General features: G+C 71.3%; 51 protein-coding genes (2 of these 51 running past the window's edge). 37 read left to right on the top strand and 14 right to left on the bottom strand.

What is annotated here, in order from left to right:
• From BMW88_RS10980 to priA, 4 genes are all read left to right on the top strand, one after another.
• Positions 1-98: the 3' end of a transketolase family protein gene (locus tag BMW88_RS10980; RefSeq protein WP_089950539.1), read on the top strand. The gene continues 796 nt to the left of window position 1, outside the view; the window shows 98 of its 894 coding nt (coding positions 797-894); its start codon lies beyond the left edge, outside the window; its stop codon occupies positions 96-98.
• 195 nt (positions 99-293) lie between these two features.
• Positions 294-1,106: a hypothetical protein gene (locus BMW88_RS10975; protein WP_143116034.1), complete on the top strand. Its 813-nt coding sequence runs from the start codon at positions 294-296 to the stop codon at positions 1,104-1,106.
• A gap of 10 nt (positions 1,107-1,116) precedes the next feature.
• Positions 1,117-1,752, top strand: coding sequence for an imidazole glycerol phosphate synthase subunit HisH (gene hisH / locus BMW88_RS10970; RefSeq protein ID WP_218148033.1), 636 nt, complete (start codon positions 1,117-1,119; stop codon positions 1,750-1,752).
• 51 nt (positions 1,753-1,803) lie between these two features.
• Positions 1,804-2,535: a bifunctional 1-(5-phosphoribosyl)-5-((5-phosphoribosylamino)methylideneamino)imidazole-4-carboxamide isomerase/phosphoribosylanthranilate isomerase PriA gene (gene priA, locus BMW88_RS10965; RefSeq protein WP_089950537.1), complete on the top strand. Its 732-nt coding sequence runs from the start codon at positions 1,804-1,806 to the stop codon at positions 2,533-2,535.
• On the opposite strand, the gene BMW88_RS10960 is transcribed toward priA, so the two are convergent.
• Together BMW88_RS10960 and BMW88_RS10955 are read right to left on the bottom strand one after the other, a co-directional pair.
• The gene (locus BMW88_RS10960) at positions 2,501-3,205 is read right to left on the bottom strand and encodes a Clp protease N-terminal domain-containing protein (protein ID WP_245777704.1); all 705 of its coding nucleotides are present in this window, start codon (positions 3,203-3,205) and stop codon (positions 2,501-2,503) included. The two genes, priA and BMW88_RS10960, sit on opposite strands and share 35 nt — an antisense overlap.
• Positions 3,206-3,243: 38 nt before the next feature.
• Positions 3,244-3,621: a PPOX class F420-dependent oxidoreductase gene (locus BMW88_RS10955; RefSeq protein ID WP_245777703.1), complete on the bottom strand. Its 378-nt coding sequence runs from the start codon at positions 3,619-3,621 to the stop codon at positions 3,244-3,246.
• Between the two features lie 111 nt (positions 3,622-3,732).
• Between BMW88_RS10955 and BMW88_RS10950 the strand changes: the two genes are divergently transcribed.
• Genes BMW88_RS10950 through hisI form a run of 6 tightly spaced genes read left to right on the top strand, consistent with a single transcriptional unit; the run spans position 3,733 to position 7,965 of the window.
• Positions 3,733-3,972: a hypothetical protein gene (locus BMW88_RS10950; protein WP_089950535.1), complete on the top strand. Its 240-nt coding sequence runs from the start codon at positions 3,733-3,735 to the stop codon at positions 3,970-3,972.
• The gene (locus BMW88_RS10945; RefSeq protein ID WP_089950534.1) at positions 3,969-4,541 is read left to right on the top strand and encodes an RNA polymerase sigma factor; all 573 of its coding nucleotides are present in this window, start codon (positions 3,969-3,971) and stop codon (positions 4,539-4,541) included. The genes BMW88_RS10950 and BMW88_RS10945 overlap by 4 nt, the downstream gene beginning before the upstream one ends.
• The gene (locus BMW88_RS10940) at positions 4,538-6,454 is read left to right on the top strand and encodes a diguanylate cyclase domain-containing protein (protein WP_089950533.1); all 1,917 of its coding nucleotides are present in this window, start codon (positions 4,538-4,540) and stop codon (positions 6,452-6,454) included. The genes BMW88_RS10945 and BMW88_RS10940 overlap by 4 nt, the downstream gene beginning before the upstream one ends.
• Positions 6,455-6,503: 49 nt before the next feature.
• The gene (gene hisF / locus BMW88_RS10935; protein WP_089950532.1) at positions 6,504-7,262 is read left to right on the top strand and encodes an imidazole glycerol phosphate synthase subunit HisF; all 759 of its coding nucleotides are present in this window, start codon (positions 6,504-6,506) and stop codon (positions 7,260-7,262) included.
• Complete coding sequence (locus BMW88_RS10930) at positions 7,259-7,618, top strand: hypothetical protein (RefSeq protein WP_089950531.1); 360 nt, start codon at positions 7,259-7,261, stop codon at positions 7,616-7,618. The genes hisF and BMW88_RS10930 overlap by 4 nt, the downstream gene beginning before the upstream one ends.
• Positions 7,615-7,965 carry a phosphoribosyl-AMP cyclohydrolase gene (gene hisI / locus BMW88_RS10925; protein WP_089950530.1) on the top strand — a complete coding sequence of 117 codons (351 nt, stop codon included), beginning with the start codon at positions 7,615-7,617 and terminating at the stop codon, positions 7,963-7,965. The genes BMW88_RS10930 and hisI overlap by 4 nt, the downstream gene beginning before the upstream one ends.
• A 4-nt stretch (positions 7,966-7,969) precedes the next feature.
• Here the strand turns inward: hisI and BMW88_RS10920 are convergent, their stop codons facing one another.
• A complete protein-coding gene (locus BMW88_RS10920; protein WP_089950529.1) occupies positions 7,970-8,584 on the bottom strand; it encodes a TetR/AcrR family transcriptional regulator in 615 nt (204 codons plus the stop codon).
• 37 nt (positions 8,585-8,621) lie between these two features.
• On the opposite strand from BMW88_RS10920, the gene BMW88_RS10915 reads away from it, so the two are divergent.
• The 6 genes from BMW88_RS10915 to BMW88_RS10890 all read left to right on the top strand — a co-directional run bounded on the left by BMW88_RS10915 (position 8,622) and on the right by BMW88_RS10890 (position 14,332).
• Positions 8,622-10,160, top strand: coding sequence for an anthranilate synthase component I (locus BMW88_RS10915; protein ID WP_089950528.1), 1,539 nt, complete (start codon positions 8,622-8,624; stop codon positions 10,158-10,160).
• The gene (locus BMW88_RS10910) at positions 10,150-10,551 is read left to right on the top strand and encodes a Trp biosynthesis-associated membrane protein (RefSeq protein ID WP_089950527.1); all 402 of its coding nucleotides are present in this window, start codon (positions 10,150-10,152) and stop codon (positions 10,549-10,551) included. The genes BMW88_RS10915 and BMW88_RS10910 overlap by 11 nt, the downstream gene beginning before the upstream one ends.
• Before the next feature lie 132 nt (positions 10,552-10,683).
• On the top strand, positions 10,684-11,493 hold the full coding sequence (gene trpC / locus BMW88_RS10905; protein ID WP_089950526.1) for an indole-3-glycerol phosphate synthase TrpC: 810 nt from the start codon (positions 10,684-10,686) through the stop codon (positions 11,491-11,493).
• Between the two features lie 21 nt (positions 11,494-11,514).
• On the top strand, positions 11,515-12,735 hold the full coding sequence (gene trpB, locus BMW88_RS10900) for a tryptophan synthase subunit beta (RefSeq protein WP_089950525.1): 1,221 nt from the start codon (positions 11,515-11,517) through the stop codon (positions 12,733-12,735).
• Positions 12,735-13,523, top strand: a complete 789-nt coding sequence (gene trpA, locus BMW88_RS10895; protein WP_089950524.1) for a tryptophan synthase subunit alpha — start codon at positions 12,735-12,737, stop codon at positions 13,521-13,523. Before trpB ends, trpA begins: the two co-directional genes overlap by 1 nt.
• A 248-nt stretch (positions 13,524-13,771) precedes the next feature.
• On the top strand, positions 13,772-14,332 hold the full coding sequence (locus BMW88_RS10890; protein ID WP_089950523.1) for a Uma2 family endonuclease: 561 nt from the start codon (positions 13,772-13,774) through the stop codon (positions 14,330-14,332).
• Here the strand turns inward: BMW88_RS10890 and BMW88_RS10885 are convergent.
• Positions 14,329-15,477 carry an FAD-dependent monooxygenase gene (locus BMW88_RS10885; RefSeq protein WP_089950522.1) on the bottom strand — a complete coding sequence of 383 codons (1,149 nt, stop codon included), beginning with the start codon at positions 15,475-15,477 and terminating at the stop codon, positions 14,329-14,331. The two genes, BMW88_RS10890 and BMW88_RS10885, sit on opposite strands and share 4 nt — an antisense overlap.
• A 130-nt stretch (positions 15,478-15,607) precedes the next feature.
• Between BMW88_RS10885 and lgt the strand changes: the two genes are divergently transcribed.
• Genes lgt through BMW88_RS10870 form a run of 3 tightly spaced genes read left to right on the top strand, consistent with a single transcriptional unit; the run spans position 15,608 to position 18,694 of the window.
• On the top strand, positions 15,608-16,606 hold the full coding sequence (gene lgt, locus BMW88_RS10880; RefSeq protein ID WP_425434643.1) for a prolipoprotein diacylglyceryl transferase: 999 nt from the start codon (positions 15,608-15,610) through the stop codon (positions 16,604-16,606).
• Positions 16,607-16,609: 3 nt separating this feature from the next.
• A complete protein-coding gene (locus BMW88_RS10875) occupies positions 16,610-17,272 on the top strand; it encodes a response regulator transcription factor (RefSeq protein ID WP_089950520.1) in 663 nt (220 codons plus the stop codon).
• Positions 17,273-17,320: 48 nt separating this feature from the next.
• A complete protein-coding gene (locus BMW88_RS10870) occupies positions 17,321-18,694 on the top strand; it encodes a sensor histidine kinase (protein WP_089950519.1) in 1,374 nt (457 codons plus the stop codon).
• On the opposite strand, the gene BMW88_RS10865 is transcribed toward BMW88_RS10870, so the two are convergent.
• Positions 18,663-19,562 (bottom strand): TAXI family TRAP transporter solute-binding subunit, encoded by a 900-nt coding sequence (locus BMW88_RS10865; protein WP_089950518.1) that lies wholly within the window; start codon positions 19,560-19,562, stop codon positions 18,663-18,665. The genes BMW88_RS10870 and BMW88_RS10865 overlap by 32 nt on opposite strands.
• Positions 19,563-19,673: 111 nt before the next feature.
• On the opposite strand from BMW88_RS10865, the gene dctA reads away from it, so the two are divergent.
• The 3 genes from dctA (at position 19,674) to BMW88_RS10850 (ending at position 27,593) form a co-directional block, all read left to right on the top strand.
• Entirely contained in the window at positions 19,674-21,032 is a 1,359-nt protein-coding gene (gene dctA / locus BMW88_RS10860; protein WP_089950517.1) for a C4-dicarboxylate transporter DctA, read from the top strand.
• A 539-nt stretch (positions 21,033-21,571) separates the two neighbouring features.
• The gene (gene gltB, locus BMW88_RS10855; protein ID WP_089950516.1) at positions 21,572-26,095 is read left to right on the top strand and encodes a glutamate synthase large subunit; all 4,524 of its coding nucleotides are present in this window, start codon (positions 21,572-21,574) and stop codon (positions 26,093-26,095) included.
• Complete coding sequence (locus BMW88_RS10850; protein ID WP_089950515.1) at positions 26,088-27,593, top strand: glutamate synthase subunit beta; 1,506 nt, start codon at positions 26,088-26,090, stop codon at positions 27,591-27,593. Before gltB ends, BMW88_RS10850 begins: the two co-directional genes overlap by 8 nt.
• A 147-nt stretch (positions 27,594-27,740) precedes the next feature.
• On the opposite strand, the gene BMW88_RS10845 is transcribed toward BMW88_RS10850, so the two are convergent.
• On the bottom strand, positions 27,741-28,646 hold the full coding sequence (locus tag BMW88_RS10845) for a phosphate/phosphite/phosphonate ABC transporter substrate-binding protein (RefSeq protein WP_089950514.1): 906 nt from the start codon (positions 28,644-28,646) through the stop codon (positions 27,741-27,743).
• A complete protein-coding gene (locus BMW88_RS10840) occupies positions 28,643-32,245 on the bottom strand; it encodes an nSTAND1 domain-containing NTPase (protein WP_177221042.1) in 3,603 nt (1,200 codons plus the stop codon). Before BMW88_RS10840 ends, BMW88_RS10845 begins: the two co-directional genes overlap by 4 nt.
• Before the next feature lie 248 nt (positions 32,246-32,493).
• Here BMW88_RS10840 and BMW88_RS10835 point away from each other — a divergent pair, with 248 nt between their 5' ends.
• The 4 genes from BMW88_RS10835 to BMW88_RS10820 all read left to right on the top strand — a co-directional run bounded on the left by BMW88_RS10835 (position 32,494) and on the right by BMW88_RS10820 (position 35,750).
• Entirely contained in the window at positions 32,494-32,808 is a 315-nt protein-coding gene (locus BMW88_RS10835; RefSeq protein ID WP_143116033.1) for a hypothetical protein, read from the top strand.
• A 156-nt stretch (positions 32,809-32,964) separates the two neighbouring features.
• On the top strand, positions 32,965-33,438 hold the full coding sequence (locus BMW88_RS10830) for a carbonic anhydrase (protein WP_245777701.1): 474 nt from the start codon (positions 32,965-32,967) through the stop codon (positions 33,436-33,438).
• Between the two features lie 10 nt (positions 33,439-33,448).
• A complete protein-coding gene (locus BMW88_RS10825; RefSeq protein ID WP_245777700.1) occupies positions 33,449-34,780 on the top strand; it encodes a SulP family inorganic anion transporter in 1,332 nt (443 codons plus the stop codon).
• A 145-nt stretch (positions 34,781-34,925) separates the two neighbouring features.
• Entirely contained in the window at positions 34,926-35,750 is an 825-nt protein-coding gene (locus tag BMW88_RS10820; protein ID WP_245777699.1) for a DNA/RNA non-specific endonuclease, read from the top strand.
• A 166-nt stretch (positions 35,751-35,916) separates the two neighbouring features.
• Here BMW88_RS10820 and BMW88_RS10815 read toward each other — a convergent pair whose 3' ends face one another.
• Positions 35,917-38,781: an NACHT domain-containing protein gene (locus tag BMW88_RS10815; RefSeq protein WP_089950509.1), complete on the bottom strand. Its 2,865-nt coding sequence runs from the start codon at positions 38,779-38,781 to the stop codon at positions 35,917-35,919.
• Between the two features lie 52 nt (positions 38,782-38,833).
• Entirely contained in the window at positions 38,834-40,753 is a 1,920-nt protein-coding gene (locus tag BMW88_RS10810) for a helicase-associated domain-containing protein (protein WP_089950508.1), read from the bottom strand.
• A 76-nt stretch (positions 40,754-40,829) separates the two neighbouring features.
• On the opposite strand from BMW88_RS10810, the gene BMW88_RS10805 reads away from it, so the two are divergent.
• A complete protein-coding gene (locus BMW88_RS10805; RefSeq protein ID WP_089950507.1) occupies positions 40,830-41,477 on the top strand; it encodes a DUF2461 domain-containing protein in 648 nt (215 codons plus the stop codon).
• Here the strand turns inward: BMW88_RS10805 and BMW88_RS10800 are convergent.
• Positions 41,425-41,769, bottom strand: a complete 345-nt coding sequence (locus tag BMW88_RS10800) for a VanZ family protein (protein ID WP_089950506.1) — start codon at positions 41,767-41,769, stop codon at positions 41,425-41,427. The genes BMW88_RS10805 and BMW88_RS10800 overlap by 53 nt on opposite strands.
• Before the next feature lie 64 nt (positions 41,770-41,833).
• Between BMW88_RS10800 and pyk the strand changes: the two genes are divergently transcribed.
• Together pyk and tesB are read left to right on the top strand one after the other, a co-directional pair.
• Positions 41,834-43,258 (top strand): pyruvate kinase, encoded by a 1,425-nt coding sequence (gene pyk / locus BMW88_RS10795; protein ID WP_089950505.1) that lies wholly within the window; start codon positions 41,834-41,836, stop codon positions 43,256-43,258.
• Positions 43,259-43,374: 116 nt separating this feature from the next.
• On the top strand, positions 43,375-44,286 hold the full coding sequence (gene tesB, locus BMW88_RS10790; protein ID WP_089950504.1) for an acyl-CoA thioesterase II: 912 nt from the start codon (positions 43,375-43,377) through the stop codon (positions 44,284-44,286).
• Here tesB and BMW88_RS10785 read toward each other — a convergent pair.
• Positions 44,261-44,767, bottom strand: coding sequence for an Lrp/AsnC family transcriptional regulator (locus tag BMW88_RS10785; RefSeq protein ID WP_089950503.1), 507 nt, complete (start codon positions 44,765-44,767; stop codon positions 44,261-44,263). The genes tesB and BMW88_RS10785 overlap by 26 nt on opposite strands.
• A 59-nt stretch (positions 44,768-44,826) precedes the next feature.
• Between BMW88_RS10785 and BMW88_RS10780 the strand changes: the two genes are divergently transcribed.
• Complete coding sequence (locus BMW88_RS10780) at positions 44,827-45,420, top strand: LysE family translocator (RefSeq protein WP_089950685.1); 594 nt, start codon at positions 44,827-44,829, stop codon at positions 45,418-45,420.
• On the opposite strand, the gene BMW88_RS10775 is transcribed toward BMW88_RS10780, so the two are convergent.
• A complete protein-coding gene (locus BMW88_RS10775; protein WP_089950502.1) occupies positions 45,403-45,705 on the bottom strand; it encodes a DUF2218 domain-containing protein in 303 nt (100 codons plus the stop codon). The two genes, BMW88_RS10780 and BMW88_RS10775, sit on opposite strands and share 18 nt — an antisense overlap.
• Before the next feature lie 121 nt (positions 45,706-45,826).
• Between BMW88_RS10775 and gndA the strand changes: the two genes are divergently transcribed.
• The gene (gene gndA / locus BMW88_RS10770; protein ID WP_089950501.1) at positions 45,827-47,257 is read left to right on the top strand and encodes an NADP-dependent phosphogluconate dehydrogenase; all 1,431 of its coding nucleotides are present in this window, start codon (positions 45,827-45,829) and stop codon (positions 47,255-47,257) included.
• A complete protein-coding gene (gene dacB / locus BMW88_RS10765; RefSeq protein ID WP_089950500.1) occupies positions 47,254-48,789 on the top strand; it encodes a D-alanyl-D-alanine carboxypeptidase/D-alanyl-D-alanine endopeptidase in 1,536 nt (511 codons plus the stop codon). The genes gndA and dacB overlap by 4 nt, the downstream gene beginning before the upstream one ends.
• 56 nt (positions 48,790-48,845) lie before the next feature.
• Here dacB and BMW88_RS10760 read toward each other — a convergent pair whose 3' ends face one another.
• Both BMW88_RS10760 and BMW88_RS10755 read right to left on the bottom strand, forming a co-directional pair.
• Complete coding sequence (locus BMW88_RS10760; protein WP_089950499.1) at positions 48,846-51,059, bottom strand: SulP family inorganic anion transporter; 2,214 nt, start codon at positions 51,057-51,059, stop codon at positions 48,846-48,848.
• Between the two features lie 395 nt (positions 51,060-51,454).
• Positions 51,455-51,772, bottom strand: a complete 318-nt coding sequence (locus tag BMW88_RS10755) for a hypothetical protein (protein WP_089950498.1) — start codon at positions 51,770-51,772, stop codon at positions 51,455-51,457.
• Positions 51,773-51,938: 166 nt separating this feature from the next.
• Between BMW88_RS10755 and BMW88_RS10750 the strand changes: the two genes are divergently transcribed.
• The 5 genes from BMW88_RS10750 to BMW88_RS10730 all read left to right on the top strand — a co-directional run.
• Positions 51,939-52,784 (top strand): helix-turn-helix domain-containing protein, encoded by an 846-nt coding sequence (locus BMW88_RS10750; protein ID WP_089950497.1) that lies wholly within the window; start codon positions 51,939-51,941, stop codon positions 52,782-52,784.
• Positions 52,785-52,817: 33 nt separating this feature from the next.
• Positions 52,818-53,000 carry a DUF397 domain-containing protein gene (locus BMW88_RS10745; RefSeq protein WP_245777698.1) on the top strand — a complete coding sequence of 61 codons (183 nt, stop codon included), beginning with the start codon at positions 52,818-52,820 and terminating at the stop codon, positions 52,998-53,000.
• 392 nt (positions 53,001-53,392) lie between these two features.
• Entirely contained in the window at positions 53,393-56,155 is a 2,763-nt protein-coding gene (locus BMW88_RS10740) for an AfsR/SARP family transcriptional regulator (protein WP_245777697.1), read from the top strand.
• A gap of 353 nt (positions 56,156-56,508) precedes the next feature.
• On the top strand, positions 56,509-56,661 hold the full coding sequence (locus BMW88_RS10735) for a hypothetical protein (protein ID WP_177221040.1): 153 nt from the start codon (positions 56,509-56,511) through the stop codon (positions 56,659-56,661).
• Between the two features lie 11 nt (positions 56,662-56,672).
• On the top strand, positions 56,673-57,671 hold the 5' portion of the coding sequence (locus BMW88_RS10730; RefSeq protein ID WP_089950493.1) for a helix-turn-helix transcriptional regulator. 1,965 nt of this gene lie beyond the right edge of the window; only the first 999 of its 2,964 coding nucleotides appear in the window; the start codon lies at positions 56,673-56,675; its stop codon lies beyond the right edge, outside the window.

Below are 57,671 nucleotides of genomic sequence, written 5' to 3'. Positions count from 1 at the left end.
AGCTCCGCAACTACGGCACGGCCGAGGACCATGACGCGGCGCACGACCTCGACGTGGTCGGGCTGGGGAGCGCTGTGCGGAGTTTCTTCAGGGGGTGAAGAAACATGTTCGCGGTCATGGGGGATGACTGGACCGGCGCACCGTCTCGCGCGGTGTGAGAGGTGGGCGCACGGCCGGGCGGGATGCCCGGTCGTGCGCCCCTTCGCCCGTCCCCCGCAGGTCCGATGTGGACGAGATCGCGTTCCGGCGAGGCCGCGGAGGGCCCGCGTGGCCGACGAGGAATGATGTTGCGCGTGAGAATGCTGATCTGGACCCCGTTGAACGCCGCCGAGCTGCAGCAGGCCATGCACAGCGGCAACGTGGGCCCCGCGGCGCTCGTCCCGGTCCAGTCCGGCACGGTGCTGTTGCCCCCACCGGCCACCAAGCTCAGCGAGGCCGCGTACATGGCGAACGGGGTGCGCAAGATCGGCGGTGGCGCCGCGCTGGCGGTGTGGAACGGCGACGCCGCCCTGCTCTACCTCTTCACGACGGCGCTCGGCCGCGCCTCGATGTGGGGCTCGCGCGAGGCCGTGCTGCGGCTGTCCGCCGAGGCCAAGCAGTCGGGGCTCGCCGGCAAGGTCTTCGACCGCTCGACCGCGAGCCTGCTCAACCTGCGCGAGAAGGAGAAGTGGCAGCTCGACGCGATCGACAAGCTCACCGCGCTGCACCCGCAGGCCAGCCGCAAGGGCGCGCTCGAACGCATCCGCGACTTCCACAACGCGGGCGGGGCGATCCCCGGCTTCTTCCGCGCGGCGGGGCTGCCGGAGGTCGCGCAGGTCGCCGAGCTCACGGAGGAGGGCCGCGCCGACTTCGTGCTGCGGACGCTCGAGGCTCCGCACGCGAAGAAGTGGCCGCTCGCGCTGGTCTTCCCCCTGATCGTGCTGACGGCGCTGGTCACGGTCCTGCTCAACGTCGCGGCGGTTGTGTACTACGTCGTCGCCGGTGTGCTCGTGGTGCTGGCGGCCGGGCTCATGGTGGTGCTCAGGCGGCAGCTCGTGCGCACGAAACCGATCAACACCGTGTTGCCGGTCATACCGGTTACGCAAGGTGCGGTCCCGACCGACTAACCTGGACGTCGTGGCACGTGTCGTCGTACTTGACTATGGCTCCGGCAACCTGCGCTCCGCCGAGCGCGCGCTTCAGCGGGTCGGCGCCCATGTCGAGGTGACGTCGGACCCCGACGCCGCGCGCGAAGCCGACGGGCTGGTCGTGCCCGGCGTCGGCGCGTACGCGGCGTGCATGGAGGGACTCAACTCGGTGCGCGGCGCCCGCATCATCGGCGAGCGCCTCGCCGGCGGCCGTCCCGTGCTCGGCATCTGCGTGGGCATGCAGATCCTGTTCGAGCGCGGCATCGAGCACGGCGTGCTGACCGAGGGCTGCGGCGAGTGGCCCGGCACCGTCGAGCGGCTGGAAGCCCCGATCGTGCCGCACATGGGCTGGAACACCGTCCGCGCGCCGGAGGGGTCGAAGCTCTTCGCGGGCCTGGACGAGGACACCCGGTTCTACTTCGTGCACTCCTACGGCGTGCGCAAGTGGGAGCTGGAGGCCGCCGACCACATCAGGCCGCCGCTGGTGACGTGGGCCGACCACGCCGGCGACGAGTTCGTGGCGGCGGTGGAGAACGGGCCGCTGTGGGCCACCCAGTTCCACCCGGAGAAGTCCGGCGACGCCGGGGCGCACCTGCTGCGGAACTGGCTGACCAGCCTGTCCTGACGTCCGGGAGCACCCGGCCGGGCCCGCTCGGCGGGACGCTAGGCTGCTCGGGTGACGTTCACACTCCTCCCCGCTGTTGACGTGGCCGACGGTCGTGCCGTCCGGCTCGTGCAGGGCGAAGCCGGTACCGAGACCAACTACGGTGAGCCGCTCGACGCGGCCCTGCAGTGGCAGCGCGACGGAGCGGAGTGGATCCACCTCGTCGACCTCGACGCGGCGTTCGGCCGCGGCTCGAACCGCGAGCTCGTCGCCAGGGTCGTCGGTGAGCTGGACGTGAAGGTCGAGCTGTCCGGCGGCATCCGCGACGACGCGTCGCTGGAGGCCGCGCTGGCCACCGGCTGCGCCCGCGTGAACCTCGGCACGGCCGCGCTCGAGGACCCGGAGTGGTGCGCGAAGGCCATCGCCGCCCACGGCGAGAAGATCGCGGTGGGGCTGGACGTCCGCATCACCGAGCAGGGCCACCGGGTCAAGGGCCGCGGCTGGACGTCCGACGGCGGCGACCTCTGGGAGGTCCTCGACCGGCTCGACCGCGACGGCTGCGCGCGCTACGTCGTGACGGACGTGTCGAAGGACGGCACGTTGAAGGGCCCGAACCTGGAGCTGCTCAGCGAGGTCTGCGCCCGCACCGACGCGCCGGTGATCGCGTCCGGCGGTGTGTCCAGTGTGGACGACCTGGTCGCGCTGGCGAAGCTGGCGCGCGACGGCGTGGAGGGCTCGATCATCGGCAAGGCCCTGTACGCGGGCGCCTTCACGCTCCCGGAAGCACTCGCTGCGGTCCGTTGACGACCTTCTCGATGTGAGCGGCCGCGGCCGCGTGCGTGACACCGGTGTTGTGCAGCACGTCGGCCGCGGTCCCGTCCTCGGCGAGCAGCACACCGAGCAGGATGTGCTCGGTGCCGATGAACATGTGCCCCATCCGCAGCGCCTCGCGGACGGCCAGTTCGAGCGACTTCTTGCAGTGCGCCGAGTACGGCTGCTTCTCCGGCCGTTGGCGGGGCTCCTTCTCCAGCCGGTTGAGCACGGCGATGCGCGTGCTGCCGTCGCCGGACTCGAGCTTCGCGATCGTCTTGGCCGCGAGGCCGCCCGACTCGTCGAGCAGTCCCAGCAGCAGGTGCTCGGTGCCGATGCGCTCGCTGAACCGCGCGTGGTGCCGCGCCAGCGCGATCACCCGGCGGGAGCGCTGGGTGTAGCGCTCCATCGTCGGTTTGCCACCCAGATCGGGTGATTCCCTGGGCACGAACCGCTTCTGTGCGGCCTGCTTGGTGACGCCGAGGCTCTCCCCGATCTCGGCCCAGCTCGCGCCGCCGCGGCGGGCCTCGTCGACGAAGTGGCCGATGAGGTGGTCGCCGAGCTCGCTGAGCTGACCGCTCATCTCGACGGCCTTCGCGAGGCGCACGAGGGAGTCGTCGGCCTCGCGGGCGACCGTGACGATGAGATCGGTCAACTGGATCACCCGTCAACTCTAGGTTGACGTTGAGGACGTGGTCAACCTCAGGTTGACGCGGTGATCTCGATACCGACCGTTCCGGTCCTGCCGCGCCGGAGCTTGCTGCCGAACACGGTGATCCAGCCGAACAGCCCGTACTTCTTCACGATGCGCGAACGGACCTCGTCGCTCGCGTCGTCGTCCAACAGCCGTGCGCGCGCCTTGACCGACTCGCCCTTCGGGTTGCCCCGCACGTCGCACGCCCCGATCTCGACGTCGCCGTTGCGCCGGATCCGCTTCACCTTGCCGGTGTCCTTCGCGCTCCAGGCGTGCAGCACGTCGCCGGGGCCCGCGACCACCCAGACCGGGGTGGGCACCGGGGTGCCGTCCTTGCGGAACGTCGTCAGCAGCAGGTACTTGCCCTCGCCCAGTGCGGTGATCACACCGATGAGCCTAGCCGCGCCGAAGGAGAACCGACTATTTCGCGCCGGCTTGTAGACAACGGGGCCCTCTCCGGCGACCCCTCATGGAGACGCGGCGAAAGGGCGGCACGGATGGGCAACGCGTGGATGGTGGCACTCGGTCTGGTGCCGGTCGTCTCCGTCCTGGTCCGCGAGCTCGTCGCCCTGCACCGCTACCGGGCCCGGAGGACGAGCATCGAGAACGTCGTGCGGCATCTCGGCCCCGGTGGCCGCGTCGTGGATCGAGATCCTGATGGGGCGGTCATCGAGGTGACCCTGGACCGAGCGGTGGACATGTCGTCACGCGGGCGCCGAGGTGGATCGGCGACGTGAGCCACACGCCTTCGCACGGCCCGCCGCACGAGCGGCCCGCCGGTGACTCGGCCACGTTCGGAGCGTTCTACGAGGGCACGGCAGAACAGGTCATGGCCACGGTGTGCCGCATGACGAAGGGCGATCGGTTCCTCGCGGCGGACGCCGTGCAGGACGCCTACCTGGAGATGTTCCGGTGCTGGTCGAAGCGGCAGGCGCACCTCCGGGACGACAACCGCAAGTACGTGGTGGGAATCGCCGCCAACAAGGTCTGCGACGTGTACCGGCGCCGGCAGAGGCTCGCCGAGCTGGACGAGGACCTCGACGCCGTCTCCTTCGAGGACGACGTGGTCGACCGGCTCGACGAGCACGCCGCGCTCTCCGCCGTGAGGGAGTTGATAGACCGCCAACCCCCTCGGCGGCGCGTTGTCGTGACCATGTACTTCCTCGAGGAGGTCGAGTACGCCGACATCGCGAGATCCGTGGGCATCACGGAGTCGACCGTGCGCACGCAGGTCGAACGGTTCTTCAAGCTGGTGAAGCCGCTGACGGACAGGTTCACCGACATGCGAGGAGGCGAACGATCATGACCGATCGTCACCACGACGCCACCCGCGAGCTGGTCCGGCGCGCGCACGAGGCGGATCCGGCGCCTGTCCGGCTCGACACCGCGGCGGGGCTGGCCGCTCTCCTCGACCGTGCCGGGAACGCCGGCGAGGCCGCCGCCGGGTTCGATCGTGCGCGGGACGCCGGCGGAACCCGGCAGGCGCTCGCACGCACGTGGGCGTACCGGCTGAGCGGCGTGCCCGGCGCTGTGCCGCCGGAGAGCGAGCTCGGAGCGGGGTCGAGGGCGAGGAGCACCGCTGAGGCGTGGTTCGACGAGGTGGTCATGTCGTCGAGGAGCGGAGTTCTGCTCGTCGGGCCGGACGGACGGTTGCTGCGCGCGAACGAGGCGGTCGGCGACGTCCTCGGCCGCGGACCGGACGAGCTGGCCGGGCTGTCGCTGCTCGAACTCGCGGCACCGGACTCGATGGAACCGCTCCGCGCCGTGCTGTCACAAGTGCGCGATGGCACGTCCGGCCGTTTTCGGCAGAGGCTGCGGATGGCGGGTGCGGGTGGCGAGGCGGTACCGGTCTCGCTCGCCGTGTCACTGCTCCGCGGTGCTGCGGACGAGCCCGGTCACCACATCGTGGTGATCGAGGGTGACACGGAGCCGGAACCGCCGCCGGACGCGTTCGGCGGGCAGCCGCGGTACGACCCGCTCACCGGGCTGCCGGACCGGACGGCCTTCAGCGCTCGCCTCGGAGCGGTGCTGCGCGGAGCCGATCGGCGGCACGGCATCACGCTGTTCCACCTGGGCCTCGACGGGTTCGACCTCGTGTGCGACGCCCTGGGTCGCCACGCCGGTGATGCGCTCCTGCGGCACGCCGCGCAGCGGTTGGAATCGATCATGGCGCGGGAGAGCGCGGTGGTGGCGCGGCTGGGCGACGGCGAGTTCGGGGTAGTCGTGGAGAACTCCTCGCAGACGCCGGGCATCGCGGCCGTCATGGACGAGATCGGTGCCCACCTCGCCGAACCGGTCTACGTGGACGGCAACGGCCTCGCGGTGTCGGTGAGCGCGGGGGTCGTGCACCTGCCGCCGCACGACATCGATCCGGCGGAGCTGTTGTCCGCCGCAGGCTCGGCGCTGCGCAGGGCCAGGTCGGCCGGGCGTGGGCAGTGGCGCCTCTTCCACCCCGGTCAGGCCGCGGACGACCGGCTCGACCAGGCGCTCGCCGTCGTCATGCCCGGTGCGTGGGAGAGCGGCCAGATCGGTGTCCGCTACCGGCCGGTGCGGAGCCTGCGCCTCGACGTACTGGTGGCGGTCGAGGCCGAGCTGTGCTGGGAGCACCCCGGTTTGCCCGAACCGCTGCCGCACGGCAGGTGCGCGGCGCTGGCCGAGCGGACGGGTCTCGTCCTCGCGCTGGGGGAGTGGCTGCTCCGGCTCGCCTGCGGCGAGGTGCGGCGGTGGTGGGGCAGGCAGCCCGGCGGACCGCTGGCCGTGCGGCTGACCGCGCACCAGGCGACCGACGCGACCCTGGTCAGGCGCGTCGAGCGGGCGTTGGACGAGACCGGGTTCGAAGCACACCGGCTGATGCTGAGCATGCCGGCGGGCGCCCTGTCCGAAAGCGACGCCGTGGACAACCTGACAACGCTGGCGGGTGTGGGCGTCTACACGATGCTCGACGACTTCGGGCTGGGGCCGTGGGAGGTGGCTGCCGTGCAGGACCTGCCGGTGGCCTGCGTGCGACTTCGGCGCGGCCTGTTGCCGGGCAGGGCACCGCACGTGACGACGCTGCTTTCGCTGCTGCACCAGGAAGGGGTGGCGATCGCGGTGGACGGGATCGACTCGGCCGAGATCGCCGGGTGGTGGCGCGACGCGGGCGCCGACTTCGGTGCCGGCGACTTCGTCGGCACCGCCATCGCGCCCGCGCGGCTGGGAGAGCTGCTCGAACTGCGGTGACGGGCTGGTCGGCGCCGTGCGGGAACGACACCTATGTAGGCTTTCCCGCATGTCCGTCGCGGTCCGTGTCATCCCCTGTCTCGACGTCGACCGCGGCCGGGTGGTGAAGGGCGTGAACTTCACCAACCTCGTCGACGCGGGCGATCCGGTCGAGCTGGCCAGGGCGTACGACGCCGAGGGCGCCGACGAGCTGACGTTCCTCGACGTGACGGCGTCGAGCGGCGACCGCGAGACGACGTACGACGTGGTGCGCCGCACTGCCGAGCAGGTGTTCATCCCGCTCACGGTCGGTGGCGGCGTGCGCAGCCCCGAGGACGTCGACAAGCTGCTGCGCGCGGGCGCGGACAAGGTCAGCCTCAACACGGCCGCCATCGCCCGGCCGGAGCTGCTGCGGGAGTGCTCGGAGCGCTACGGCGCGCAGTGCATCGTGCTCTCGGTCGACGCCCGGCGCTTGCCCGGCGGCACCGGCTTCGAGGTCACCACGCACGGTGGCCGCACCGGCACCGGCATCGACGCGGTGGAGTGGTCGGCGCGCGGTCAGGAGCTGGGCGTCGGCGAGATCCTGCTGAACTCGATGGACGCCGACGGCACCAAGGCCGGGTTCGACCTCGAGCTCATCGAGCTGGTGCGGCGCGAGGTCGACGTGCCGCTCATCGCGAGCGGCGGCGCGGGCGCGGTCGGCCACTTCCCGCCGGCGGTCGCCGCCGGCGCCGACGCCGTGCTGGCCGCCAGCGTGTTCCACTTCGGGCAGCTCCGCATCGGCGAGGTCAAGGACGGCCTGCGCCAGGCGGGCGTCGTGGTGCGGTGAAGCCCGTCGAGGTGCGGGTCGCCTCGGCGGTCGCGTTCGGCGGGGCACTGGTGTTCCTGGTGGTGGGGCTGGTCCTGTGGCGCTCGACGGGCGACGCGGACGTGCTGAAGCTGCCGTCGTTCACCGCAGCGGTGGAATTGGCCGTGGCCGCGGCGTTGTTGTTGCGCATGCGCGTCATGCACTACCCGGCGATGATCGTGTTCATCCTCGTCGCGCTGCTGCACCTCGTGATCACACTGGCCGACGGACCGGCGTGGACCCGCGCCGCGTCCGGCGTGCTGGCCGCAGTGCACCTCTACGGCGTGGTCCTGCTGAACACCGGACCCGCTCGCGAACACCTGGGAGGACCCCGTTGAGCAGCCCGCTCGATCCCGCCGTCTCAGCGCGGCTCAAGCGCACCCCGGACGGCCTGGTGTGCGCGGTCGCCCAGCAGCGCGGCACCGGCGAGGTGCTCATGGTGGCCTGGATGGACGACGAGGCCCTGCACCGCACCCTCACGACCCGCCGCGCGACCTACTACTCGCGCAGCCGCCGGCAGCTGTGGGTGAAGGGCGAGACCTCGGGCCACACCCAGTACGTGCACGAGGTGCGGCTGGACTGCGACGGCGACACGCTGCTGCTGGTCGTCGACCAGGTGGGCGCCGCCTGCCACACGGGCGACCGCACGTGCTTCGACGCCACGGTGCTGCTCGCCGACGCGTGAGGGGCTAGTTGTCGATCTCGCCGGTGAGGTAGCGCTGCATGTTCGGCGCGATCGCCTTCACGAGGGTGTCGGGGTCGGTCGAGGCCAGCGGTTCGAAGCGGACCACGTAGCGGACGATCCCGAGCCCGACGAGCTGCGTGGCGCACAGGGTGGCGCGCAGCTCCCGCTGCTCGGCGCCGATCGCGGCGAGCAGGTTCTTGAAGATCGCGTTGATGAAGAACGACTTCAGCGCGTCCGCCACCTCCTGCTGGCTGGTGACGCTGCGGATCAGCGCGGCGAACGTGCCGCCGCCGTTCGCGTCCCAGACGGTGACGAAGGTGCGGATGATGCGTTCACCCGCCTGCTCCACCGGGCCGTCGAGCAGGCGCTTGAGGATCTCGGACGGGTCGAACGGGAGCTGCAGCACCGACTGGGCGAACAGGCCCTCCTTGCCGCCGAACCAGTGGTTGACCATGGCGGCGTCCACGCCGGCCCTGGCGGCGATCGCGCGGACGGTCGCGCCGTCGTAGCCCTTCTCGACGAAGGCCTCGCGCGCGGCGGCGATCAGCGCGGACCGCGTGTCCTCGCCCGCGGCGCGGCGGCCTCGGCGTTTCTGGTTCACTTGCTCCACACGGGTCATATTTCAACACATGTTGAATTTATGCAACAATGCGACCATGGTGAGCGTCATCGGGGCTGTGGCCGCCGCTGGTCTGGGGGCCGTGAGCCCCACGCGTGAGGAGTTCCGCGAACTCGCGGTCAACCGCCGGGTCATCCCGGTGGTGCGCAGGCTGCTCGCGGACGCGGAGACCCCGGTCGGCCTCTACCGCAAGCTCGGAGCGGACCGGCCTGGCACGTTCCTGTTCGAGTCCGCGGAGAACGGGCGCTCCTGGTCGCGGTGGTCGTTCATCGGCGTGCGGTCCTCGGCCGCCCTCACGGCGACCGGCGGCGAGGCGTTCTGGACGGGCACGCGCCCGGTCGGCCTGCCCGACGGCGGTGACCCGATGCAGGCGCTGCGCGAGACCATCGAGGTGCTGCGCACGGACCCGCTGCCCGGTCTCCCGCCGTTGACCGGTGGCATGGTCGGCTACATCGGCTACGACGCCGTGCGGCGGCTGGAGCGGCTGCCCAGCATCGCCGAGGACGACCTGAAGCTCCCCGAGCTGGTCATGCTGCTCGCGACGGACCTGGCCGCGCTCGACCACCACGAGGGCACCGTCACGCTCATCGCGAACGCCATCAACTGGGACGACTCCCCGGAGCGCGTCGACGAGGCGTACGAGGACGCGGTGCGCCGCCTCGACGAGATGACGACGGCGCTGCACACGTCCGCGCCGCCGACCGCCGCGGTCTTCTCGCGGCCCAAGCCGGAGTTCCGGCGCCGCCGCTCGCAGGCGGAGCACTTCGCCGCCGTCGAGAAGGCCAAGGAGGCCATCCGGGCGGGCGAGGCGTTCCAGATCGTCGTGTCGCAGCGGTTCGAGATCGAGACGGAGGCCGACGCGCTCGACGTCTACCGGGTGCTGCGCACGACGAACCCCAGCCCGTACATGTACCTGCTGCGCCTCGACGGCTTCGACATCGTGGGCTGCAGCCCCGAGGCGCTGGTCACGGTGCGCGACGGCAAGGCGACCACGCACCCCATCGCGGGCACCCGCTGGCGCAGCGAGGACCCGGAGGAGGACGCCCTGCTCGAGAAGGACCTCCTCGCCGACCACAAGGAACGCGCCGAGCACCTGATGCTCGTCGACCTCGGCCGCAACGACCTGGGCCGCGTCTGCAAGCCGGGCTCGGTGAACGTCGTCGACTTCTTCAAGGTCGAGCGGTACAGCCACGTCATGCACATCGTGTCGACCGTGACCGGTGAGCTGGCCGAGGGCAAGACGGCCTACGACGCGGTCGCCGCGTGCTTCCCGGCCGGCACGCTGTCCGGTGCGCCCAAGCCGCGCGCGATGGAGCTGATCGAGGAGCTGGAGCCCACGCGGCGCGGCCTGTACGGCGGCGTCGTGGGCTACTTCGACTTCGCGGGCGACGCGGACACCGCGATCGCCATCCGCACGGCCCTCGTCCGCGACGGGGTGGCGTACGTGCAGGCAGGCGGCGGCATCGTGGCGGACTCGGACCCGCTGGCCGAGGACAACGAGTGCCTGAACAAGGCGGGCGCGGTGCTGGCCGCGATCGCCACCGCGCAGACGATGGCGCCGGCCGTTGACCGGTAGCCGTCCACTGTGGATCGCCGCGCTCCTGCTCGTGGGCGCGGCGGGTGCCTTCTGGGGCGCGGGAACGGTGCCGGTCGCGCTGCTCTGCCTCGCGTCCGTCGCGGCGGTCGTCGCGCTGAGCGGCGCGGCGCGCCGGGTCCTGGGCGCGCTGCTGGTCGTCGTCGGCATCGCCGCCGCGTTCTCCGGCCACTGGCTCGCGCTCGCCGGTGGCGTGCTCGTGGCGGGCTCCGGCGCGCTCCAGGTGGCTCTCGGGGCCCGGATGCCGAAGATCGGTGTGGGCGGGCAGAAGGCTCGTGCGCACGAGCCCGAGACCGACATGTGGCGCGCTTTGGAGCGTGGCGACGATCCCACCGACGACAGGACCCCCGGCGGACATTCCTCGAACGAGTGAAGATCATTCATCCGCATTCACGCATGTGACACGTGCACGACCTCGGTTAGCTGCGTGGACACCGAACCCCCGGTGGCGAAGGCGTTACTCCGCCGGGGTTAGCATCCCCGTAGCGGGAAGGGGAGCAAGACTGTGACGGTTCTCGAGTCGATCCTCGAAGGTGTGCGTGAGGATCTCGCCGCTCGCGAGGCTCAGTTGTCCTTCGACGTCGTCAAGGAGCGCGCGGCCAAGGCTGCCCCTCCGCTCGATGTGATGTCGGTGCTGCGCGGGCCGAACGTGGGTGTCATCGCCGAGGTCAAGCGCCGCAGCCCCTCCAAGGGCGCGCTGGCGGAGATCCCGGAGCCGGCCGAGCTCGCGGCCTCGTACGAGGCCGGCGGCGCGTCGGTGATCAGCGTGCTGACCGAGCAGCGCCGCTTCGGCGGGTCGCTGGCGGACTTCGACGCCGTCCGCAGGGCGGTCAAGATCCCGTTGCTGCGCAAGGACTTCATCGTGTCGCCCTACCAGGTGCACGAGGCGCGCATGCACGGCGCGGACCTGGTGCTGCTGATCGTGGCCGCGCTGGAGCAGAACGCGCTGGTGTCGCTGCTCGACCGCGTCGAGTCGCTCGGCATGACGGCCCTGGTCGAGGTGCACACGGCCGAGGAGGCCGACCGCGCCCTGGAGGCGGGGTCGTCGGTCATCGGGGTGAACGCGCGCAACCTCCACACGCTGGAGGTCGACAAAGACGTTTTCGGCAGGATCGCTCCGGGACTACCCTTCGAGACGATCAAAATCGCCGAATCGGGCGTGACCGGCCCCGGCGACCTGATGGCTTACGCCGGTGCGGGCGCTGACGCGGTGCTCGTCGGTGAAAGCCTCGTGACCAGCGGCGACCCCAAGGCCGCCGTGAACAAGCTGGTGACCGCCGGCTCGCACCCCGCGTGCCCCCGGCCCAGCCGATAACAGCGCTAGAGGAGCTACCCGATGGGCCAGTTCACGCCCACGCCGCACGATCCCGACGCACGTGGCCACTTCGGCCCGTGGGGTGGCCGGTTCGTCCCGGAGGCCCTGATCGCGGCGGTGGACGAGCTGGCGGCCGAGTACGACAAGGCGCGGCTGGACCCGGACTTCGTCGCCGAGTTCCAGCGGCTGCTGAGGGACTTCGCGGGCCGTCCGTCCCTGCTGACGGAGGCCGCGAAGTTCGCGGAGCACGCCGGCACGCGGGTCTTCCTGAAGCGCGAGGACCTGAACCACACTGGCTCGCACAAGATCAACAACGTGCTCGGCCAGGCGCTGCTGACCAAGCGCATGGGCAAGAAGCGCGTGATCGCCGAGACCGGCGCGGGCCAGCACGGCGTCGCGACGGCCACCGCCTGCGCGCTGCTGGGCCTGGACTGCGTCGTCTACATGGGCGAGGTCGACACCGAGCGCCAGGCGCTGAACGTCGCCCGCATGCGCCTGCTCGGCGCCGAGGTCATCCCGGTCAAGTCCGGCTCGCGCACGCTGAAGGACGCGATCAACGAGGCGTTGCGCGACTGGGTCACCAACGTCGACGAGACGCACTACCTGCTCGGCACGGCCGCGGGCCCCCACCCGTTCCCGCTGCTGGTGCGCGACTTCCACCGCGTGATCGGCATCGAGGCGCGCGAGCAGGTCCTGGAGAAGGCGGGCCGCCTGCCCGACGCCGTCGTCGCCTGCGTCGGCGGCGGGTCGAACGCGATCGGCATCTTCCACGGCTTCATCGACGACGCCGACGTCCGCCTGATCGGCATCGAGCCCGGCGGCTCCGGCCTGGACAGCGGCAGCCACGGCGCCACGCTGACCGCCGGCACGCCCGGGTCGCTGCACGGCGCGATGTCGTACGTGATGCAGGACGAGGACGGCCAGATCACCGAGGCCCACTCGATCTCCGCCGGGCTCGACTACCCCGGCGTCGGCCCTGAGCACTCGCACCTCAAGGACATCGGCCGCGCCGAGTACTTCCCGGTCACCGACGCCGAGGCGATGGAGGCGTTCGCGCTGCTGTCGCGCACCGAGGGCATCATCCCGGCGATCGAGTCCTCGCACGCGCTCGCGGGCGCGCTGAAGCTCGGTCCGTCACTCGGTGAGGACGGCCTGCTGGTCGTGAACCTCTCCGGCCGCGGCGACAAGGACATGGACACGGCCGTGGAGTACTTCGGCCTCGCTGACGGGGGTCGGGCCTGATGTCGCTGGCAGACGTTTTCGCCACCGCGCGCGCCGAGTCGCGTGCCGCTCTCATCGGCTACCTGCCCGCGGGGTACCCGACGATCTCCGGGTCCCAGCACCACCTCCGCTCGATGGTGGAGGCGGGCTGCGACCTGGTCGAGGTCGGCCTGCCGTTCTCCGACCCGGTGATGGACGGCCCCACCATCCAGGCCGCCGCCGAGCAGGCGTTGTCGGCGGGCTTCCGCGTGCGCGACCTGTTCGACGTGGTCTCCTCCGTGTCCGAGGCCGGCGGGCGCGCGGTCGTCATGACGTACTGGAACCCCGTGCTGCGGTACGGCGTGGACGCGTTCGCCCGCGACCTCGCGTCCGCCGGTGGCCTCGGGATCATCACCCCTGACCTCGTGCCGGACGAGGCCGACGACTGGATGGCGGCTTCGGCCGCGCACGGCCTGGACCGCACCTTCCTGGTGGCGCCGTCGTCCACCGAGGAGCGCATCGCGATGACCGCGAAGGCGTCCTCCGGCTTCCTGTACGCCACCGCCGTCATGGGCGTGACCGGTGCTCGTGACGTCGTGTCCTCCGCCGCCCCCGCGCTGGTGGCACGGGTCCGTGAGCACACCTCGCTCCCGGTCGGCGTCGGGCTGGGCGTGCGGTCCGGCGCGCAGGCCGCCGAGATCGCCGGGTTCGCGGACGGCGTCATCGTCGGATCCGCGTTCGTGTCGGCGGTGGCGGAGGGCGAGGGCGCGGTCCGCGCTCTGGCCGCCGACCTGGCCGAGGGCGTGCGCTCGGCCGCCGCCACCGTCTGACGTTCACCGTCCGGCGCCGTTCTCCTGCGAGCCGCTCGGCCTTCGGGCCGGGCGGCTCTTGCTCGCTTGGAGCTCCTCCAAAGGATGACGGGAAATCGAACGCCTGATCGAGTGAACCCGCGGCTGATCGGGGCACAACTCCCTCCGAGAGCCGGTCTGACCTGCGATCGTCTCGTCATGCACCAGCCAGCCACTCGTCCGGCGTGCCACACTGGTACTCGCCGGGCGGTTTTCGGAGGTGATGCCCTGTGGCAGCTCCAGCAGAAGCGGCACCAGCCGACTACCTGCTGCCGAGGCACGTGGGCCCTTGGTCGCTCGACGACGTCCTGTCGTTGCCCGAGGACAACAGCCAACGCATCGAGCTCGTCGACGGGATGCTCCTCGTGAGCCCGCTGGGGTCCTACCGGCACCAGAACCTGGTGTTCGACGCCGCGGCCGCTTTGCGCGCCGCCTGCCCGGACCACCTCCAGACCACGATCGAGCTGAACGTCCTGCTCTCCAGCGGGCGTCTGGTGATCCCCGACTTCACGGTCGTGACGCCCCGGGAAGCGGGAGTCATGTTCCCGGTCTCCGACGTGGTGCTCGTCGGTGAGGTGTTCTCACCGAGCACGCGGCTCAACGACGAAGGCCTGAAGCGCAGCCTGTACGCCAAGGCGGGCATCGCGTACTACCTGATGGTCGACCCGGAGCCACGCGTCGTCGAGGCGACGTTGCTGGAGTTGCAGGGTCCCCAGTACGTCGAGATCGCGAGGAGCGTGAACGGCGTCCTGGAGATCGAGCGGCCGTTCCCGGTCACCATCAAGTTCTAGCCGTAGAGCCACTCCAGTCGTTCGTGCAGGTCAGCAGGGGTCCACGAGGCGAACATCGCGTCACGGGCCGCGGCAGCCCCACCGGCTGGGTGGTAGACCTCCCGACCCATCAACCGTGAGGCGTGGTGGACGCGCGCAGTGCGTGAGCGACGCATGGACGCATACAGCGCAAAAGAGCCAACCACGTCCCGGGAGTTGAACACGGAGGAGAGGCACACGGCGTCCTCCAACGCCTGACAGGCGCCCTGGGCGGCGTACTGCAACACGGGATGGGCGGCGTCGCCGAGCAGCACGACGCGCGAGTCCTGCCAGTTCGGGATCGGCGGGCGGTCGCACAGCACCCACGCCCGCCACTCGTTGGCGAGCTCCATGATCCGCGCAGCGTCGTCGCACAGCGGCTCGAAGTGCTTCATCACCTCGGCGTGCTCGACGGGTTTGCCGGTCATGGGCTCGGTGGCGCCGTTGTCCGTGGTGGCCACGAGGTTCACGTACCGCCCGCCGGCGATGACGTACCACACGACGTGATAGCGCGGTCCGGCCCAAAGCGTGACGACGTTCTCCTTCAACGAGCGCGGTACGTCCTGGGCGGGGATGACGGCGCGGAAGGTCGTGTGCCCGGACACCGGTGGATCCCCGTCGCCCACGAGCTGCCGCCGCACCGCGGACCGCAGTCCGTCGGCACCCACCATCGCCGCACCGCGCACCGGATCACCCGACCGCAGCACCGCCGTGACGCCGCCGGCGTCCTGCCGGTAGGCCTCGACACCGCTGTTGACCCGGAGCTCGACGAGCTCGTGGTTCTGGCAGGCGTCGAGCAACGGCGTGAGCACGTCGTTGCGGTGCACCACCGCGTACGTCCCGAACCGCCGCTGGAAACCCTCGTCGAGCGGCAGCCCGGCGATCTTGCGCCCGGAGATCCCGCACCGCAGCCGCAGCTCGTCGACGTGCACGGCCCGCGACCGCACCACCGCCCCCACGCCCAGGGAGTCGAGCATGCGGAACCCGTTGGGCCCGATCTGGATGCCCGCACCGACCTCCTCGAACACCGCCGCGGCCTCGAGGACCGTCACGCGCTGCCCGGCCCTGGCGAGCCCGAGCGCCGTCGCCAGGCCGCCGATACCGCCGCCGACCACCAGTACCGTCATGCCCGACCTTCCGCGCGTCCGTCACAGGCGTGTCCGAGTATCTCGGGCCGGCGATCACGAAGCCCCTAAGGTCGCCGGGCTCGGTAACGATCGAGCGTCCGGGCGAGCCGCGCACGGGCTCACCGGTACGGTGGTCGACGTGTTGAACGGGTTGAACGCCGTCCTGGCCACGATCCCGAGCCCAGACCGTGGTGTTTGGTATCTCGGTCCGCTCCCCATCAGGGCCTACGCGCTGTGCATCATCGCCGGCATCATCGTCGCCATCTGGTGGGGTGAGCGCCGCTGGGTCGCCCGTGGCGGCATCAAGGGCGAGGTCACCGACATCGCCGTGTGGGCGGTGCCGTTCGGCCTGGTCGGCGGCCGGCTCTACCACGTCATCACGGACAACCAGAAGTACTTCGGGCCGGGCAAGGACCCGCTCGCGGCGCTGGAGATCTGGAACGGTGGCCTCGGCATCTGGGGCGCCATCGCGCTGGGTGGCGTGGGTGCGTGGATCGCGTGCCGGCGCAGGGGCATCCCGCTGCCCGCCCTGGCGGACGCGCTCGCGCCCGGCATCGTGGTGGCGCAGGCCATCGGGCGGCTCGGCAACTACTTCAACCAGGAGCTCTACGGCGGCGACACGACGTTGCCGTGGGGCCTGGAGATCTACCGCCGCGTCACGCCGGAGGGGCGTGAGGACGCGCTGGCCGGCGTCGCGATCGACCACACGCCGATCCAGGTCGTGCACCCGGCGTTCCTCTACGAGCTGCTGTGGAACCTCGGTGTCGCCCTGCTGATCGTGTGGGCGGACCGGAAGTTCCGGCTGGGCCACGGGCGGGTGTTCGCGCTCTACGTCGCCGGGTACACGGCCGGTCGGTTCTGGATCGAGCTGATGCGCACCGACGAGGCGACGCTGGTCTTCGGCACGCGCGTGAACGTGTTCGTGTCGGCGGTGGTCTTCCTCGGCGCGGTCGCCTACTTCGTCATCGCCCGGTCCCGCGGTGGGCGTGAGGACGTCGCGGCGCTGCGGAGCACCGCGGAGCCGGTGGAAGCCGCCGAGGGGGAGGCCCCGGCGAAGGCCGACGTCGTGGAGGCGAGCGACGAAGGCGCCGAGAAGAAGAACTCCCCGGAGTCGGTCAAACCGGAGTGATCTGTGCGCGTGCTCGTCGTCGAGGATGACGACCGGGTGGCCAGGGGCCTGCTGACCGCGTTGCGGCACGCCGGCTACGAGGTGCATCGGGTGGCCACGGCCGCCGACGCGCTGCGTGCCGCGCCCGCCGACGTGGTGCTGCTCGACCTCGGTCTGCCCGATGGCGACGGCCTGGACGTGCTGCGCGAGCTGCGGCACCGTCCGGGCACCGCAGTCATCACGGTGACGGCCCGCGGTGAGGAACGCGAGCGCGTGCTCGGCCTGCGCGCGGGCGCCGACGACTACGTGGTGAAGCCGTTCGGCACGTCCGAGCTGCTCGCGCGCATCGAGGCGGTCCTGAGGCGCACCCGCACCCACCGCGCCGGTCCGGAGAGCGACGGCCCGGTGCGGGTGGGCCCGCTGCGGCTCTCGGCGTCGACGCGGGCCGTCACGCTGGACGGCGTGCCGCTGTCGTTGACCCGCAAGGAGTTCGACCTGCTCGCCCTGCTCGCGACGCGGGCGGGCGAGGTGGTGAGCCGCGACTTCATCGTGGACCAGGTCTGGCAGGCGCACTGGGAGGCGCCGTCGCGGACGCTGGACACGCACATCGCGGCGTTGCGGGGGAAGCTCGGCGAGCACGTCAAGATCGAGACCGTCCGGGGTGTGGGGTACCGGCTCGCCACGTGACGAGCGTCCGAAAGACATCCACAGGCCGGTGCGGAACAATCTCCGCTGATGCTCCGCCGACTGCTCGTCATCACCGTTCCGCTGCTCGTCGCCCTGGTCGCGGCGCTCGGCATCCCGTTGGCGTCCGCGGTGGTGCAGCGCGAGACGCAGACCACCTACCTCGACCGCCTCGGTGACGCGAGCCGGTTCGCCTCGCTCGGCGAGAGCGCGCTGCAGTCCGGCCGGCTGGAGGCCCTCAGCCAGGAGATCCAGCGCTACGACCACCTCTACGACATCCCCGTCGCGCTCATCAGCGCCGACAAGGGGATCGTGCTGACGTCCCGGCAGGGGTTCGACCCGAGTGCCGATCCCGAGGTCACGCGAGCGCTCAACACCGCGCTGAACGGCGGTGTGCGGCCGGAGCCCGGCTACACGGGCTGGCCGTGGCGCACCGGGCCGCTGGTCGTCGTCGAACCGGTCGGGCGGGACAGCGAGGTCGTGGCCGCGGTGGTCACCATCTCGCCGACGCGCGGGCTGCGCACCGAGGTGCTGCGCCAGTGGGGGCTCATGGCGTTGGCGGGCCTCGCGCCGATGCTGGCCGTGGTCGCCGCCGCCTGGCCCATGTCGCGGTGGGTGCTGCGGCCCGTCAGCAGGCTCGACGAGGCCACCGCGGCGGTCGCCCAGGGCAACCTCGACGTGCGGGCGGACGAGGTGGGCGGGCCGCCGGAGCTCAGGAGGCTCGCGAAGAGCTTCAACACCATGGTCGACGTGGTCGGCAGGGCGCTGAACCGGCAGAGGGCGTTCGTCGCCGACGCCTCGCACCAGCTCCGCAACCCGCTGGCCAGCCTGCGGCTCGCCGTCGACAACCTCGAACCGCACGTGCGGGACGAGCACGGCAGGGAGGCCCACCAGATCGCCGTCGACGAGGCCGAGGAGATGGGCCGCGTGCTCGACACGCTCCTCGCGGCGACGCGGCTCGACAGCGCCCGGCGGACCGAGCCCGTCGAGATCGACCAGCTCCTCGCCACGCACCGGCCGGGCTGGCAGGCGCTCGCGAGCATGGCCGGGGTGCGGCTGCGGGTCGACGTGCCGGCGGGTCTCACCATGCAGGAGCCGCCGGGCGGGCTGGGCAGCGTGCTGGACGAGCTCGTCAGCAACGCCATCCGGCTCGCCGGCGCGAGCGAGGTCGTCGTCACCGGCAAGCCCGGCGAGCTGCACGTCATCGACGACGGCGACGGTCTCGGCGACGAGGAGCGGGAACTGGCGCTGCAGCGGTTCTGGCGCGCCACCAAGCACCAGAACATCGCGGGCACCGGGCTCGGCCTCGCGATCTGCGCCGAGCTCATCGAGTCGGCGGGCGGCACGCTCACGCTGCACGACGCCGGTCCCGGGCTGGACGCGAAGATCTCCCTCAGCGCTTCACGGAGCGGAACCAGCGCGTAGCGCCGTCGTGCAGCGGCACCTGGCCGGTGGCGATGCCGGTGCGGACGTTGATCCGCGACGCCTCCGGGTGCCCCTCCACGATCCGCGCCGTCTCGGTGAACACCGTGCGCGTCACGACCTCCACCACGTCCGCGCTCAGCGACTCGCGCGCCAGCAGCAGGTTCGGCACCGCGAACGTGCGGTTCGGCGGCACGCCCTCGTAGGTCGTGCTGGGGATGGTCGCCGGGATGTACGGGCCGGGGTGCGCGTCGGCCAGCGCCACCGCCTCGGCGGGGATGTCGACCAGCCGCACGTCCCCCTCCAGGTCGGTGATCGCGGGCGTCGGGATGCCGGTCAGCGCCAGCATCGCGTCGAGTGACCCCTCGGCGACGCGGCGTGAGGCCTCCGCGTGCGCCATGCGTTCGTCCACCGCGGACACGCGGAAGAACTCCAGCATCCGCTTGGCGGTGAACTCCGTGCCGGAGCCGGTGGGCCCCACCGAGATCCGCTTGCCGGCGAGGTCGGCGAAGGTCCGGATCGGCGACGCCGCCGGCACGGCGATCTGCAGGAAGCTGTCGTAGAGCCTGCCGACCGCGCGGACGCTCTGCGGGTCGTCGATCGGGTCCAAAGAGGACAGCGCGAGCTGCGCGTGACCGGAGCGCAGCAGTTGCAGGTTCTCCACCGACGCGGCGGTCGGGATGGCGGTCACCTTCGTGCCGGGGAACTGCTCGGCCAGCGCGGCCGCCAGCGCTCCGCCGACCTCGCGGAAGACGGCGCCCTCCGGACCGGTCGCGAGCACCAGCTCGGCGGGTGCCTCGACCCTGCGCGGGGTGCACCCCACCAGTGCGAACGAGGCCCCTACCAGAAGGGTGCGACGGCTGAGCGACACCGGCGAAGCCTAGCTGTTACGTCAGGGCTGTCTGAAGTTTCCGGACGTCGCCTTGTCGGGGTGCGTGGCGCGGCTCACCCTCCTACCCAACGCGATGTTCGAGGAGGAACAGTGGCGACCACCACCACAGGCCGCAAACCGATCTACAGGCACCTCTACTTCTGGGTGCTGGTCTCCATCGTGCTCGGCGCGGCGGTCGGCTTCCTGTTCCCGAAACAGGCGTCCGAGATGAAGTGGCTCGCCGACCTGTTCGTCAACCTCGTCAAGGTCGTCATCGCGCCCACCATCTTCGCGACGATCATCGTCGGCATCGCGGGGCTGGGGAACCTCGCCAAGGCGGGCGGGCTCGCACTGCGGACCATCCTGTACTTCACCGCGATGACGACGGTGGCGCTCGCCATCGGCCTGCTCGTCGTGAACATCGTGCAGCCGGGTCACCACGGCGGCGAGATCACGCTGAACGCGAGCCAGGCCGACGCCACGCTGAAGTCCGCCGCGAGCGCGGAGACCGGCGTCACCGGCTTCATCCTGAGCCTGGTGCCGAAGTCGTTCGTCAGCGCGTTCACCGACGGCCAGCTGATCCAGGTGCTCGTCGTCGCGATCCTGGTGGCGGTCGCGGTGGCCGGCATGGGTGAGCGCGGCGCCAAGGTCGTCTCCGCGATGGAGACGCTGTCCAAGGTGATGTTCGGCATCATCAAGCTCGTCATGTACGTCGCCCCGATCGGCGCCTTCGGCGGCATCGCCTACACCGTCGGCAAGTTCGGCGGCAGCGTGCTCGGCAAGCTGCTCTGGCTGATGGGCTCGTTCTACGCCACGTGCATCGTGTTCATCGTCGTCGTGCTCGGGCTGGTGGCGAAGTTCGCGGGCTTCAACCTGCTGAAGTTCCTGCGCTACATCAAGGACGAGATCCTGATCGTGCTCGGCACGTCGTCGAGCGAGTCGGTGCTGCCGCGGATGATGGTCAAGCTCGAGGCGGCGGGCGCGCAGAAGTCGGTCGTCGGGCTCACCATCCCGACCGGCTACTCGTTCAACCTCGACGGCACCTGCATCTACCTGACCATGGGCGCGATCTTCATCGCCCAGGCCACCGGCCACGACGTGTCGATCGGCGTGCAGATCGGCCTGCTGCTGTTCATGCTGATCGCGTCGAAGGGCGCGGCGGGTGTCACCGGCGCCGGTCTGGTCACCCTGGCCGCCTCGCTGCAGGCCTTCGAGGCTCACTCGGCCATCCCCGCGGTCGGCATCGCGCTGATCGTCGGCATCGACCGCTTCATGTCCGAGGCCCGCGCCATCACCAACGTGATCGGCAACGGCGTGGGCTCCCTGGTCGTCGCCGCCTGGCAGAAGGCGCTCGACAAGGACCGCCTGCGCGAGGTGCTCGACAACCCGGACCTCGTCGACGTCGACGACCTGCTGGCGCAGCAGACCGGCGAGGGCGAGGACAAGAAGGAGCCGGTCGCGGCCCACTAGTGCGTCCGTGGCCGGGGGCGGCTCAGCGCGCCCCCGGCCACGTGACCAGACCTCCACGTATGCCGAGGTCCCCCGCTCCCGCCGCGTGCCGGGAGCAGGGGACCTCGTTCTCGTTTGGCAGGGAACAACTTCGGGGCGCGGAATGGACGGTGCGCGCACGGGTCAAAGTAGCCGAGGTGAGCGTCCGCTAACTGGGACGGCAGGCCGGTGACCAGCGAACGGAGTTGGTCACCCGGTGGATGCACTGCCAACTCGGGAATGTCACGCAACTCTCATCGGGCTGGCCGAAGTTGAACGTTCGGTTACGCTGGATCGGTCGTGACGAACGCCGGCGTTGGCCGCAATGTCGCTCCTCAGCGAGGAATCGTTACACATCCATGACCTAGATCACCCATTGGCGGGTGTCGCTGGGTTTCGCGGCTGTTAAAGTCGCGTCAACACGCGGGCCATCGTCGTCCCGTGCTCCCACCTGTTGGTACGAGGTCTGAGCACGAGGGACATCAGTTCTTTACGCGAGGACGACGAAGGAGGTCTGCGCAGTGATCTTCTCCGCCATCCCCGGCCCCCAGGGTCTCTACGACCCCGCTGACGAGCGCGACGCCTGTGGTGTCGCCATGGTGGCCGACATCCAGGGCAGGCGTTCCCACGGCATCGTGAGCGATGCCCTGACCGCGCTGGCGAACCTGGAGCACCGGGGCGCGGCCGGCGCCGAACCCACCTCGGGTGACGGTGCGGGCATCCTCCTGCAGCTACCGGACGAGTTCCTGCGCGCGGTCGCCGGGTTCGACCTGCCGGAACGCGGGCAGTACGCGGCGGGGATCGCCTTCCTCCCGTTCGAGCCGGAAGAACGCGCCGACGCGATGCGGCAGATCGAGCGCATCGCCGAGGAGGAGAACCTCGTCGTCCTCGGCTGGCGCGACGTGCCGGTCGACCCGGAGACGGCCGGCGTCGGCCCGACCGCGCTGTCGGTCGCGCCGCACTTCGCGCAGCTGTTCGTGAAGGGCACCCGGGACGAGGCGGGCATCGCGCTCGACCGCCTGGCCTTCTGCCTGCGCAAGCGGGTCGAGCACGAGGGCAGCGTCTACTTCCCGTCGCTCTCGTCGCGCACGATCGTCTACAAGGGAATGCTGACGACCGAGCAGTTGCCGGCGTTCTTCCCCGACCTGCACGACGAGCGCCTCTTCACGGCGATCGCGCTGGTGCACAGCCGGTTCTCCACGAACACGTTCCCCTCGTGGCCGCTCGCGCACCCGTTCCGGTTCGTCGCGCACAACGGTGAGATCAACACCGTGCGCGGCAACCGCAACCGCATGCGCGCTCGCGAAGCGTTGCTGGACAGCGATCTCATCCCCGGTGACCTCGCGCGCCTGTTCCCGATCTGCGACCCGGACGGGTCGGACTCGGCGAGCTTCGACGAGGTGCTGGAGCTGCTGCACCTCGGCGGCCGCAGCCTGCCGCACGCGGTGCTGATGATGATCCCGGAGGCGTGGGAGAACCACGCCACGATGGACCCGAAGCGCCGCGCGTTCTACCAGTTCCACGCGAGCCTGATGGAGCCGTGGGACGGCCCCGCCTGCGTCACGTTCACCGACGGCGAGATCGTCGGCGCGGTGCTCGACCGCAACGGCCTGCGCCCCGCCCGCTGGTGGCAGACCTCGGACGGCCGCGTCGTGCTGGCGTCCGAGACCGGCGTGCTCGACGTGCCGTCCGACCAGGTCGTCGCGAAGGGCCGCCTGCAGCCCGGCCGCATGTTCCTGGTGGACACCACCGAGGGCCGGATCATCGACGACGACGAGCTCAAGTCGCGGCTGGCCTCCGAGCAGCCCTACGACGAGTGGCTGCACGCCGGCCTGCTCGACCTCGCCGACCTGTCCGACCGCGAGCACGTGGTGCAGAGCCACGAGTCGGTCGTGCGCCGCCAGCTCACCTTCGGCTACACCGAGGAGGAGCTGCGGATCCTGCTCACGCCCATGTCGGTCACGGGCGCCGAGCCGCTCGCCTCGATGGGCACGGACACCCCGGTCGCGGCGCTCAGCCAGCGCTCCCGGCTGCTCTACGACTACTTCGTGCAGAACTTCGCGCAGGTGACGAACCCGCCGCTGGACGCGATCCGCGAGGAGATCGTCACGTCGGTCTCGCGCGTGATGGGCCCCGAGCAGAACCTGCTCGACCCCGGCCCGGTCTCGTGCCGCCACGTGACGCTCGACTACCCGGTCATCGACAACGACGAGCTCGCGAAGCTCATCCACATCAACGACGACGGCGACCTGCCGGGCTTCGCCTGCACCGTCCTCTCCGGACTGTACGAGGTGGACGGTGGCGGCGAGGCGCTCGCCGCGGCGGTCGAACGCGTCCGGCGCGAGGCCTCCGAGGCCATCGCGAACGGCGCGCGCACGCTGGTGCTGAGCGACCGCGACTCCGACCACCGGATGGCGCCGATCCCGTCGCTGCTGCTCGTCTCCGCGGTGCACCACCACCTGGTGCGCACCAAGGAACGCCTGCGCGTCGCGCTCGTCGTCGAGTCCGGCGACTGCCGCGAGGTCCACCACGTCGCCGCCCTGCTGAGCTACGGCGCCGCCGCGGTGAACCCGTACCTCGCCTTCGAGACGATCGAGGACCTGATCAGCCAGGGCGCCATCACCGGCGTGCCCGCGCACAAGGCGATCCGCAACTACGTCAAGGCGCTCGTGAAGGGCGTCCTGAAGATCATGTCGAAGATGGGCATCTCGACCGTCGGCGCCTACACCGCGGCGCAGATCTTCGAGGCGGTCGGCCTGTCGAACGACCTGCTGGACGAGTACTTCACCGGCACGCAGTCCAAGCTCGGCGGCGCCGGCATGGACGTGCTCGCCGAGGAGGTCGCGCTGCGCCACCGCCGCGCCTACCCGGACAACCCGACCGACCGCGCGCACCGCAGGCTCGAGGTCGGCGGTGAGTACGCCTACCGCCGCGAGGGCGAGCTGCACCTGTTCACGCCGGAGACGGTGTTCCTGCTCCAGCACGCCACGAAGACGCGCAAGGAGGACGTCTTCCGCCGGTACACGGCGGAGGTCGAGCGCATCTCGCGGCAGGGCGGCACGTTGCGCGGCCTGTTCAAGTTCCGCACCGAGGGCCGCACGCCGATCCCGATCGACGAGGTCGAGCCGGTCAGCTCGATCGTCAAGCGCTTCAACACCGGCGCCATGTCGTACGGCTCGATCTCGGCCGAGGCGCACGAGACCCTCGCCATCGCGATGAACCGCCTCGGCGGCCGTTCCAACAGCGGTGAGGGCGGCGAGGACCGCGAGCGCCTGTACGACCCGGCGCGGCGTTCCGCGGTCAAGCAGGTCGCGAGTGGACGGTTCGGCGTCACGAGCGAGTACCTCGTGAACGCCACGGACATCCAGATCAAGATGGCGCAGGGCGCGAAGCCCGGCGAGGGCGGCCAGCTGCCCGGCTTCAAGGTCTACCCGTGGGTGGCGCGCACGCGGCACTCCACGCCGGGTGTCGGCCTGATCTCGCCGCCGCCGCACCACGACATCTACTCGATCGAGGACCTGGCGCAGCTCATCCACGACCTGAAGAACGCGAACGAGCAGGCACGGGTGCACGTGAAGCTCGTCTCGTCGATCGGTGTGGGCACGGTCGCGGCGGGTGTCGCCAAGGCGCACGCCGACGTCGTGCTGATCTCCGGTTACGACGGCGGCACCGGGGCCTCGCCGATGAACTCGCTCAAGCACGCGGGCACGCCGTGGGAGATCGGCCTCGCCGAGACCCAGCAGACGTTGCTGCTCAACGGCTTGCGGGACCGCATCACCGTCCAGGTCGACGGTGCGATGCGCACCGGCCGCGACGTCGTGGTCGCCGCGCTGCTGGGCGCGGAGGAGTTCGGCTTCGCCACGGCGCCGCTGATCGTCGCGGGCTGCGTGATGATGCGCGTCTGCCACCTGGACACGTGCCCGGTCGGCGTCGCCACGCAGAACCCGGACCTGCGCGCCCGCTACACCGGCCAGGCCGATCACGTCGTGAACTTCTTCGAGTTCGTGGCGCAGGAGGCCCGCGAGCTGCTGGCGGAGCTCGGGTTCCGCACGATCGACGAGGCCGTGGGCCACGCCGAGCTGCTCGACAAGGACGAGGCGATCGAGCACTGGAAGACCGGGGGCCTGAACCTCGAGCCGGTGTTCGAGGTGCCGGAGACGCCGTGCCCGACGGCGAAGCGCAAGGTCCGCGACCAGGACCACGGCCTGGACAAGGCGCTCGACCGCACGCTGATCCAGCTCGCCGAGGCGGCGCTGGAGGACGCGCACCAGGTCACCCTGGAGCTGCCGGTCCGCAACGTCAACCGCACGGTCGGCACCCTGCTCGGCGCCGAGGTCACCCGCCGCTTCGGTGGCGAGGGCCTGGAGGACGACACGATCCGGGTGAAGCTGACCGGGTCCGCCGGCCAGTCGCTCGGCGCGTTCCTGCCGCGCGGCATCACGCTCGAGATGGTCGGCGACGCGAACGACTACGTCGGCAAGGGCCTGTCCGGCGGGCGGATCATCGTCCGGCCGCACGACGACGCGCCCTTCCGCGCCGAGGACCAGGTCATCGCGGGCAACGTGATCGGCTACGGCGCCACGTCCGGTGAGGTGTTCCTGCGCGGCCGCGTCGGCGAACGCTTCGGCGTGCGCAACTCCGGCGCGTTGCTGGTCGCGGAGGGCGTGGGCGACCACGCGTTCGAGTACATGACCGGTGGCCGGGCCGTGGTGCTCGGGCCGACCGGGCGCAACGTCGCGGCCGGCATGTCCGGCGGTATCGCGTACGTGCTCGACCTGGACCCGTTGTCGGTGAACCAGGAGATGGTGAATCTGCAGCGCCTCAGCGCCGAGGACCTGCGTTGGCTCAAGGACGCCGTCACCAGGCACCACCAGCTCACCGGTTCCGCGGTGGCTGCGTCGCTGCTCGGTGACTGGACCCGGCGAGCCGGTGCGTTCACGAAGGTCATGCCCGGCGACTACCAGCGCGTTCTCGAGGCCATGCGCCTCGCGCGCGCCGAGGGCCGGGATGTTGACGCGGCTGTCATGGAGGCGTCTCGTGGCTGATCCACAGGGTTTTCTGAAGCACTCCCGTTCCGACGCGCCGAAGCGCCCGAAGTCGGAACGCCTGCAGGACTGGAACGAGGTCTACCTCGAGCAGGATCCCGCGGAGCGGAACAACGCCGTGCGCACGCAGGCGACGCGGTGCATGGACTGCGGCATTCCCTTCTGCCACAGCGGAACGGCGGGCTGCCCGCTCGGGAACCTGATCCCCGAGTGGAACGACCTGGTGCGCCGCGGCGACTGGGAGCTCGCCTCGGAACGCCTGCACGCCACCAACAACTTCCCGGAGTTCACGGGCAGGTTGTGCCCGGCGCCGTGCGAGGCGGCCTGCGTGCTGGCGATCTCGCACGACGCGGGCGGCGCCGTCGCGATCAAGCGGGTCGAGGAGACCATCGCGGACGTGTCGTGGGAGAACGGCTACGTGCAGCCGGCCCAGGCGACGGTGTCCTCCGGCAAGCGGGTCGCCGTCGTCGGCTCCGGTCCCGCCGGGCTGGCCGCGGCGCAGCAGCTCACCAGGGCCGGCCACGAGGTCGTCGTGTACGAACGGGACGACCGGCTCGGTGGCCTGCTGCGGTACGGCATCCCCGAGTTCAAGATGGAGAAGAAGGTCCTCGACCGCCGGCTGGCGCAGCTCCGCCGCGAGGGCACGAAGTTCGTGACGGGCTGCGAGGTCGGCGTCGACATCACCGTCGAGCAGCTGCGGGCCGAGTTCGACGCGGTCGTGCTGGCCGTGGGCGCGCTGCGCGGCAGGGACGACAAGACCACCCCCGGCCGCGAGCTCAAGGGCGTGCACCTCGCGATGGACCACCTCGTGCCCGCGAACCGCGCGTGCGAGGGCGACGGCCCGTCGGAGATCTCGGCCGAGGGCAAGCACGTCATCGTCATCGGCGGTGGCGACACGGGGGCCGACTGCTACGGCACCGCGACCCGGCAGGGCGCGTTGTCGGTGACGCAGCTCGACCAGTACCCGATGCCGCCCTCGGTGCGCGACGACGAGCGCTCGCCGTGGCCGGTGTGGCCGCACATCCTGCGCACCTATCCGGCGCACGAGGAGGCGGGCGAACGCCGCTTCACCGTGGCGGTCAAGCGGTTCGTCGGCGATGACGACGGCCACGTGCGCTTCATCGAGCTGCAGCAGGTGCGCGTCGAGAAGGACTCGTCCGGCCGCCGTTCCGTGGTTCCGCTGTCCGACGAGATCGAGGTCCTGCCCGCGGACATGGTGCTGCTGGCGATCGGCTTCGAGGGCGTCGAGCACATGCGCCTGCTCGAAGACCTGGACATCTCGCTGTCCACACGCGGCACGATCTCGTGCGGCTCCGACTGGCAGACGACCGCTCCCGGCGTGTTCGTCTGCGGTGACGCGCACCGCGGCGCGTCGCTCGTGGTGTGGGCGATCGCGGAGGGCCGGTCCGTGGCCAACGCCGTGGACAAGTTCCTCACGGGGTCCTCGAACCTGCCCTCGCCGGTGATCCCGAACCAGCTTCCGCTCGCTGTGGTCTGACAACGGCGTCAGACCAGCGGGGAGCAGCATGACGCCCCGGCCGACAACGACGTCGGCCGGGGCGTTCGCCTTTCCCGCGATCGCCTTCCCGCGGGGGGATCGTGATCCCGCCGGCGGCGCGCGGTCCGGTGAACGACGAGCCCGGCATCAGGCGCCAGGCGTGCACGAGTCCCAGCCGACCTTCCGGCACGCCGCCCGCACCGGCTCGTAGACCGAGTCGTCGACTTTCGCGTAGCCCCACGCCGTCGCGTCCCCCACCGGGCACTCGCCCTGGCAGAAACCGTTGGCGCGCAAGTGGTCCGCGGTGGCCTTGGTCTGCAGCGCGGCCACGATCCGCTGCCGCAGCGGCTCCGGCAGGTCGTCCGCGACGGCGAGCGGCGCGCCGGGGATCAGCTCGGAGGTCCAGATCTTCTTCAACCTGCCCGGCTGGATCTGGCCGCGTTCCACGAGGTGGCGGTCGACCATCTCGTCGAACGCGAAGCCCGCCTCGCACTGCTCGTTCACCACGGCGAGCACCGCCGCCTCGTGGCCGCTGGTGAACACCGGCACGGTGTCGCGCACCGGGTCCAGCCCGGCTTCGCGCAGGGCGGCGCTCGGGAAGAGGAACCCGGACGTGGACACGCGGTCGGCGTAGCAGACGCGGTGGCCGCGCAGGTCGGCCAGCGAGCCGACGGGGGAGCCGGCCCTGACGATGCCGTAGCCGCGGTACGACGGTGTGGCGCCCTGCTCCTTGACCTGCGCGGACACCGGGGTGATGCGGGCGCCGCGCTCGCGGGCCACGACGTAGGACTGCGGGCCGAACGCGCCGATGTCGATCGAGCCGTCACGCATGCCGTCGATGAGCGCGTCGTAGGTGGTCGACTCCTGCACGCGGATCTCCACGCCGGTCTCGCGGCGCAGCATGTTGATGATCGGCAGGAACATCTGCTGGGTCGTGATCGAGCTCGCGGTGGGCGTGCCGCTGAACACGAGGACCTGCCGCTCGGGCGCCTCGTCGGGCGGGGCCGCCGAGCAGGAGGCGAGGAGCAGCACTGCGAGGAGGAGGCGGTTCATCGCTGATCTCCTGAACAGGTGTCGCGATAGGACAGTGCGGGGAGGTACTGCTGCCACTCGAGGTGGCTGAGGCCGCCTCCGGCCACCGCGCAGGCGCGGGCGACGGCGTCGTCGAGCAGGGCCATGTCCCACAGGACGGTGGTGCCGTCCGAGCCCGCGGTGGCGAGGACGGCTCCGCTGGGCGCGAAGGCCACGGAGTTCACCGCCATCCGGTGACCGTCGAGCCGGCGGCCGACCTGGCGGGGCTGGTTCGGGTCGGTGACGTCCCAGACGAGCGTGCCGCCGGTCGACGTGCCGACGGCGAGCTTCGTGCCGTCCGGGGCGAACGCCAGCGCGGAGACCTGCTTGTTCTGCCCGAGCGGCTGGCCGATCGGCAGGGGGTGGTCGGGATCGGCGACGTTCCACAGGATCGTCGTGCCGTCGGTGCTGCCCGCGGCGAACACCTTGCCGTCGGCCGAGAACGCCGCCGCGCTGATGCCGTTGTTGTGCCCCGCGAGCGTCGCGATCAGGGTCCTGGTCTTGACGTTCCACAGCTGGACGGTGTTGCGGTCGCCCAGGATCGCGTCCACGTCGCCGTGCTGCGCCAGGGAGTACAGCTTCGAGGGCCCGGCGCTCTCGTCGATCTTCCTGGGCTGCTGCGGGTAGCCGACGTCCCAGCGGATCCGCCGGTTGTCCGAGCCGGTCGTGACGAGCGTGGTGCCGTCCTCGAACGCGAGGGACTTCACGAGCATGCCGTGCCCGGTGAGCGGCAGCCCGATCCGGCGCGGCCGTTCGGCCATCTCCCACACGATCGCCGGCCCGTGGGTGCTGCCGGTGACGAGCCGCAGCCCGTCGGGGGAGTACGCGAGCGAGGACACCGCGCCCCGCTGGCCCACCAGCGGGTCGGCGAGCTGCCGAGGCTCCCCCGGCGAGCTGAGGTCCCACAGGACCGTGGTGGCGTCGTGGCTGCCGGCCGCCAGCACCGGTGCCGCCGGCGAGAACGCCACCGACGAGACGACGCCGATGTGACCGGTGAGCCGCGTGTGCGTCCGGCCGGCCAGGCCCCACAACGTCGTCACGCCGTCCGACCCGCCGGCGGCCAGCAGCGTTCCGTCGCCGTTGAACGCCACGGACGACACGGCCTTGCCGACGCCGTCGCTCAGCGGCTCGCCCGGCACGGGACGCGCGGGATCGCCGATGTCCCACACCACCACGGTGCCGTCGTGGCTGCCGGTGGCGAGCTTCGCCCCGGAGAACGCCACGGACGACACCCCGGCGCCCTGGCGCTGGAACGGCTCGCCGAGCCGCGCCGGGCGCGGACCGGCCGACCACAGCGAGGTGGTGCCGTCCGAGCGGCCGATCGCGAGCAGCGTCCCGGTCCGGTCGAACGCCACCGAGGTCACCGGAGGTCCGGACGCCAGGCGGTGGCGCCGTGACGTGTTCCCGGTGTCCCACAGCAGCACCGAGCCGTCCGAGCTGCCGATCGCCGCGAGACCGGGGGACAGCGCCACCGAGGTGACCGCCGCGCCGGTGCCGGACTCGCGGGCGAGCCACCGGGGTGTGCCCGTGAGGTCCCACAGGCTCGCGGTGCCGTCCGTGCCGCCGACGACAGCCATGTGCCCGGTGGGAGCGAACGCGACAGCGGACACCGTCTCACCGAACGAGCCGCCGTAGCGCGTGGTCAGCAACGTGTTGACCAGCTCGATGTTCGTGTCCGAGCTGGGCGCGAGGTCGTGCGCGGCCAGCCCGAGCCGCAACGCGAGCTGCGGTGAGGAGTTCCGCGCGACCTGCGCCTGGGCGACGAGTGCGCGTGCCGTCGCCGTGTCGCGTTCGTCGCTGGCGGTGCGCCACTGGAACGCGGCGAGGCCCGCCGCGCCGATCGCCGCCACGAGGAACACCGCCAGCCAGCTGACCGTGCGCCGCCGGTCGCGGCGGCGTTGCCCGCGCAGCACCTCGATCCGGGCGCGGCTCGCGGTGAGGAACCGGCGGGCGTCCGGGGAGAGGTCCTCGTCGGCCACCAGCGGTTCGATGGCGGCGAAGGTGTCCTCGTTGAGCAGCAGGTGGTCCGCGCACTGCCCCTCGGTCCACTGCGAGGCGTCCAGCTCGACCGACTGGGCCGCGCGCAGGCCGATCTGGCGTTCGTCGATCGCGTTGCGCAACGGCCGCCACTCGGTGAACAGCGCCTCGTGCGCCACCCCGATCCAGCGGCCCTGCTTGTCGCCGCTCGCGGTGAGCAGGCGGTGCCGGACGAACACCTCCAGCGCCTCCCGCGCGCCGGGGTCGAGCTGGGCCATGGTGACGCGCTTGCGGGTCGGCCTGCCGGTGTGGTCGAGGGTGGCGAGCGACGCGAGCCGGGAGAGCAGCTCCTCCCTGCTCAGCCCGGTCTCCGAGACGGCGCTGTCGAGGACGTCGTCGGCGTGGCGGGCCAGTGCGCCGTGCACGCCGCCCAGGTGCTCGTACCGCTCGCTCGACAGCGTGCCGCCCCTGGGCACGCCCATCGCCAGGTGTTGCAGCGTGAACGCGAGCAACGGCAGCGCCTCGCCGCTCGCGGTGTCCTCGACGAGCTGCGCCACGAGCTCGGGGTGCACCTTGAGCCCGGCGACCCGTGCGGGACCGGTGATCACGACGTTGAGCACCTCGCGGGCCAGCGGCGCCAGCACGTACCCGGCGATGTGCACGCCGCTCAGCTCGGGCAACGTCCGCAGGTCGTCGAGGAACTCCGACCGCAGCGTGGCGATCACCCGCACGTTGTCGCCGAGCGCGTCCCTGAGCAGGCTCACGACGACCTGGCGGTCCTTCTCGCCGGCGCGGGTGAAGAGCTCCTCCGCCTGGTCGATGGTGATCAGCAGCTTGCGGTCGTCGTCGACGAGCTCGCGGGCCACTCCGCGCAGCCCGTCGACGACGAGCCGGTCCCTGGTCTCCTGCAGGCTCCAGCCGAGGCCGACGCGGCCGGCGGTCTTGCGCACCGCGCGGGCGAGCGCGTCGAGCGGGTCGTTGCCCGGCAGCCACGGCGGCATGACGAGCCAGCGGGGGTCGTCCGCGAGCTGGGCCAGCAGCCCGGCCTTCACCAGCGACGACTTGCCGCAGCCCGACGGCCCGACGACGGTGAGCAGGCCGGGGCCGCGGCGCACCCGGCGGGCCAGCGCGCGGGTCTCCTGGTCGCGCCCGAAGAACACGGCGCTCAGCGACGTCGTGAACGCGTCCAGGCCGGGGAACGGCTCCTGGTCCTTCGCGAGCGTGCGGCCACCGGCGTCGAACTGCCGCAGCGCGTTCCGCAGGTGCTCGCGCGCGGTGGCGTGCGGGATGTGGTTGAGGTGGCCGATCAGCGGGTGGATCACGCCCTCGGTCTGCACGGGCAGCAGGAGGCAGCCCAGCGCGTCCGCGATGGCGACCTCGGCGTTGCACCAGCTCGACGCGACCGAGGCCTGGCTGATCACGCACACCACGGCGTCGGCCTTGCGCAGCTCGTGGTGCAGCCGTTCGCGCCACGCCTCGCCGACCCGGATCCCGTCCTCGGGGTGCACCTCCAGGAACGTCTCGTGGTCACCGTCGAGCCAGTCACGGATCTGCGTCGCGATCGCCACGTCCTGCGTCGCGTGGCTGATGAACACCCTTGCCACGACGGCCTCCTTTGGCATTCGGTCACCGATTGTGCAGATCCCGCTGGGATCGGGGGCCGGTTGTCCACTTATTGGCACATCTGCAACGCGGCAGGGTCACTCCCCGCATACGTACGTTTCCGTGAAATCAGAATCACTTTCGGGTGAATCTTGTGCGAGATGAGGGCGATCTTCGTCTCGTACATCGCGCAGGTTGTCCACTTCGAGCGAAACTGGTAGTCGTAGATCAACTCGGTCGGGGGGTGAACATGCGCAGCGTTCTGCTCGCGGTCGTCATCGCCCTGTGCGCTGTGCTGGCACCGGCCGTCACCTCCGTGTCGCTGGGCGCACCGCCGCCGAAGTCGAAGACCTCGGCTCCCAAGGAGGAAGCGCCCCGCGAGGAGCGCGAGCCGAGCCGGCTGCGGTTGCTCGTGGCTTCGGCCGAGCGAGCTTCCGCCGTGGCCAGGCCGTCGTACGTGACGGTGTTCGCGCCGCATGCCATGCCGAGCCTCGCCCTGATCTCCGCGGCCGAGCCGGCGGTGGTGTGGCGCACACCTCCCGCACTGCAGGTGTTCAGAAACTGATCGGTCCCCGCCGTCCGATCAAACCGAACACTTCTTCCCAGGCAGTGAGGGATTCCCATGGATTTCCATCGCTTTGTTCAGCATGCCCGCGCACACGCCGAGTCCCGTTCCCGTGAACTCGGCCAAAAGCTCGCCGCAGGTCAGCAGCCCAGCACCATGTTCATCACGTGTGCCGACTCGCGGATCGTGACCGCCGCGATCACCGGTGCCGAGCCCGGCTCGCTGTTCGAGCTGCGCACCGCGGGCAACGTCATCCCCCCGTACTCGCTCACCGCGCCGTCCAGCGAGATGGCCACGATCGAGTTCGCCGTCCTCCAGCTCGGCGTCAGCGAGATCGTGGTGTGCGGTCACTCCCACTGCGGCGCGGTGGGGGCGTTGCACGGCGGCGGCATCGACCACCTGCCCGCGATGCGCGGCTGGCTGCGCCCGCGGGCACCGCGCGACGCCGCCGACCCGGCCATGCGCGAGGAGGGGCAGGAGCACGTCCGGGTGCAGCGGGAGGTCCTGCTGTCCTACCCGTTCGTGGCCGAGAGGGTGGCGAGCGGGCGGCTGCGCGTCCACGGCTGGTTCTACGACATCGAGACCGGCCGGGTCTCCGTGTGTGCCGAGCGCGCCTTCCTTCCGCTGTAGGGGACTCACGGTGATCAAGAAATATTGGGCCGATCTCGGCGCATCGATCGTCGTGTTCCTCGTGGCGCTGCCGCTGTGCGTGGGCGTGGCGGTGGCCTCCGGGGTGCCGGCCGAACTCGGCATCGTGACCGGCGTGGTCGGCGGTATCGTCGTCGGCCTGCTGCCGGGCAGCACGATGCAGGTGAGCGGGCCGGCCGCCGGACTGACGGTGCTGGTGGCGGACGCCGTCGGCCGGCACGGGATCCAGGCGCTGGGCGTGATCGTCCTCGGCGCCGGTCTGCTGCAGGTGGCGCTGGGCCTGGCCCGGTGCGGGCGGTGGTTCCGCGCGATCTCGCCGTCGGTGGTGCAGGGCATGCTCGCGGGCATCGGGCTGGTGCTGATCCTCGGGCAGCTCGAGCCGGTGGTGGCGTCCCCGGTGGCGGTGGCGCTCGCGCTGCTCACCGTCGTGATCATGCTGCTGTGGCAGCGGACCCCGCTGAGGGTCGTGCCCGGCGTGCTCGTGGGTGTCGTCGTCTGCACCGCGCTGGCCGCGGTCTTCGCGGCGCAGGTCGACCGGATCGTGGTCGGCACTCTGTCGGCGGACGTGCACCTGCCGGACTTCTCGCTGCTGGACACCGGGGTCGTCGGCACCGCGGTGGTGTTCGCGCTGGTCGCCTCGGCGGAGAGCATGTTCAGCGCCGCCGCCGTCGACCGCATGCACGACCGTCCACGCACGCGCTACAACCGCGAGCTGGTCGCGCAGGGGGTGGGCAACACGATCTGCGGCCTGCTCGGGGCGCTGCCCATGACGGCCGTGATCGTGCGCAGCGCGACCAACGTGTCGGCGGGTGCGCGCACCAAGGCGTCCAGGGTCCTGCACGGCGTGTGGCTGCTGCTGTTCGTGGTGCTGGCGCCGGGGCTGCTGACGTTGATCCCGGTCGCCGTGCTGGCGGCGGTGCTGGTGCACGCCGGGTGGAAGCTGCTCGGCCTGCGGCAGCTCGTCGCGTTGTGGCGCACGGACAGGACCGAAGCCGCGGTGCTCGTGCTGACCGCCGGGCTGATCGTGGCCACGGACCTGCTGACCGGCACGGTGGTGGGTCTGCTGGCCGCGGTCGTGAAGACGGCCTGGGACGTGTCGCGGCTGTCGGTCGTGGTCACGCCGGAGGGGGTCGAGCTGCGCGGCAACGCGACCTTCCTGCGGCTGCCGCGGCTGCTGGACGTGCTGGACGGCGTCGACCGGGAGCACGTCCGGATGGACCTGAGCGAGGTCCGGCACCTCGACCAGGCCTGCGGGCAGGCCATCGACCAGTGGGTCGACGAGACCCGCCGGGCGGGCAGGACCGTCGAGCTGGTCGGCAGGTAGCGCGGTGGCGCCGCGGCCTCCGCGGCCGCGGCGCCACCGGGAACGAGATCGAGAAGAACCGGTGAACACTGGGCCGTCCGGGTGTACCCGGCTAACGGCTCCGTGAGATGTGTCGACCCTGCAGATGAGCCACAGGGGGCGACACATGACCAGCACAGCCGTGAAGATCGGCTTTGACGAGGAGTTCCTCGGCGTCGAGGCCGGGATCCCCGTCCTGACGGACTCGGGGGCCGCCGACGCGGTGGAGCTCGACGGTTCGACCACGATCGACTACACGCACTTCTCGCTCGCCATGAGCAAGTCGCGCAAGTTCGCGCTCTGGGTCGCGTGGAACATCGACGGCGGCGACCTGAAAGCGTTGAGCCGCACCAACATCCCGTTCGTCAAGGACCCGCGGGTCCCCGCCGGGTTCCAGACCGGCGACGAGCTCTACCGCGACAACAGGCTCGACCGCGGCCACCTCGCCCGCCGCGCCGACCTGTGCTGGGGCCCGAAGGCGGAGGCGCAGCGGGCGAACAAGGACTCGTTCTTCTTCACGAACATCACGCCGCAGATGGACGACTTCAACCAGAGCACCAAGGAAGGGCTCTGGGGCCGGCTCGAGGACGCGGTGCTCGCCGACGTCGACGTGGACAACCTCAGGGTCAGCGCCTACGGCGGCCCGGTGTTCAACGCCGACGACCGGGTGTTCCGCAGCGTCGCGATCCCGCGCGAGTTCTACAAGGCGATCGCGTTCGTGGTGAACGGGGAGCTGCGGTGCAGCGCGTTCCTGCTCACGCAGAACCTCGTCCTCGCGGAGGCGCTCGACCTGGACGAGTTCCGCGTGTTCCAGGTGTCGCTGGCCGAGCTGGAGAAGCGGGTGAGCTTCACCTTCCCGGCGCAGTTGCACGCCGCCGACACCGCGTCCGTGCAGTTGTTCGAGGAGTCGGAGCGCAAACCGCTGGGGAGCCTCGCCGACATCCGGTGGTGAGGCGCAGCCGGTCCGGCGTGACGTGGTGACGTGTACGCCGGGCAGTTGTGGGCGCGGCCGGTCCGGCGTGACGTGGTGACGCGCACGCCGGGCAGTTGTGCGCGCAGCTCGTCCGGCGTGACGTGGTGACGTGTACGCCGGGCAGTTGTGCGCAGCTCGTCCGGCGTCACGTCGTGACGCGCACGCCCGGCAGTTGTGCGCGCAGCTCCTCCAGCCGGGCCGCCGACTCCGGCTGGTGCACGACCAGGTGCTCCAGCGCCGGCAGCGCGCGCAGGTCGTCCGGCGCGGGCACGCCGAAGACCTCCAGCGTCGTGATGGTCGGCCACCGCCGCAGCCCCGTCAGCGGGTAGGGCGGGCGGTGGTCGATCGCGAGCTCCCGCAACGAGGGCAGCTCCGGCAACGCCTCCAGCCCGTCGTCGGTCCCGGAGTCGCGGATCTGCAGCCGCCGCAGCGACCCGCCCGCGAGCGACGCCAGCTCGACCCGGCTGAAGTGCAGGTGCAGCTCGTCCAGGTCCCTCACCGGGGACAGGTCGATCCGCCCGAGTGGCCGGCACCGGCTCAGGTGCAGCTCCTTGAGTGACCGGGAACCGGCCAGTGGCGAGAGGTCGCGCATGACCTCGTTCTCCCACAGCTCCAGCCGGTGCAGCGACGGCATCGCGCCCAGCGGGTCGAGCGGGTTGATGTTTCCGATGCACCGCACGTGCCGCAGCTTCTCCAGGTGCATGATGAACTGGATCCGGTGCCAGCCGCGGACGTCGACCCTGCGGTCGCCGAAGTCCACTTTGGACAGAACGCTCCTGGCGTACTTCTCGGCGTCCGGCGTGTTCCGCCACGCCCGCAGCAGCTCGTCGATGACCATCGCGTGGTCCACGGCCACGAACTCCGCCAGCCGCTCCCACGCTCCGTCGCCGCCGATGTTGGCCAGCGTCCGCACGACGTACGCGGCCTCCTCCGCGGCCTCCGGTCCCGGCAGCAGGTCGACCACGAACGAGCCGGCCTCGGCCAGCGCGTCGGCGTGCGCGAAGCTCGTCGGCGGGATCAGCGCGGCGGCGGCCTGCGTGACCTGCGCCCGCGCCGTCTCCGGCTCGATCACGTCGGCCTGGTCCAGGCACGCCAGCGCGAGCAGCCGCAGCTTGTCGCGCCCGCGCTCGTCCTTGCGCGTGTCGTCGTTGCCCGCCAGCAGGTCCATCAGCACGCGAGCCCGTTCGCGCGGCCGGGCGTGGGCGACCGCCATCACCACGACGTCATGCCACTCGTCGAGATGTGCCCTGTCCACCAACAGGTTCAGGTCGCCCGCGTCGACGACCTCCTTGGCCGCCAGGTAGTCGCGGAACGTGCGGTGCACGAACTGCACCCGCTCGGACGACACCTCGCGCAGCAGCCCCGCGCGTTCGAGCAGGCGCTGCATCGCCTCGTCCGGGTCGATGTCGTGCGACCTCAGCCCCCGCATCGCGTTCCCGAGCCGGTGCACGGCCTCCTCGCGCGGCACCGTCAGCTCCCGGTTGCGCACCAGCGAGTACGCGAACCGCTGCAGCAGGACGAGCTGCTCCTCCTTGGAGAACGACGGCAGCGCGAGCCCGCGGTCCTCGTCCCACCGCACGAGCAGCAGGTCCAGCGCGGCCTCGTACAGCGACCGCCGATCGCGCGGCAGGTGCATGTTCCGGTCCTGGTGCAACGCGCACAACAGCCCCGCCAGCAACGGGCTCGACGCGAGCCGCCGCAGGTCGGGACGCCTGCCCAGGGTCGCCAGCAGCCGCGCCTCGCAGTCGGTCAGCCACACCCGCGCGTCCCGGGTGAGCCCCGGCTCGTCGCGCGCCGCGGTGTGCCAGGCCTCGACGAAGTCGCGCACGCCCTTGTCGCTCAGCGGCAGCAGGTCGAACGCGGCGAAGTCGCACTCCTCCAGCCAGTCCTCCGGCACGGCCGCCGGGCGCGTGGTGATCGCGTACCTGGCCTGCGGGTAGGCGTTCACCAGCCGGCAGAGCCACTGGCGCGCCTCCTCGCGCCGCTCCGACACCAGCTCGTCCACGCCGTCGACCAGGACGAGCGCACGTCCCTCCTTGAGCCGCGCGGTGACCCACCCGGACGGCTTCTCCTCCTCGATCATCGAGGCGGTCGACGAGATGAACTCCTCCGGCTTCGGCAGCGTCGCGTACTGCCGCAGCGGTACGAAGAAGGGCACCAGCCCGAGCCACTCGTTGCCCGAGGTCCGGGTCTCGCCCAGCGCGTTCATCGCGAGCCAGCGCAGGAACGTCGTCTTGCCCGCGCCCGCGCCGCCCCGGATCAGCACCCGTGGCGTGTCCGCCAGTGCCGCCGCCACCGGCAGCCCGGCACCGGTCAGCTCGTCGGTGTCGCCGACCCGTGCCACCGCCAGCGAGACGTACGAGGTGTCGAACGAGTGCCGCCGCGGCGCCCGCCCGCGCGACACGCCGAAGAGCTCCAGCCCGCCCAGCGAGTGCGAGACCTGGTCGGCGTAGCGGTCCTCGAAGTCCCGGTGCGACGAGGCCAGCGCCACCTGCTGCCGGTCGGCGAGGCGGGCCACGGCATCGGCCGTCGCCCGGCTGATCCGGAACATCTCCACGGCGAGCCGCCGCGCGTACTCCGGCTGCGACCACACCAGCTCCACCACGGCGACGCAGACCCGCGTCAGCAGCGCGTCGTGGACGGCCGTCGCGTGGTCGGACAGGCCCGCCGCCCGCCGGATCTTCTCCGACCTGGTCAGCACGTACGCGCGCAGCGACTCGGGCGTCAGCATCACCCGCAGCGCCTCGTCCTCGCGCAACGGCAGCGCCGCTTCCAGCGACTCGCGCACCGCGTCCACCGCGGCCTGCCACTCGTGCTGCTCGACGGTGCTGAGCTCACCCCGGGCGAGCTCGCCGGAGACCCGCTCGACCAGCGGACCCGGCCGGGTCAGCTCCCGCTGCCGCTTCTTGTTCCTGGCCCCCTTGTGCACCACGTCGAAGAGACCGAGCAGCACGCGCTCCAGCGCGGTCTCGAGCACCAGCAGCAGTCCGGCGGAAAACGGATCGGGCACATCGCCAGTATCGGCACGTGATCACCGCGCTTCCCGGAACTTCACCAGCTGTTCATTCCGGCAGCGCGACCTTGCGGACGTGCCCGATGTCGAACTCCCTGCTCGTGCCGTCCGCGCAGTCGGCGCTCAACACGCCCTCCAGGTGCTTGGTCGGGATGATCACGTGCGACTCCAGCTCGCGCGGGCCGCTCGCGTACTCGATCGCGACGCGCTGCCCGTCCACCAGGGCGGAGGCGAGGACCAGCACCTCCTCGTCGCACAGGACGACGTTCTGGTCCCGCAGCATCCGCGCCGCGCCGGCCCGCGGGGCGCCCCGCCCGACGGTCGGCCGTTCCTGCTCCACCAGCCTGACCGCGAGCTGGGTGAGCTCCAGGTCGTCGAGCTCGGTACGCCACCAGCTCTCCGGCCGGCGCTCGCCCCGCGCCGGCGCCCGGCGCCGCTCGACACTCTCCACAATGGACTGATCACCCGCGTCCAGTCCGGTCGGCGCGTACCCGGCCCGCCGCAACGCCGCCAGCGTCTCCGCCATCGGCTTGCCCGACGCCAGCACCGTCGGCGCCAGGAACCGCAGCTCGAGCGGCGCCAGCCGCTTGGACCGGGCGATCTCCTGCAGCAGCGCCGAGTCCGTGGCCCGCAGGCAGCTCGCCACGTCCGTCACCGTCAGCTGCCCGTGCCGCCGCGCCACGTCCCGCACCTGGTGCTCGACGACCTGCGGCAGCGGTGCCTCCGCCACGGCTGCCAGTCGCGCGAGCACGTCCTGCGCGGACAACCCCGTGTCCAGCGCGCGCCGCACCGATCCCGCCGACAGCCGCCACACCCGTGCGGTGTCGTTGTCCTCCAGGTCGGCCACCAGGTCCAGCGTGGCGCTGAGCTCCGGTGAGGGCAGCCCGGTCACCACCGCGGTCATGTCGGTCTGGAACAGGGCCCTCTCCGTCGCCGGTGGCATGAGCAGGGCCGCGGCGGCCTCGACGTCACCGTTCTCCCGCACCGCCACGCCCAGCGGCGTCAGGGCGCCGCCGGCCATGAGCCCCAGCGACTCCATCTCGCCGATCACCGCCGCCGTCGCCCGCTCGTCGTGCACCGCGGGACGCTCCCAGACGAGCTGCGCCACCAGCTCACCCATGTCCAGGAACGCCTCGTGCGCCGAGAAGCTCTCCAACGCGCTGCGCCGCAGCACCAGCCCCGCCGAGCCGGTGTAGTCGCGCAACGCCGCCCGCGCCTGGTCGGGTTCCGGCCGCCAGTCCATCCGCGGCCACGCGTTCACCAGCGCCGCGAGCCGGGCGCCCGGCCGCGCGGCGAGCCAGTCGTCACCCTGCCTCGTCGGCAGCAGCCGCGAGCGGTCCACGCCGACGAGCTGGGCCTCGGCCGCGAGCTCCAGCCACAGCCGCAGCACGCCGTCGGCGACCCGCAGCGCCCTGGCGACCCGCCGGATCTCCACCGTCGCTACACCGCCGGTGTAGCGGGCGTCGAAGTTGTCCTGGTCGCAGTAGGCCAGCAGGCGCGCCACTCCGTCCACAGTGGACATCGCGGGCACGACGGGGGAGATCTCCGGTGCCGTGCGCTTGGCCGGGGCCTGGGGCCGCGGCGTCAGCCGTCCGGTCGCCGCGCCGCTCGCGCGCACCGAGTTCACCGCGACGAGCCTCGGCCCCTCCGGCCACGCCAGCGCCCGCCGGCCGAGCTCGGCGAAGGCCCGTTCGAAGCCGGCGGTCGTGCAGCGCAGCTCGGCGCACACCGTGTCGACGGTGCCCGAGCCGCCCTGCGCCACGATGGCGCCGAGGACGTCGAGCGCGCCCTGGTCCAGCGTGTCCTCGGCGGCGCGCACCGAGTCCGCGTCGGTGAGCTGCGTCGCGAGGTCCTTCAACGTCCGGATGAAGCGGTCCGCCACGTCACGCCGATGCACGAGGATCGCGGTCACCTCGTCCGGTTCGAGTTGGTGGAGCCAGGTCGCGAGCGCGTTGATACGGCGAGGCATTCACCGGATTATGGTCCCGATTGTGCGTTCTCAAACGAATTTTCACGCGCTTGGGCGATCGGCCTAGGCTGAAGCGGTGACGTTCAGCGGTTTCGGCGAGTACGCCATCGACTTCTACGACGGATTGGTCCTGGACAACTCGAAGGCGTACTGGGAAGACAACAAGGAGACTTACCTGCGGGACGTGCGGGCGCCGATGGAGGCGCTGCTGCGCGCGCTGGAGAAGGAGTTCGGCGAGGGGAAGGTGTTCCGGCCGTACCGCGACGTGCGGTTCGCCAAGGACAAGACGCCGTACAAGACGCATTGCGGCGGCGTCATCGAGAAGGGACGCGGCGGCGGCGCGTACTACGTGCAGCTCAGCCCCGAGGGCCTGATGACCGGCGGTGGCTCGTTCCACATGGCCCCTGACCAGCTCGCCCGCTACCGCGCCTCGGTCGGCGCGCACGGCGTCCTGCTGCGCGGGATCGTCGACAAGCTGGTGAAGCAGGGCTGGCGGCTGGCCGGTGACGTGATGAGGTCCAAGCCGCGCGGGTTCGCCGACGACCACCCGCACCTCGACCTGCTCCGGCACCGCTCGATCTACGTGCGCAAGGTCTGGGAGCCCGACGACGTGCTGCACGAGCCGGGGTGCCTGGACCGGGTGCGCAAGTCGTGGCGGCAGCTCAGGGACCTCAACGCGTGGTGCGAGGACCACGTCGGCGTGAGCGAATCCAGGTCGCGATAGCCCAGCCGAGCGCGATGCCGGCGACGTCCACCAGCGCGTCGAGCACGTCGCCGCTGCGCCGCAGCGGCGTGACGACCTGCTGGAGCACCTCCGAGACACCCGCGTAGACCACCAGCAGCGGCAAAATGCGAGGAATCTTCGCGTAAAGGCCGGTGAGGGCGAGCAACGCGAACAACGCCGCGTGCACGACCTTGTCCGTACCAGGCGGCGCGGTCGGCACACCTGACTCCGGGGTGAACAGAACGACGACACTGAGCAACGCCGCGATCACGAATGGCAGCACTCGACCCATTGGCAGAACATTACCGAGGAGTAGTTCGGGATCGGTCCAGGACGGAGGGCTAGTCTCTCTAGACGTGAGTCGACGCGCAAAGATCGTCTGTACCCTCGGTCCCGCCACTGGCACGCCGGACAAGATCCGCGACCTGGTAGCGGCCGGTATGGACGTGGCCAGGATGAACTTCAGCCACGGCAGCCATGCCGACCACAAGCAGGTCTACGACATGGTCCGCGCGGCAGCCGACGAGTCCGGCCGCGCCGTGGGCATCCTCGCCGACCTCCAGGGCCCCAAGATCCGGCTCGGCCGGTTCGCGGCGGGTCCTGTCGACTGGAACACCGGCGACATCGTCCGCATCACCGTCGAGGACGTCGAGGGCACGCACGACCGCGTGTCGACGACGTACAAGGAGCTCGCGAAGGACGCCAAGGTCGGCGACCGCCTGCTCGTGGACGACGGCAAGGTCGGCCTCGTGGTCGTCGACGTCGAGGGCTCCGACGTCGTGTGCGAGGTCACCGAGGGTGGACCCGTCAGCAACAACAAGGGCCTCTCGCTGCCCGGCATGGACGTGTCCGTGCCCGCGCTCTCCGAGAAGGACATCGAGGACCTCGAGTTCGCGCTCTCGCTGGGCGTGGACTTCATCGCACTGTCGTTCGTCCGCTCGCCCGCCGACATCGACCTGGTCCACCAGGTGATGGACCGCTCGGGCGGCAAGCGCCTCCCGGTGATCGCGAAGATCGAGAAGCCGGAGGCCGTCGACAACCTCGAGGCCATCGTGCTGGCCTTCGACGGCGTCATGGTCGCCCGCGGCGACCTGGGCGTCGAGCTGCCGCTCGAGCACGTGCCGCTGGTGCAGAAGCGCGCGATCCAGATCGCCCGCGAGAACGCCAAGCCGGTCATCGTCGCGACCCAGATGCTCGACTCGATGATCACCAACTCCCGCCCGACCCGCGCCGAGACGTCCGACGTCGCGAACGCGGTGCTCGACGGTGCGGACGCCCTGATGCTCTCGGGTGAGACCTCGGTCGGCCGCTACGCCATCGAGTCGGTCAAGACCATGGGCCGCATCATCGAGGCCGTCGAGACCGAGTCGACCGTCGTGCCGCCGCTGACGCACGTCCCGCGCACCAAGCGCGGCGTGATCTCCTACGCGGCCCGCGACATCGGCGAGCGCCTCAACGCCAAGGCCCTGGTCGCGTTCACACAGTCCGGCGACACGGTCCGCCGCCTGGCGCGCCTGCACACGCACCTGCCGCTGCTGGCCTTCACGCCGGAGCCGGCGGTGCGCTCGCAGCTGTCGCTGACGTGGGGCACCGAGACCTTCCTCGTGCCCAAGGTGGAGTCCACCGACGAGATGGTCCGCCAGGTCGACACGGCCATGCTGGAGATCGGCCGCTACCAGGCGGGCGACCTGATGGTCGTCGTCGCCGGCTCGCCTCCCGGCACCATCGGTTCGACGAACCTCATCCGGGTGCACCGGCTGGGCGAGGACGACCACGCGTAGTGGCTGGTCTCTCAGCCTGACACGTCGTGATGCCGGCCCCGCGCCCCTCATACTTGGTGTGAGGGGCGCGGGGCCGGTGCCGTGTCCGACGAAGGTGCAAGAGGGAGAGTTCTGCCGTGACTGAGGCCGCCCGTGCCGCTGCCGAGAGCCCGTCGGGCCTGAGCGGGCAATCCGCAGTGGACGACCTGGTCGCGTTGCTCGACCTGGAACGCATCGAGGAGAACATCTTCCGCGGTGTCTCGCCCGCCGAGTCGCCGGTGCGCGTCTTCGGCGGTCAGGTGGCGGGCCAGGCCCTGGTCGCCGCCGGCCGCACCGTCCCGGTGGAACGCCGGGTGCACTCGCTGCACTCGTACTTCATCCGCCCCGGCGACCCGCGCGTGCCGATCGTCTACGAGGTGGACCGCATCCGCGACGGCCGCTCGTTCACGACCCGCCGCGTCGTCGCCGTGCAGCACGGCAAGGCGATCTTCTCGCTGTCCGCGTCCTTCCAGGTGGAGGAGCAGGGCGTCGAGCACTCCTCGGAGATGCCCGCGGTGCCCGATCCCGAGTCCCTGCCGACGTGGGGCGAGTCCGTCGCCGGCTACTCGCTGGTGAACCTGAACTTCCCGCGCCCCATCGACGTCCGCTACGTGACCGAACCGCCGTGGGAGTCGCGTGAGGACGGTCCGGGTGAGGCGGCGTCACGGGTGTGGATGAAGGCCGACGGCAAGCTGCCGGACGACCCGATGCTGCAGCTCTGCGTCATGACCTACGCGTCCGACATGACCCTGCTGGACGGCGTTCTGGCGCGGCACGGCGTCTACTGGGGACTGGACAAGGTCCTCGGCGCCTCGCTGGACCACGCGATGTGGTTCCACCGGCCGTTCCGGGCCGACGAGTGGCTGCTGTACGACACGACCTCGCCGACCGCTTCCGGGAACCGGGGGCTGGCCACCGGCCGGTTCTTCACGCGGGCCGGGGAGCTGGTGGCGACGGTGGTGCAGGAAGGGCTGATCCGGGTGATCAAGCCTTCCGGCGCCGATGCGTAGGCCGTAGGCCCGCGGGCGGCGTCAGGGCCCGCGTCTCCACCCGTTCCAGCACCACCGAGCTGGTCAGGTTCCGCACCTCGGTCCGCGACGCGATCTTGTCCATCAGGAACGCCTGCAGGTGCGTCGAGTTCGCGACCGCGATGTGGATCAGGAAGTCGGCCTGCCCGGAGACGTGGAAGAGCGACCGCGTCTCCGGTTGCGCCATCACGAACGCGCGGAACGCCGCCACCACCGGCCGGGTGTGCGGCCGCACGTTCACCGAGATCACGGCCTCCAGCGGCAGCCCGGTGGTCGCCGGGTCGACGACGGCGTGGCAGCCGGTGATCACGCCGAGTTCGCGCAGCCGCCGGACCCGCTGCAGGCACGACGACGGCGCCAGTCCGACGATCTCCGCCAGGGTCCTGTTCGGCAGCGTCGCGTCGTTCTGCAACTCCTCCAGGATGTGCCAGTCGACCGAATCCAGTTCGGCTTGTTCGCGCATGACCGAACATCGTACTGACCTGCTGGAACGAGCTCGAACGAGTGGCGGACGATCCGGCCATGCACATCGCGTGGACGTCGTTCCTGGCCGCTCTGCTGGTGATCATGGTCGTGCCGGGACCGGACTTCGTCCTGATCATGGGGAACGCGGTGCACAGCCTGCGCCGGGGCGTTCAGGCGGCGCTCGGGGTGGTGACCGGGTTGCTGGTCCACGCCACGCTCGCGACGGTCGGCCTCTCCGCGCTCGTGGCGGCGGCTCCGGCGGCGCTGTTCGCGGTCAAGGCGATCGGCGCGCTCTACCTCGCCTGGATCGGCTTCACGACGTTGCGGACGGCGAGCAAGCCGGCCGCCGGGCAGCGGCCCAGGGGCAACGCGTTCCTTCGTGGATTGCTGTGCGACCTGTTGAACCCCAAGGTGATGCTCACGTTCCTGAGCCTCGTCCCGCAGGCGATGGACCCGCACGCCGCGCCGCTCCCGCAGGCGGCGTTGCTCAGCGCGGTCACCGTCGGCGTGTTCGCGGCGTTCTGGGTCGTCGTCGTGCCGTCGGCGCGGCAGCTGGGCGGCCTGCTGAGCAGGCCGGGGGTGCGCACGACGTTCGAGCGGATCTGCGGGACCGCTCTCATCGGGATGGCGGCGTCAGTTCTCGCTGTCTGAGTCCCACGTGACGGTCAGCTCGTCGCGAGTCCCGAACCGGACCAGGTGCCGTTCCACGACGTCGCGCAAGCGGGCCACGTCCTCTTCCGACGACGACACCACGCGCATGACCAACGCGTCGTCCGAAGCCGTGAACTCGGCCAGGCCGAGGGAGAAGCGGACGAAACCGCGTCCGTCCTCCCAGGACCCCTCCAGGTCCTTGTGCGTGAAGTGCTTCACCAGCTGCGAGCCGTAGCGGGAGGCGCGGTCGGTCGCCGAGCGACCCACGCTCGTGAATTCCGTCATGAAGCCAAGTTACGCCTAGCTGTACGTACCGCGGAGTGATGCGGTTCACCTGGCAAAACGGAATATGAGAACACCCTGTGACACCTCGCGGAACGGCGAAGAACACGGCAGGCTGTCCGCTATGACGGAAGGCAAAGCACGTATCGCGGTCACCGGTCTCGCCACCATGGGCAGCAACCTCGCGCGCAACCTCGCGCGCCACGGTTTCAAGGTGGCCGTGCACAACCGGACGCCCGCGAAGATGAAGGCCCTGCTCGACGAGCACGGCCACGAGGGCGACTTCGTCGGCGCCGAGACGCTGCAGGAGCTGGTCGACAGCCTGCAGACGCCGCGCCAGATCATCATCATGGTCAAGGCGGGTGGCCCCACCGATGCCGTCATCGACGAGCTGAGCGGGCTGCTGGAGCCCGGCGACATGGTCATCGACGGCGGCAACGCGCACTTCAACGACACGCGCCGCCGTGAGGCCGCCCTGAAGGAGAAGGGGCTGCTGTTCGTCGGCGCCGGTATCTCCGGTGGCGAGGAGGGCGCGCTCAACGGCCCCAGCATCATGCCGGGCGGTCCCGCGGAGTCGTACAAGCACGTCGGTCCGGTCTTCGAGGAGATCGCGGCCAAGGTGGACGGTCAGCCGTGCTGCGTGCACGTCGGGCCGGATGGCGCCGGGCACTTCGTGAAGATGGTCCACAACGGCATCGAGTACGCCGACATGCAGCTCATCGCCGAGGCGTACGACCTGCTGAGCCGCATCGGCGGCCAGACGCCCGCCGAGATCTCCGAGGTCTTCACGCGGTGGAACTCGGGCGACCTGGAGTCGTACCTGGTCGAGATCACCGCCGAGGTGCTCAAGCACGTCGACGCCGACGGCACGCCGCTCGTGCAGGTCATCGAGGACGCGGCGGAGCAGAAGGGCACCGGCCGCTGGACCGTGCAGGAGGCGCTGGAGCTGGGCGTGCCGGTCACCGGCATCGCCGAGGCCGTGTTCGCGCGCAGCCTGAGCGGCCACACCGACCAGCGCAAGGCCGTGCGCGAGGCGTTCGGCGCCAGCGAGGTCGTCGCGAAGCCGGACGCCGAACTGGTCGAGGACGTGCGCCAGGCGCTGTACGCGTCGAAGGTCGTCGCGTACGCCCAGGGCTTCGACATGATGCGCGAGGCGTCGAAGAACTTCGGCTGGAACATCGACCTCGGCGCGATGGCGACGATCTGGCGTGGTGGCTGCATCATCCGCGCGCGTTTCCTCAACCGCATCCGCGAGGCCTACGACGCGAACCCGGACCTCGCCTCGCTGCTGGTGGACACCTACTTCCGCGACGCGGTGCAGAACGCGGAGGCCGCCTGGCGGCGTGTCGTGGTCCGCGCGGTGGAGTCCGGCGTGCCGACGCCGGGGTTCGTGTCCGCGCTGGCCTACTACGACGGCCTCCGCTCGGAGCGCCTGCCGGCCGCCCTGGTCCAGGGGCAGCGGGACTTCTTCGGCGCACACACGTACAGGCGCATCGACAGGACCGGTAGCTTCCACACTTTGTGGTCGGGCGACAGGTCTGAGGTGGAAGCGTGAAACTGCGAATTCTGGGGGTGGTCGTCGCGGCGACGGCGGGGTTGACCCTGACGTCGAGCGGCGGCGCGGTCGCCGGTGACAACGAGGCGCTCACCCGCGACCTCGACACGATCCTGGCCGACCCCGCGCTCACCGGCGCGGACGTCGGCCTGGTCGTGCGCGACGCGAACACCGGCGACGTCGTGTACAGCAGGACGAGCTCCCGCCGCCAGCAGGTCGCTTCGAACCTGAAGCTCCTCACGACGGCGGCGGCGCTGGACCTCCTCGGCCCGGACTTCCGGTGGAAGACCGAGCTGCTCTCCTCCGGCGCCCGCAGCGGCTCCACGTTGCAGGGCGACCTGGTCCTGCGCGGCAGCGGCGACCCGACGATGAGCAGGTCGAGGTACGCGGCGCTGGCGGCGGCGCTGAAGAACAGCGGTGTCACGAAGGTCAGCGGCTCGCTGGTCCTCGACGGCACCGCGTTCGACGCGCAGCCGTACGGTTCCGGCTGGGCGTGGGACGACGAGCCGTACTCCTACAGCGCGGAGACCTCCGCGCTGACGCTGTCGCCGGACGCGAAGTTCAGCGCCGGCACGGTGCTCGTGCGCGTCAAGCCGGGCGCCGCGGCGGGTGCCCCGGTCGTCGCCACGGTCGAACCGGCGAACGACGTCGTCCACGTGGTGAGCACGGCGACCACCGGCAGCGGTGGGGTCAGCGTCGAGCGGGACCACGGAACGAACATCATCAGGGTCAGCGGCTCGACGAACACCGAGACGGTGGCGCTGTCGACGGTGAAGGACCCGACGTCGGTGGTCTCGTCGGTGTTCCGCAACGCGTTGCGGGAGAACGGGATCGAGTTCACCGGAGACGTCCGCAGGTCGGCGGCTCCCTCCGGCGCGACGGTGGTCGCGTCGGACCAGTCGCAGTCGCTGGGCCAGCTCATCACGCCGCTGATGAAGGACAGCAACAACATGCTGGCCGAGGTGCTGGTCAAGTCGGCTGGCAGGTCGTTCACCAACGGCGTCAACCAGCTCAGCACCAAGTGGGCCGGTCTCGGCGTCGACCCGAACGCGGTCGAGGTCTTCGACGGCTCCGGCATGTCCCGGCTCGACCAGTTCTCGCCGGACGCGCTGGCGTCGATCCTGATCAAGGCGAAGACGAAGCCGTGGTTCGCCACGTGGCAGGCGTCGCTGCCGGTCGCCGGTGTCGACGGCACGCTGGTCAACCGCATGAGGAACACCCCGGCCGCGAACAACGTGAAGGCCAAGACCGGATCGCTCAGCGGCGTTTCGGCCCTGTCCGGCTACGTGCGGACGCAGGCCGGGCGTGATCTCGTGTTCTCGTTGGTGCAGAACAACGTGCTGCTGTTCAACAGCCCGAAGACCATCGAGGACAGGGTCGCCGTGCGCCTCGCCTCGGACGGCGGTGCCCAGGTGGCGGCACCCCAGGTCCAGACGGTCCCGCAGCAGCGCAAGGCGCCGGCGCAGGAACGCGCCAAGGTGCCCGCGCAGGAACGCTTCGACGTGGAGTGCTCCTGGATCGGCACCTGCTAGCCGCTCGTGAACGACACTGGAGCCGCCCTGGGATTCCGGGGCGGCTCCGGTGCTTCCTAGGCCGGTGAGCCCACCGGGTCCAGCCCGTTGCGGTCCGGGTCGACCAGGTAGACGCGGGCGTTCGAGATGTCGAAGTACATGCCCTTCAACGTCAGCGTGCCCGCGGCGATCGCCTCCCGCACGCTCGGGTAGCCGAGCAGGTTGTCGAGCTGCTGCGCCACGTTCACGACGGCCAGCCGGTCCGCCACCGGCAGGTCCGCGCAGCCGGACGACGCCGGCGCGTGGAACCGGATCAGCGACGGATCCGCGTTGCGCAGCCACGAGTGCAGGTGCGAGCCGCGCGGGGCGGAGCCCTGCACCAGCGCCTTCATCGCGCCGCAGTCGGAGTGCCCGCACACGACGATCGTGCTGACGTTCAGGATCCCGACGGCGTACTCGATCGCCGCCCCGACCGACCTGTCGTCCGCCGCCGGCGTCGGCACCAGGTTGCCGATGTTGCGCACGCAGAAGAGGTCGCCCGGCCCGGACGTGGTGATCAGGTTGGGCACCACGCGGGAGTCCGCGCAGGTGATGAAGAGCTGCTGCGGCCGCTGTCCCCGCACCGCGAGCTCGTGCAGGAACGGCCGCACCAGCGGCGCCGAGCGCCGCTCGAACTCGTGCATCCCCCGGATCATCGGATCGCTCTCGGCGGAGGACCGCTGGGCGGGCAGCGTCACCGCTTCCGGCGAGCTCTGCCAGTGCGACCACGGCGCGAACCAGCGCGGCAGCGGACCGGGCAACGTCTTGTGCCGCCCCGGTTCGCCCTGGCTCGCCCGGTCGTACCAGGTGTCGTGCACCTCGTCGACCTGCACGCGCCCGCCGAGCCGCTCGTAGCCCTCGCGCCAGTCGTTGATCGCCTCGTAGGACGCGTGGTCGAGGTAGTCGATGTGCAGCTCCAGCACCACGGTCTGGCCCAGCGGCAACCGCCGCAGCTCGCGCACGAGCCGCCCGACGCCCAGGAACACCAGCGATCCGCGCACGCACACCCGGTTGCCCTCGACCCGCACCGAGCAGTGCGTCAACCGGTACAACGCGCGCAGCAGCGCGATGGCCAGCCCGACGGCCACCCCCTCCAGCAGGCCGAAGAGGACGACGCCCAGCACGGTCGCCGCGTACACCAGGAACTCCCGGTGCTTCCACAGCGTCCGCATCCTGGCGGGCGACACGAGCTTCAGCCCGACGACGAACAGCACGCCCGCGAGCGCGGGCAGCGGGATGAGCTCCAGCGCGCTGCTGAACGCCAGCACGGCCACCGCGATCCACACGCCCTGCAGGATCGCGCTGTAGCGGGTCTTCGCGCCCGCGGCGACGTTGGTGGAGCTGCGCGCGAGCCCGCCGCTGATCGGCAGTCCGCCCAGCGCGCCCGCGAGCACGTTGCCGGTGCCCTGCGCGACGAGCTCCTTGTCGAGCCGGGCGCGCGGCCCGTCGTGCAGCCGGTCGGTCGCGACGGCCGAGAGCAACGACTCCATGCTCGCGATCAGCGCCACGGCGACGACGGCGGAGAGCACCGCGCCCGTGCTGCCCCGCGGCATCTCCGGGAACACCAGCGCGTGGCTGTCCGGCAGGTCGACCCGGGCGACGTCGAGGTGCAGCGCGTGCGCGAGCGCCGTGGCCGCGGCGACGGCGACCAACGGCGCGGGCACCACCGACACGCGGGGAATCCGGGGCCACAGCAGCAAAGCGCCGATCGCGACCGCCCCGGCCGCGAGCGAGCCGACGTTCGACCCGGCCAGCCGCGCGGGCAGCAGGGCGAGGTTCGCGGGCACGGTCGACTCGGCGGTGCCGCCCAGCACCACCACGAGCTGCCCGGCGGCGATGGAGATGCCGATGCCCGCGAGCATCCCGTGCACCACCGACGGCGACAGCGACAGCACCAGCCGGCTGATCCCGGTGAGCCCCAGCGCGATCTGGAGGACACCCGCGGCCAGGGTGATCGCCGCGGTGGCCGCCCAGCCGAACTGCGCCACCAGCCCGGCCACGACCACCACCAGCCCGGTGCCCGGGCCGCTGATCTGCAACGGCGCGCCGCTCAGCGCGCCGACGACCACACCGCCGATGATCGCCGAGATGATCCCGGCCATCAGCGGTGCGCCGGTGGCGTGCGCGATGCCGAGCGACAGCGGGATCGAGATGAGGAACAGCACGAAGCTCGCGGGCACGTCGTGCCTGAGGACCAGCGGTGGGCCGTGCGGGGTGTGCTCGCCGGCGTCGGACTTCTGCGGGTGGTTCACGACAACGTTCCTTTTCCTGGAATGACCCATGGCCCTGTGTGGCACCGGCGCAGGACGGCACGGGCACAGGGCGGGGAGGGAGTTGTGGAGGAGCGCTCTAGGGGCGCTCTAAGGGCAGCAGCCGGCGTGGCCGGACGGCGTCGAGCGCGTCGGCGCGGTCATGCGGGGTCGGCACGGGAACACCTCCGTGTCGGCACAGGCATCGGGTCGAGACAGGGCCGCGTGACCACCATGATGACGGCGGAACCGGTGCTGTGACAGATCTTTCAGCCAACCGTGTTGATCTTCGCTGCGGGCGTCACGCCCTGTGACGACGAAGGAGGGCCGGCTCCGGTCGGGGGGTGCGGAGCCGGCCCAAGTCGTGACAGTTCCGAGGAACTGTCGGGTTTCCCGGTTCAGCCGACCGAGCGCAGGTGCTTGCCGTGCGAAGTCTCCTGCCCGACCACGGTCAGGATCAGCTGCGCCGAGAGGTACGCACGGCACGGCGCGGGCATCCGCCGGGAGAACCAGCCGCGCCTGCAGGTGGCGCACCGGCCGTGCTCGTCGGGCTGGTGCTCGTCCAGCAGCGCCTTGACCACCGCGACCACTTTCGGCAGCTCTACCCTGGCGAGCACGAGGGCGGTCTGGTCGTCGCCGCGCTGGGCCAGGTCGGTGAGCGTGGCCAGGTGGGAGTGCAGCGACCTGTCCAGTTGGCTGAACACCGTGACGGCCATCAGGCTCAGAGCTCCAGTCCTTGCGTGAGCAACGCATGCAGCCTGTCGCGCGCTCCCTGCGATCTGCAAGTTGCAGTACACGAATGGATGACGTCCCTTTGCGACGCGCTCCTTTGCTCTCAAACTGAGACCGACCAGGAGGTGTGGATGCCACCCAGGAGGCGTCATGCGGGGTAGCAGCCCGACCCTGCGCAAGCGCCGGCTCGTGAGCGAGCTGCGGCGCCTGCGTGAAGCGGCCGAGCTGACGATCGACGAGGTGGGGGAGCGTCTGGAGTGCTCCGCCTCGAAGATCAGCCGCATCGAGACCGGGCGGGTGGGGGTGAGCCCGCGCGACGTGCGGGACATGCTCGCCGCCTACGGTGCGGACGCCGCCACCCTCGGTGAACTGGTCCAGCTGGCCAGGGAAGCCCGCCGCAAGGCGTGGTGGGACGAGTACGGCGACATCGTGCCCGGTCGTTACGTGGGGTACGAGGCCGACGCGGACTCGATCAGGACCTATCAAGGCCTGATGATCCCGGGCCTGCTGCAGTGCGAGGCGTACACGAGGTCGTTGATCTCCCGGGTGCTGCCGGACGCGAGCGGCCGGGAGATCGACCGGCGGGTCCGGTTGCGCAAGGCTCGGCAGGCCCTGCTGAGCGAGGACGACCCGTTGCGCCTGCACGTCGTGATCGACGAGGCCGCCCTGCGCAGGCTCGTCGGCGGCGTCGAGGTGATGCGCTGCCAGATGGCGCGTCTGCTCGATGTAGGTGCGATGCCGAACGTCACGATGCAGGTCGTGCCGTTCAGCGCCGGTGGTCACGCTGCGATGGACGGGCCGTTCGTCATCCTGAGCTTCCCCGAGCAGCTCGACCCCGACGTGGTGTACATCGAGACCACTAGAAGCGGCGTCTACTTGGAGCAGGCAAGTGACGTCAGTCGGTACGCCGAGGTGTACGAGCGCCTGGTGAGAACCGCCCTCAACCCGGCGGAGTCTGCATCCCTGATCACCGAAGTCGCTCGCACTCTCGCGTGACTCGAAACCGGGAGTGAGCACAGAGTGGAAAGCTTGAGTTGGCGCAAGAGCAGCCGTTCGTCCGCCAGTGGTCCTGACTGCGTGGAGATCGCGCTCGTCTCGTGCGGTGCGGCTGTCCGCGACAGCAAGAACGCGGACGGGGCGCGGCTGGAGTTCGGCGGCACCGGGTGGGAGACCTTCCTCCTCGCCGCGAAGACGGACTCTTTCGTCAGCTGATCGGCAGGTGGACGACGAGGCCCGGCTGGGAGACTTCCAGCCGGGCCTCGTCGCACGAGGGGACATGGGTCGGCCGGCGTTCCGCCGCCGCGGGCTGGATGCCCCTTGCACGCCGGCCGACCCACGTCGATCATGGGGAGCAGCGGGTGTTCCGCTGTCCGGTCCAACCTGCTCCTGCCGGGCGATCTCCGGTTTCCGTTGATCTCGCCGTCTGTGGTTGGTTGGACACGCTAAGCGTAAGAATGCCTTCTACAGCACGACTGGAGCCCGACTGAAGTGATCTTCAAGCTCCAGGTGGCCCACAGGCGAAGGACAGATCGGTGACGCACGGCGAGGAACCCCTGCGGTTCGAGGTTCTCGGCCTTCTCCGAGTCGTTCGCGCAGGTCAAGAGGTGGATCTCGGTGCTGCGAAGCAGCGGGCCGTCCTCGCGGTGCTGCTGCTGGCGCGCAACAGCCCGGTGAGCCGCGGGCAGATCATCGAGGCCGTCTGGGGCGACAACGTGCCGTCGAGCGCGGTGAATTTGGTCCAGACCTATGTCGCGGGGTTGCGCCGGGCGCTGGAGCCCGCCCGCGCCCGCCGCGCTCCCGCCGAGCTGCTGACCTCCGTGGGCGACGGCTACCTGATGCGCGTCGAGCCCGGTGCTCTGGACCTCGACGTGTTCGAACGCCAAGTGCTGCTCGCGAACCGGATGCGCGCGGCAGGGGACCTCGCCGGAGCCGCGGTCGAGCTGGACGACGCGCTGGCGCTGTTCCGCGCCGAGCCGCTGGGTGGCGTCTCCGGTCTCTTCGCCGACGTCGAACGCGGTCGTCTCGTGGAACGCCGGCTGGCGGTCCTGGAGGAACGCGCCGAACTGGGCCTCGCGATCGGGCAGGGCCCCGAGCTGGTCTCGCAGCTGAGCGCGTTGGTCGTCGAACACCCGTTGCGCGAACGCGGTCACGGGCTGCTGATGCGGGCGCTGGTCCAGGCGGGCCGGCAGGCCGAGGCGCTGGCGGCCTACCGCGAAGCCCGCCGCGTGCTCATCGACGAGCTCGGTGTCGAGCCCGGTCCCGAGCTGCGCCGGGTGCACCAGGCCGTGCTGGCGGGGGACAGCCCCGAACCGGAACGAGCGCCGGTCCGCGTGCCGCAGCAGGCCACCCCGGCGGAACCCGCGCCGAGGACGATCCCGGCGCAGCTCCCGCGCGCACCCGTCGCGCTGGTCGGCCGCACCGCCGAGCTGGCGTGCATGGACGCCGTGCTGCGCGACCACGACGGCCCGGTGCTGCTGGTGACCGGTCCGGCGGGCGTGGGCAAGACCGCCCTGGCGCTGCACTGGGCGCACCGGGTGCGCGAGGAGTTCCCGGACGGCCAGCTCTACGTCGACGTGCACGGCTACGACCCGAACCGGGAGCCGCTGGAGATCGGCGAGGTCCTCAACCGGTTCCTGCGCGCGCTGGGCGTCCCGGCCGGTGACACGCCCGTCTCGGTGGACGAGCGCTCGGCGTTGCTGCGGACGTTGCTCGCGGACCGCCGCATGCTCGTGATGCTCGACAACGTCCGCAGCTCCGCCGACCTGCTGCCGCTGCTGCCGGGCGCGCCCTCGTGCGTCGTGGTGACGTCGCGCCGCCGCCTGGTCGGTCTCGTCGCGCAGGTCGAGGCGAAGCTCATCGAGCTGGACATGCTCGACCCCGACGCCGCCGTCGACGTGCTGGGCCGCATCGCCGGCCGCTCGGACGTCGAGGCCCACGCGCTGCGCCAGCTCGCCGCCCTGTGCGACGGCCTGCCGCTCGCGTTGCGGATCGCCGCCGCCCGGCTCGCCGTGTCCCCGAGGCTCGCCGTCGCCGAGCTGGTCGAGGAGCTGCAGGACGAGCACGGCAGGCTGGCCGCGCTCGGTCTGGAGGACGGCGAGGGCACCGTGCGGGCCGCCCTGGACGCTTCCCGCCGCGCGTTGCCCGCCGTGCCGTCGCGGCTGCTGGCCATCATCGGCCTGCACCCCGGCGCGGACCTGACCCCGCACGTCGTGGCGGCGATGGGCGACGTCCCGCTGGTCGAGGCCCAACGCGCGCTGGACGCCCTGACGGCCGCGAACCTGCTGTCGCTCAGCGAACCCGGCCGCCACGTCGCCCACGACATCGTCCGCGTCTACACCAAGACGCTGGCGGGGGAGCTGTCCGAACCGGAACGCCGTGCCGCCACCGGCCGCATGCTCGACTACTACCTGCACTGCTCGGACCTGGCCGACGGCCTGCTCCCGATCAACCGCGGCAGCGTCCTCGTGGCGCCCGAGCACCGCCCCGCCCACGTGCCGGCGCTGTCCGGCGCCGCGGACGCGATGGCGTGGTTCGACGCCGAGCGCGCCAACCTGATCGCCGCCACCGAGCACGCGTCGGCGTCCGGCTGGCACGTCCACGCCTGGCAGCTGCCGTACACGTTGTCGCGGTACCTGTGGCTGCGGACCGAGCGCGAGACCTCCCTGCGCATCACCGAAGCCGCGCTGCAGGCCGCGACAGCGCTGAACGACGACGACGCGCGGTTCGTCATGCAGTTCAACCTGGGCGTGGCCCTGCTGCAGTCCGAACGCTTCGACGAGGCCCTGGAAGCCCAGCGCGGTGCCCTGGAAGTGGCCCGCCGCAAGGAGGACGTGCACCAGCAGGCCCGAGCGCTCACCACGGTCGCCGGCACCCTCCAGGACCTGGGGCGGGCCGAGGAGGCCGAGGCGCACTACCGCGAGGCCATGGAGATCTCGCGGGTCGCCGGGTCGAAGTGGGCCGAGGCCAACGCCCACCACCACCTCGGCCTGCTGTACCTGACGACGCAACGCTTCGACGACGCGATGCCGTGGCTGCACGTCGCTCTGCGGATGTACCACGAGGTCGGCGAGCAGTGCGGCGAGGCGGCGTGCCACGTGGACCTCTCCACGGCCCTGCTGGAGACGGGCGACATGGAGGGCGCGCTGTCGTCGGCCAGGATGGCGTTGGCGGTGGCATGCGACGCCGTGTCGCCGTACCACCAGGCGTTGGCGCACGACCGGCTGGCGGCGGTGTTCGACCGGCTCGGTGCCGCGGGGGCGGCGGCCCACTGGCAGCGGGCGCTGGCCCTGTTCACCGAGCTGGGCGCGCCGGAGGCCGACGGTGTGCGGGCCCGGCTGGCCAGGACCCGAGCCGTGTCGGTGGGGTGAGGGCGTCCCTGGCCGGGGACTGCGTGATCGTCCGATGCCGGACGTGGGGCCTCAGGACGACCGTGGTGGTCGTGGCGGAGTGGGCCCTTGAGGTTGTCGGGGTGGAGATCGGCCACTGGTGCGGCAACGCCCGGTGGGGTGAGGGCGTCCCTGGCCGGGGGATTTCGTGATCGTCCGATGCCGGGGTGGGGCTCCAGGGCGACCGTGGTGGTCGTGGCGGAGTGGGCCCTTGAGGTTGTCGGGGTGGAGATCGGCCACCGGTGCGGCAGGCCGGTGGGGTGAGGGCGTCCCTGGCCGGGGACTGCGTGATCGTCCGATGCCGGACGTGGGGCCTCAGGACGACCGTGGTGGTCATGGCGGAGTGGACCCCTGAGGCGGTCGAAGCGGAGATCGGCCGGTGCGGCAACGCCCGGTGCGGCGGGCGGCGGCCGGACGGCCCGGTGCCGTCGCGGGCCGGGCGGGTGATCCACCGCACCTCCCGGAAACCCGGCGGCACCGGCTCATGACATGTGCGAGCATGCCACTCGTGGCGCGCCTCGGTTCCGGAATTCCCCTGGTCGCGCGCGACCGCGAGCTGAACCGGTTGCGCGCCGCGCTGGCGCAGGCCGGGCGCGGCACCGCGGGGGCGGTGCTGCTCGCCGGTGACGCGGGCGTGGGCAAGACGAGGCTGGTCGAGGAGCTGGCGGCGAGCGCCGACGACACCCTCGTCCTCATGGGACGGTGCCTGGACGCGGGCGAGACCGGTCTGCCGTACCTGCCGTTCGCCGAGGCGCTCAGCCCTCTCGAGGACACGGCGAACTGGCCGGCGCTCGCGATGATGCTGCCCCAGCTCGCGCTGCCCGCCGAACGCGAGCCCGGCACCGGCGGCATGATCGCGCCGAGCCTCACCCCCGGCCGCAGGCCGGAGCAGGACGTGGGGCAGCTCCAGCTGTTCGACGCGGTGCTCGGGCTGCTCGGCGACCTCGCCGAACGGCAGCGCGTGCTGCTGGTCGTGGAGGACCTGCACTGGGCCGACGCCTCGACCCGGTACCTGCTGTCGTTCCTGTTGTCCCGCTTGCGTTCCCAGCGCCTGCTGGTCGTCGGCACCTACCGCGCGGACGACCTGCACCGCAGCCATCCGCTGCGCCCCCTGCTCTCCGAGCTGGTCCGGCTGCCCGCCGTCGACCGCCTCGACCTCTCGCCGTTCAGCGCGGCGGACGCGCGCCGGTTCGTCGAAGCGCTGTCCGACGACCTGCCGCAGGACGTGGTCCGGCAGGTCGCGGAACGGTCGGAGGGCAACGCGTTCTTCGCCGAGGAACTGATCGCGGTGGCGACGTGCGACGACAGGTCGCTGCCCTCCGCGCTCGCCGACGTGCTCCTCAGCCGCGTGGAACGGCTGAGCCCCGAGGCCCAGCACGTCGTCCGGGTCGCCTCGGTGCGGGGCCGCCGGGTGCGGCACGACCGGCTGCGCGAGGTCGCGGGCATGGCGGACGTCGCGCTCGACACGGCGTTGCGCGAGCTGGTCCAGCACCACCTG

The sequence above is a fragment of the Lentzea xinjiangensis genome, assembly GCF_900110955.1.
Lineage (GTDB): Bacteria > Actinomycetota > Actinomycetes > Mycobacteriales > Pseudonocardiaceae > Lentzea > Lentzea xinjiangensis.
This window is presented reverse-complemented; position numbering and strand designations above follow the sequence as displayed.

Bases quoted from the DNA above. Each gene is read 5' to 3' on its own strand.
- BMW88_RS10950 (WP_089950535.1), top strand. From the start codon at position 3,733: ATGGGCAACGCGTGGATGGTGGCACTCGGTCTGGTGCCGGTCGTCTCC.
- BMW88_RS10940 (WP_089950533.1), top strand. From the start codon at position 4,538: ATGACCGATCGTCACCACGACGCCACCCGCGAGCTGGTCCGGCGCGCG.
- hisF (WP_089950532.1), top strand. From the start codon at position 6,504: ATGTCCGTCGCGGTCCGTGTCATCCCCTGTCTCGACGTCGACCGCGGC.
- BMW88_RS10920 (WP_089950529.1), bottom strand. From the start codon at position 8,584: ATGACCCGTGTGGAGCAAGTGAACCAGAAACGCCGAGGCCGCCGCGCC.
- BMW88_RS10915 (WP_089950528.1), top strand. From the start codon at position 8,622: ATGGTGAGCGTCATCGGGGCTGTGGCCGCCGCTGGTCTGGGGGCCGTG.
- trpB (WP_089950525.1), top strand. From the start codon at position 11,515: ATGGGCCAGTTCACGCCCACGCCGCACGATCCCGACGCACGTGGCCAC.
- trpA (WP_089950524.1), top strand. From the start codon at position 12,735: ATGTCGCTGGCAGACGTTTTCGCCACCGCGCGCGCCGAGTCGCGTGCC.
- BMW88_RS10885 (WP_089950522.1), bottom strand. From the start codon at position 15,477: ATGACGGTACTGGTGGTCGGCGGCGGTATCGGCGGCCTGGCGACGGCG.
- BMW88_RS10870 (WP_089950519.1), top strand. From the start codon at position 17,321: ATGCTCCGCCGACTGCTCGTCATCACCGTTCCGCTGCTCGTCGCCCTG.
- BMW88_RS10845 (WP_089950514.1), bottom strand. From the start codon at position 28,646: ATGAACCGCCTCCTCCTCGCAGTGCTGCTCCTCGCCTCCTGCTCGGCG.
- BMW88_RS10835 (WP_143116033.1), top strand. From the start codon at position 32,494: ATGCGCAGCGTTCTGCTCGCGGTCGTCATCGCCCTGTGCGCTGTGCTG.
- BMW88_RS10830 (WP_245777701.1), top strand. From the start codon at position 32,965: ATGTTCATCACGTGTGCCGACTCGCGGATCGTGACCGCCGCGATCACC.
- BMW88_RS10820 (WP_245777699.1), top strand. From the start codon at position 34,926: ATGACCAGCACAGCCGTGAAGATCGGCTTTGACGAGGAGTTCCTCGGC.
- BMW88_RS10810 (WP_089950508.1), bottom strand. From the start codon at position 40,753: ATGCCTCGCCGTATCAACGCGCTCGCGACCTGGCTCCACCAACTCGAA.
- BMW88_RS10800 (WP_089950506.1), bottom strand. From the start codon at position 41,769: ATGGGTCGAGTGCTGCCATTCGTGATCGCGGCGTTGCTCAGTGTCGTC.
- BMW88_RS10785 (WP_089950503.1), bottom strand. From the start codon at position 44,767: ATGCGCGAACAAGCCGAACTGGATTCGGTCGACTGGCACATCCTGGAG.
- BMW88_RS10780 (WP_089950685.1), top strand. From the start codon at position 44,827: ATGCACATCGCGTGGACGTCGTTCCTGGCCGCTCTGCTGGTGATCATG.
- BMW88_RS10775 (WP_089950502.1), bottom strand. From the start codon at position 45,705: ATGACGGAATTCACGAGCGTGGGTCGCTCGGCGACCGACCGCGCCTCC.
- gndA (WP_089950501.1), top strand. From the start codon at position 45,827: ATGACGGAAGGCAAAGCACGTATCGCGGTCACCGGTCTCGCCACCATG.
- BMW88_RS10755 (WP_089950498.1), bottom strand. From the start codon at position 51,772: ATGGCCGTCACGGTGTTCAGCCAACTGGACAGGTCGCTGCACTCCCAC.
- BMW88_RS10750 (WP_089950497.1), top strand. From the start codon at position 51,939: ATGCGGGGTAGCAGCCCGACCCTGCGCAAGCGCCGGCTCGTGAGCGAG.
- BMW88_RS10735 (WP_177221040.1), top strand. From the start codon at position 56,509: ATGGCGGAGTGGACCCCTGAGGCGGTCGAAGCGGAGATCGGCCGGTGC.